Genomic DNA, 56,583 nt, shown 5'->3' on the forward strand with positions numbered 1-56,583 from the left:
TTGCGCTCGATATAGTCAATCGTTCGAGCCATTTGATCTTCGCTACGCATGTAACGGTCGAAATAATCGGCCTGCCAGAAAACGGCCTGCCGCCCCAGAATTCGATTGGCATGTGCGGCGGTGTAAGATTTCAACGACTTGACCACATCCGCCAGGCGCCAGCCATCCTTCAAGTCGAAAAGGCAGTGCACGTGGTTGGGCATGATGCACCAAGACCACAGCCGGTAGCGCTGCATGTGGAAAGCAAGCAACGCACTCTCGACCAGCAAAGCAATGTCTACATTCGCCAACCAACAAGCCCCCATCCCCTCGTCGAGCTTCCTTTCCACACGCCGTCGCATCTCCACTGATGTTTCGCGGCGATCTTCAACCCAGGCGGGGAGGCTATCCGCTAGACGAAACGTGACGAATTGAACGATTTCAGGCGTATCGAAATGTGGCAAACCGTGCGGCTGGTGCCAGCCGCGGTGGTTCTTAGCGTCGGAAGACGAGTTGTCAGCGCCGGTTCCTTGTTCCAATCTCTGCCCTCCCGGCGCTGGCCGGGTCTGAAGCCCCGCCCCCCAGCAGCCTGTCCGCCGCCGCTCTCGCCTCATCGGTCACATGGGCACCGGCGAGCATGCGGGCGATTTCCTCACGCCGTTTGTCGGTGTCCAGGGGGGAGACCCGGGTGGCGACCCTGTCCTTGCCTTCCGCCTGCTTGGCGATGAGGAAATGAGTGGAAGCGCGCGCCGCGACCTGCGGCGCATGGGTGACGTTGATCACCTGGACCCTGCCCGCCAGCCGCGCCAGGCGCTGGCCGATGGCATCGGCGACGGCGCCGCCCACGCCGGAATCGATCTCGTCGAAGACCAGGGTCGGCGCCGAACCGCGATCGGCCAACGCCACTTTCAGCGCCAGCATGAAACGCGAGAGTTCGCCGCCCGACGCCACTTTCATCATCGGCCCCGGGCGGGTGCCGGGATTGGTCTGGACCCAGAACTCCACCCTGTCGAAACCATCGGGAGAGGCCAGGGTCTTGTCGCTCTCCACCGAGGTGGTGAACTTCGCCCTGTCGAGCTTCAAGGGCGGCAATTCGCCGTTCACCGCGGCATCGAGCTGGCCGGCGGTGGCCCGGCGTTTGTCGGACAGCACCGCAGCCCGCGCCTCATAGGCGAGACGGGAGGCGCGATCGGCCTGTTCCAGGGCCTGGAGCTGCCCCTCCCCTTCGTCCAGGGCCGCCAGATCCGCCGTGTAGCGCTCGGCCAGTGCCGGCAGGTCCTCCACGGAGACATCGTATTTGCGGCTTGCCGCACGCAAGGCGAACAGGCGCTCTTCCAGGCGCTCCAGTTCGGCCGGATCGAAATCGGCCTCGTCCAAGGCCGTCTGCAGCGCGATACGGGCTTCTTCCAGGGCGTTGAGTGCCTGGTCCAGCGCGGCGATGGCCGGCTCGACCAGCCGAGGCGCCTGGGCTCCCCGCCGCTCGAGACGCCGAATGATGGCCGCCAGAGATGGCGTGGGAGAGCCGTTGCCGCCGACCCCCTCATAAGCCTCCTTGAGATCGACGGCGATCTTCTCGGCCTGCATCATATGGGTGCGCCGCTCGGCCAGGGCTTCTTCCTCGCCGGGCTGGACATCGAGCTTGCCGAGTTCGTCGACGGAATGGCGCAGCCAGTCGCCCTCGGCCCGCGCCTTTTCCAGCCGCGCTCGGTGCTGTGCAAGAGACTGCGTCGCCTTGCGCCAGGCCGCGTGCTTGCCGGCCACATCGGCTGCCAGATCCTCAAGCCCTCCGAAGGCATCGAGAAGCGCGCGGTGGGAAGCCGGATCGGTCAGGGCACGATCGTCATGCTGGCCATGGATCTCGACCAGGGCAGATCCCGTGGCGCGCAGCACCTGCACGCTCACCGGCTGGTCGTTGATGAAGGCTCGGGTTCGGCCGTCCGCCATCTGCACACGCCGCAGGATCAGGTCGCCATCATCGGATATGTCGTTCGCCTTCAGCACGGCACGGGCGGCATGATCGGCCGGGACGTCGAAGACGGCACTGACCTGTCCCTGGCTCGCGCCATGACGTACCAGGGAACCATCGCCGCGTCCGCCCAACGCCAAGGCGAAGGCGTCGAGCAGGATCGACTTACCGGCGCCGGTCTCGCCGGTCAGAACGGACAGGCCGGCGACGAATTCGAGGTCGAGCCGGTCGATCAGGACGATATCGCGGATGGCCAGTTGAACGAGCATGACAGTTCTATACCGGGCTTGCGCCTGCGCTGCATGACAAAACATCGGGCTACGCACAAACAAAGGGCCGATCTTGCGACCGGCCCCCTGGAAATTCGATGGTCTGCGCCGCGCCTCAGAGCGTAATCGCGTTGCGGAACGTCCGGCTCAGCCAGGAATCGGTATCCTCGCGCGGCTCCAGGCCATGCGACTTCACCAACGTATAGGCATCCTTGTACCATTGGCTGTTGGGGTAGTTGTGGCCGAGAATGGCGGCAGCCGTCTGCGCCTCGCTGGAAAGGCCGAGCGCCATGTAGCATTCCGTCAAACGGCTCAGCGCCTCTTCGATCTGGCGGGTCTGGGCATAGTCCTTCACCACGGCCTTATAGCGATTGACCGCCGCGGCATAATTCTGCTGCTTCTGATAGAAGCGGCCGATTTCCATTTCCTTGCCGGCGAGCTGGTCGCGCACAACCTGGATCTTGAACTTGGAATCGCTGACATATTCCGACTTGGGATAGTCGGTGACGACTTTCTCGAAGCCGGCAAGCGCCTGGCTGGCGCGATCCTGGTCGCGGGTGATGTCAGGAATCTGCTTATACTGGGAGTTGGCCCAGATATAAGTCATATAGGCTGCGTCCTTGTCGGTCGGCCACAAGGTCACGTAGCGGCGCGACGAGGTGATGGCATCGTCGTAATTGCCGGAGGTGTAATTGGAATAGGCCATCATCAGGATGGCTTTCTTCTGCCACTCCGTCTGCGGATATTGCTTGTCGAGCGCTTCGAAACGCTTGGACGCCTTGGAATAGTCGCCGCCCTTCATGGCGACGAGACCCTGATTGTAGAGAAGATCCGGCGGATCGGTCGCTTGGGTCTGATAGCCCGGATCGTCATCCCAGAAACCGCAGGCGGCCAGCGGCGAGGCCATCAGCGCAATGGCGACGGCACGGACCGCGAGCCGCGTCGCGACGGCGCGGGAAGACGAGAGGGAACGCAGCGGCATCACTCAGACCTCTACTTCGACTAGTACCGGCATTGTCGCGCGCTTCCGGCGGATGAAACCATCCATCAGCTTCGCACCACAACGTTAAGACTTCGTGGTTCGACATTCACGACCGACACCCGCCCGTCCGGATGGATAGGTGTTACGCCGGCAGCAATGCAGGGGCCCTTGTAGCCGATTGTCCGGCCAAGCGCCACCGCCTCTACAAAATTGTACAATGCTTTGCGGCGGCGCTGTCAAGCGAGGCAAAAGCCTTCGCACTCAATTGGTATCAGGCGCGAAGGCCGCTGCGGCCAAGCCGCTGGAGAGCTCGGCATGGCCGCTCTCGCGACGTACCGGTGCATCGACCATGGTCCAGGCGCTGTCATCGGCGAACAGGGCCTGAAGCGTCATGTAATTGACGCGATGTCCGCCGCAATAAGAGCGGAACTGACCGATCAGCGGCGCACCGGCGAGAGCCAGGTCACCCACCGCATCGAGCATCTTGTGACGCACGAATTCGTCGGCGTAGCGGAGGCCTTCCGGATTGAGGATGCGGTCCTCGCTCAGGGCAACCGAGTTCTCCAGGGACGAGCCGAGTGCCAGTCCCCGTTCCCACAGCTGTTCGACATCCTTGACGAAACCGAAGGTACGGGCGCGCGACAATTCACGACGGAAGTTGTCGGGCGTCAGGTCGAGCACGCGGCGCTGCCGGCCGATCAGGGGCGAGTCGAAATCGATCTCGACATCCATGCGGAAACCGGTGTTGCCGGCCTTGTCCCAGGGCGTCAGCTCGGCCCACGCCCGGCCCATCTCGACGCGGACCGGCTTGAGCACCTTGATCTGCCGGCGGCGTGCCCGCAGCGTGGCGATACCGACCTGGTCGATCGCCGCAATATAGGGAGCGGACGACCCATCCATGACCGGGATTTCCGGCCCGTCGACCTCGACCGTCACATTGTCGATGCCAAGACCGCGCAAGGCAGCCATCAGATGCTCGATGGTAGCAACCGAGGCGCGCGTGGCATCGCCGACGACCGTGCACAGGCGCGTATCGATGACATTGTGATAATGAGCAAGGATCTCCCGCTCGCGCCCGTTCTCGAGATGCGTGCGCAGGAAGATGATGCCGCTGTCGGCCTCGCTCGGATGCAAGGTGATGGAGACAGGCTTGCCAGAATGGACACCGATCCCTTCGAGGGATACCCGGTCATTCAAAGTCGTCTGGAAACCAGATTTCATGTGCGTATTCCACAAGCCGTCCGCCAGGGTGGCGGTACCCAACCGAAACTAGACCGGCCTGCTTTCTGTTTGACCCTTTGGTCCTATCATTCTCTGTCACGAGGACAGGGACTCGGACCTTTCTTCGAAAATACGTAAAGCAAAAACCAAAGGTTTAGCCAAATCACGCTTTCTTACGGTCTGTAACACAAGCTCGCCAAGTTCCGGCCAGTGAGCCTAGTTTTAAAATCCTTAATCATTTCAAAAAATTACGGCCCGGGTGCACTACCCGGGCCGTCATTGATCCGTGCTATGGTTACGATTTCGTCACAAGGCCGAAATCGGCCTCAATTCGAGTGACGGCGCAGGAAGGCCGGAATTTCGAGCTGGTCGTCCTCGATCGAACGGGACGGCTGCGGGGCCGGACGCGGGGCCGGCGGACGACGCTGGGCTTCCGGCGGACGCTGCGGAGCCGGACGCGGCTCCGGCTGGCGGGCGACCGGCGCCGGCTCGTGCTCGGCCTCTTCGGCCTCGGGCCGGCCAAGGCCGACCGCAGCCAGGCGCTGGAGCAGCGTCATACGCTTCTTATCGCCGGCCTGGGGCGCATCCGGGCCACGCTGAGCGGCGATCTGGGCCTGAGCCGGCATCGGCAGGTCCTCGATGCGCGGCATGCGCGGCGGGCGAACGACGGCCCTTTCCGGTGCCGGCGGCACGAAATGCTCGGGCTCGGGATGATGCTCGGGCGCGCGCGGCGCTTCTTCGACCACCGGCTCGCGGAACAGGGTCGGCTTGGGGGCCAGCGGGCGCAGCGTCACGTCGTTGGCGGCAGCCACCGGCTCCACGGGAGCTGCAGGCACGGGCTGGGCGATTTCCTGCTGGATCGGGGCGGGCTCGACCGCCACCGGGGCGGCCGGCGCGACATTGCGCGGTGCGGCGACACGGGCGGCCTGAGCCGCCTGTGCCGCAGCCTGGTCACGCACGCGCTGGGTCATTTCCGCCAGGCGAATGTCATCCTTGGAGGGCGAAGCCTGAGGCAGGATGGCCGAGTCAATGCCGGTGGCGACCACCGACACGCGCATCGTGCCTTCCAGCGACGGATCCTGGGTCGCGCCCAGAATGATGTTGGCTTCCGGATCAACCTCTTCACGAATACGGGTCGCCGCCTCGTCGAGCTCGTAGAGCATCATGTCGGGGCCGCCGGTGATCGAGATCAGGAGGCCGCGGGCGCCCTTCATCGAGACGTCGTCGAGCAGCGGGTTGGCGATCGCCGCTTCGGCGGCCAGGATGGCGCGACGTTCACCCGACGCCTCGCCTGTGCCCATCATCGCCTTGCCCATCTCGCGCATCACGGCGCGCACGTCGGCGAAGTCGAGATTGATCAGGCCGGGCTTGACCATGAGGTCGGTGATCGAGGCGACACCGGAATAGAGCACCTGGTCGGCCATGGCGAAGGCGTCGGCGAAGGTGGTCTTGTCGTTGGCGACCCGGAACAGATTCTGGTTCGGGATGACGATCAGCGTGTCGACGCTCTTCTGCAGCTCGGCAATGCCGGACTCGGCCAGGCGCATGCGGCGCAGGCCTTCGAAATGGAAAGGCTTGGTGACGACGCCGACGGTGAGGATGCCGACCTCGCGGGCGACGCGGGCGATCACCGGGGCAGCGCCGGTACCCGTACCGCCACCCATGCCGGCCGTGACGAACACCATGTGGACGCCGTTGAGGTGATCCCGGATCTCGTCGATCACTTCCTCGGCGGCGGCACGGCCGACCTCAGGCTGCGAACCGGCGCCAAGTCCCTCGGTAACCTGGATGCCCATCTGCACGATGCGATCGGCCTTCGAAAGGGTCAGGGCCTGCGCGTCCGTATTGGCGACGACGAAGTCGACGCCCTCCAATCCGGCTTCGATCATGTTGTTGACGGCGTTACCGCCAGCCCCACCAACGCCGAACACGGTGATACGCGGCTTCAACTCCCGGATATCCGGCATTTTGAGGTTGATCGTCATGGTTCGCCTCTTTTGCAAGACGCGTCGCCGCGCCCCTTAAATTGACCTTCATCAAGGCCTTACGACCCCTTCCTGCCCTTTGAATCAGAAAGTTACTGATTTGCGAAGCAGGCATTTGTGTAATCCGGCTAAATTTGACCGGAAAAATTAGTCAAAATGGCCTTGAAAAACCGGCCATTCTTCGCGTCTCAACGTTACCTTTGCGATTCGAAACTCGATTTCCCTTTTGCAAATCGAAGTTTAGAAACTGTGTTTCAACCAACGTCCGACCCGACCGAAATAACCGTCTGTTCCGGTGGCTTGCGCCCGCGTCCGGACCTGCGGCTCGAAGTGCTCCACGCCCGCAATCTGCGGATAGACCAGGAGGCCGGCTGCCGTGGCGAAAGGCGGTCCCTTGGCCGCTTCGGGCATGCCGGCAATACCGAGCGGACGCCCGATGCGGACCTGCCGATCCAAGATCTTGCGGGCCAGCTCCACCGTGCCCGTCAGTTGGCAGGCGCCGCCGGTCAGCACGACGCGGCGGCCCGCCTCGGCCCAGGCGCCCGAACCCCGCAGGCGGTCGCGCACCATTTCGAGGATCTCCTCGATGCGCGGCCGGATGATGCGGACCAGGCGCGAACGCGGCACGTGATGAATGCCGTCGCCCTGGTCATCCCCGACGGGGGGGACGGCGATGGTCTCGCGGTCGTCCGAGGGGCTGGCGATGGTAGCGCCGTAGAGAACCTTGAGGCGCTCGGCCTCCGACAGCTTGGTCGACAGGCCCCGCGCCACGTCGGTCGTGACATGCGCCCCGCCCACCGGCAGGCTGTCGGCGTGCACGAAGGCGCGGTTGGCGAAGACGGCGACCGAGGTAGTGCCGGCGCCCATGTCGATCAGGGTTACCCCCATCTCCGTCTCGTCGTCGACGAGAGCCGACAGGCCAGCGGCGTAGGGCGTCGCGACCATCGCCTCGACGTGAAGATGGCAGCGCTCGATGGCGAGCATCAAATTCTTGGCCGGCGTGGATTCGGCCGTCACCACATGCATGTCGACGCCGAGTTGACGTCCCAGCATGCCCCTGGGATCGGAGATCCCGCCGACGCCGTCGAGCATATGGCCGATCGGCAGCGAGTGCAGCACGGCGCGCCCGTCCCGTACGGAATGGCTGGCGCCGGCATCCAGAACGCGGTGAATGTCGAGATCGCAGACCTGATGGCCGCCGACCTCTACCGTGGCCGAATAGTGCTCGCTCGCCAACCGCCCGCAGGAAATGTTGACGATCACAGAATCCACCCGCACCCCGGCCATGCGCTCAGCGGCATCGACCGCATGGCGGATCGCCTGCTCGGCGGCCTCCATATCGACGACGGCGCCGGACTTCAGCCCGCGCGAGCGTTGATGGCCGATGCCCAGGATCTGGGCCTGGTGGCTGCGGCCCGGCAGGAGGTCGGCTCCTTCGAGCGGACGCAGCCGCGCGATGAGGCAGACGATCTTGTTGGTGCCGACGTCGAGCACCGACATCACCGTGGTGCGGCGCGGCGCCAGCGGCTTGAGCTTAGGGGTCAGGCCATTCTCGAAGGGGCTCATGCTTTGCCCCCCTTTGCCTTCTTCTTGGACAGCGCGTCGGCCCGGGCAGCCGCGGCCTGCTCACTCAAACGAAAGGTAGCGCGATCGGGCATACGCATGTCGACTGCCAGAATATCCTTTTCCAAAACCTTGGCCTTCCGCTCGAGGCCAGCCAGACTCTTCAGGGCCTGATCCGGGTTATCCTCGGGAAGGCGAACGACCACGCCATTATCGAGCGTGAGATTCCAGCGGCGCTGGGAGACGAGCGTGGCCCCCTTGACCCGGCCGCTCAGTTCGGGCGTGGCGGCGACCGCCGCGACGATTTCGCTGGCCCGCTTGTCGGCTCCCTCGCCCACCACCAGCGGCAGATCGGCAAAGCGAGCCTCGACATGGTCCTCCAGGACCACGCCGTCTTCGGCAATCACCTTGACCGAGCCGTCGCGCTGCCACAGGGCATAGGGGGCACGCTCCTCGATGGTGACCGAGAGCGTCGAAGGAAACAGCTTGCGAACCTGGGCCGATTTCACCAGCGGCAGCTTCTCGAGCCCCTCCCGGGCCGCCTCGGCATCGAGAAACAACAGGGAGGAGGTATTGGTGACCCCGGCTGCGGCGAAGATCTTCTGATCGGTCAGTTCGCGCTGGCCGGTGACGGCGACGGTCTCGACCCGGAAACCGAACAGGTTGGCCGCCATGTCGAGCGGCGCGCCATATTGAACCTTCATCTGCGGCCAGACCGGTCCGGTCTGGGCGCCATAGACGATGGTTCCCACCAGAAATCCGGCCGACAGCATGAGCCCCAGTCCGCGCGGGGGCTTTGCCAGCAGACGCTGCAGCCGCGACGAGCGCTGATCCACGAACGTCCTGGTCGTGAATCCGGCTTGGCGCAGGGAGGACAGATTGAACAAACGCAGCATATGCTCGAAGCCAACGCTCTTGAGGAACCACCCGTTAGGACGGTCTTTTGAAGGGCGATCTCAGGAGCTGACCACCCCCCTCAAGCGGGAAATGCTTCATGCCCCATTAAGGTTAGCTTTCGGACAAATCAGTAAACAATCGGTTAGCGGCGCTTCAGCTTTGCCGCTTTAGGCCCTGGCATGGCTGATAAATCGACACCCCATCCGGCCTGGCATGCCGCAAGGTCAAGCCGCCAGCCCCACGCGCTTGATTTCCCATTCGAGTTCGATGCCCGAATGTTTCAGCACGCGCTCGCGAACGGTCTCGCCCAGCGCCTCGATGTCGGCGGAAGAGGCCGTGCCGAGATTGACCAGGAAATTGGTATGCATCGGCGAGACCTGGGCGCCGCCGACGGTCAAGCCGCGGCAACCGGCTTCGTCGACCAGCTTCCAGGCGGAATGGCCGGGCGGGTTCTTGAAGGTCGAGCCGCCGGTGCGGGTATTGACCGGCTGGGACGAGGAGCGGGCCTCGGTGATCTTCTGCATCTCCGCCATGATCGCCTCGCGATCGCCCGGCTCACCGCGGAACGTCGCCTGGGTGAATACGACATCGGCCGGTACGCTGCAGCGCCGATAGCTGAAGCCCATGGCGGCAGCATCGTAGACGGCGATGGAGCCATCCCGGCGGATGGCGCGCGCCGAGACGAAGACATCCTTGGTCTCGCCGCCATAGGCGCCGCCATTCATGCGCAGTGCCCCGCCGATCGCGCCGGGAATGCCGCGCAGGAAGGACAGGCCCCGGATGCCTGCTTCCGCCGCCGCGCGAGCCACCTTGACATCCGGCGCTCCTGCGCCGGCCGTAATGGTCAGGCCATCGAGGGCAATGCCGCCAAAGCCCCGGCCGAGACGGATGACCACGCCCTCGACGCCGCCGTCACGCACCAGAAGATTGGAGCCGAGCCCCACCACCATCCAGGATATCCGCGCCGGCAGTCCGGCCATGAACAGCGCCAGATCCTCCTCGTCCACCGGCGTGAACAGCAGCTGCGCCGGGCCGCCGGTACGAAACCACGAGAGCGGCGCCATCGGTGCATTGGCTTCCAGCGTACCGCGCAATCCCGGCATCGACGGGCGCAGCGAGGGAATGAGGTCGGGAAAGGTCATGGTGTCCGATAAAGATCCAATGCGGAATATCTCGATGTTGCACACGAATGGGCAGCATTGAGATATTCCGCAAGTGTTTAAAATCCTGCAGGGTCCTCTTGATCGACCCATAGGTCGATCAAGAGGACCCTGCATTGCGGCGATCCGGGATTTGGAATGCCGGCCTTATTGCCTACATTCGCGAAGAAGCCCAGCGATTCCGCCAGGGCGTTCTACGATTTGCGGAGTTGTCGGGAAGTGCAAAGACGCGTTGAACCAAAGAGTTAGAGCGAGCATTGCCGGATCGATCCATCTCCCCGGAAGAGCGCCTGCGCATCATCGTCCGTGCGGACGAGAACCTCATGGCCTTCCTCGCCGTCGCCCGCTCCTTGCGCCTGCCGCAATGGCGGCTGGCTGCCGGCTGCGTCTATCAGACCGTGTGGAACAGTCTGAGCGGGCTCCCCGCCGGCACCGGCGTCAAGGATTACGATCTCATCTATTTCGACGCCGCCGACGTGAGCTGGGAGGCGGAGGATGCCGTGATCAGGCACGCCGCCCCCCACTTCGACGGCCGATGGCCGGTCGAGATCCGCAATCAGGCCCGGGTCCATCTGTGGTTCGAGCAGCGCTTCGGCCAGCCCTATCCGCAGCTCCGTTCGGCTGACGAGGCTTTCGGGCACTATGCCGCCATCGTGCATGCGGTCGGCATCCGGCTGGAGGACGACGACACCATCGACATCGCCGCACCCTTCGGCCTCGACGACCTCTTCGGCATGATCATCCGCCCCAATCCGGGACGCCGCGGCGACAAGGGCCTGGCCGCCAAGGCGGCACGCGCGAAGGCGATCTGGCCCGAATTGCGCCTGGTGGACCTGCAGCCATGACGGCAAGACCGGGCTACACGCAGGCTCTGCAGGCGACCGGATTGCTCGACCTTTTGCGCGCCTATGATCCGCATGTCGCCGGCACGCCCCCTCTCGGCGTCGATCTGCCCGCCAGCGATATCGACATCCTCTGTCACGCCCCCGACGCCCTCGCCTTCACCCGAACGATCTGGCAAGCCCTTGTGGGAGCTCCGGCCTTCTCCATCCATCAATGGACCGGCGGCGGGCGGCCGGTGATCGCCACTTTCACGGCGCAGGGCTGGTGCTTCGAGATCTTCGCCTCCATCCAGCCCGTGGCCGAACAGGCGGGCTGGCGCCATTTCCTGGTGGAGCGTCGCTTGCTCGCCCTGGGAGGAGAGGCTTTGCGCAGCAGCGTCGTGCAGCATCGCCAGGCAGGCCTGAAGACCGAACCCGCCTTCGCCGCGGCACTCGGCCTGAAAGGCGATCCCTATCGGGACTTGCTCGAACTTCACCGGCAAACCGATGGCGACTTGGTAGCGATCCTCGCCGCCGCTGGTTATCTGGCACACTCGGAGCAGAACTGAGAGCCGGCCTCGGAAAGACGGCCACGCGGATAGGCTATCTGGTGAAGATTGGCAGGAAACTCGGTGTGCCGATCTCCAGATCGGCATTTTTTTGGGCAAACGCAGCATTTCGGACCATGCCGATCTGGAGATCGGCACACCGAAACTTCGCCTTCTGTCACTTTCCGATGTGCTTCAAGGCCTCTCGGCGGCTCAGATTGCTGAGTTCGGGGTGTTCGACGACGTAACGAGCGACCTCCTCGGGATCGATGCGTGCATGGTGCCTGAGAGCCCAGCCGATCGCCTTGCGCAGGAAGAACTCCCTGGAGCCAATCGACGGCGCGATACAGGCGTAGAGGAGCTCGAGATCGGTCTCAGCCTTGGCGCCGAGCTGGCAGAGGATCGCGCTCCGGCGCTTCCACATATTGGCGTCGACGGACCAGGCGAGCATGGCCTGCCGCATCGCCGCGCCGTCATTGCGCAGGATCGTCAGCAGGCGATGGGCGGCGATGGCATCGACATAGTCCCACCAGGCGCCGCTGACGATCATCTCCTCATACAGCGGCAGGGCATCGATGCGCTGGAAAGTTCCGGCGGCGTGCAGGCCGGTCAGTTCGATGGCGGCATAGCGCTCCTCGCGGAAACGGGCACCACGCCAGATGGCGAGGACCTCCGCCTGCCAATGCCCGGCGCTTTCGAAGCGCAGATCGGCGAAGATCGCCTTGCAGATCTGCCTGAGCGGCACGGCGGAGACGCCCAGATAGGGCATCGCCGATTTCATATAGGCCTGCATGGCCGGAGCCCGCTTGGGATCGGCGGCGGCCGCCAGACGCGAATGGATCGTCTCGGCCAGGCTCAATATGCCCCTCCGACCGTCATCTCGTCCGGGGCTCTTCGACATTCAGACCGATTTGCCGTCCAGCGCCGCCAGTTCACCCGGCAAGGCATAGGCCCATTGCGTGATATTGCCGGCGCCGAGGCAGATCACATAGTCACCGGGCTTGGCTGCCGAGGCGACCAGGCCTGCGAGTGAACCGGGGCCATCGAGGGCGACGACATGACGGTGGCCGCGCGCCCGGATGCCGGCGACGAGGCCTTCCTTGTCGGCTCCCGGGATCGGCGCCTCGCCGGCCGCATAAACATCGGCGACCACGACCATGTCGGCATCGTTGAAGCAGGCCGAGAACTCGTTGAACAGGCTCGCCAGGCGGCTATAGCGATGCGGCTGCACCACCGCGATCACCTGGCCGGTGGTCGAGGCCCGGGCCGCCTTGAGCACGGCGGAGATCTCCACGGGATGGTGGCCGTAATCGTCGAACACGGTAACGCCGTTCCATTCCCCGGTACGCGTGAAACGCCGCTTCACGCCGCCGAAGCCTTCCAGGCCCTTGCGGATCGCCGCCGCGTCCATGCCGAGATTATGGGCAACCGCGATGGCGGCGGTCGCGTTGAGGGCGTTGTGGCCACCCGGCATGGGCAGGCCGAGATCGGGAAGCTCGACCACCGCGCCGGTCTTGCGGTCGCGAATGACGACGCGAAAACGCGAACGCCCACCCGATAGGTCGAGGTCCATCAGGCGCACGTCGGACTGCGGGTTCTCGCCATAGGTGACGACTCGGCGATCCTCGATGGTGCCGACGAGTTCCTGCACCACGGGATGATCCAGGCACATCACGGCGAAGCCGTAGAAGGGGATGTTCTCGACGAAAGCCCGGAAGGCATCCTTGATGGCGTCGAAGGTCTTGAAGTGATCGAGATGCTCGGGATCGATATTGGTGACGATGGCGACATCGGTCGGCAGCTTGAGGAAGGTGCCGTCGCTTTCGTCGGCCTCCACCACCATCCAGTCGCTCGAACCCAGGCGCGCATTGGTGCCATAGGCATTGATGATGCCGCCATTGATCACAGTGGGATCGAAACCGCCGGCGTCGAGCAGCGTGGCCACCAGTGACGTCGTGGTGGTCTTGCCATGCGTGCCGGCAATGGAGACGCAGGTCTTCAACCGCATCAGCTCGGCCAGCATTTCCGCGCGCCGCACCACCGGCAGGCGCTTCTCGCGCGCGGCGGCGAGTTCCGGATTGTCGCGCTTGATCGCAGTGGAGACGACCACCACCTCGGCATCGCCGATATTCTCGGCGGCATGGCCGATGAAGGTCTTCACGCCCTTATCCTTCAAGCGCTTGACGTTGTAATTGTCGGCAGCGTCCGAACCCTGCACCGTGTAGCCCAGATTGACCAGCACTTCGGCAATGCCGGACATGCCGATGCCGCCGATGCCGACAAAGTGGATGGGGCCAATTTCACGGGGCAGCTTCATGAGGTCTCTCGAAAAGGTGGAATTTCGGTTCGTATAGGGGCGACAGGGCCGGGAGGCAAATTTGGAGCGCGGACTTCCAGTCCTCCTGTTGGAGACGGCGCGCCTGCGAGACTGCGAAGAGCGGACAGGATGTCCGCGCTCCAAGGCCTGCCGTCACATCGCCGCCAATTTCACCACCCAGTCGGCGAGGCGATCGGCGGCGTCGGGAATACCGGCATTCCGGGCATTGGCGGCCATGGCCTGCAATCCCACCGGATCGGCGAGCAGTGCCGTGAGATCGGCCGCGAGGGTCTCTGCGGTGAAGTCCGGCTGCATCACCAGCCGTGCTCCGTCGACATTGGCGAGCGTACGGGCATTGGCGGCCTGGTCCTGGTCGAGGGCCCCAGGCAGAGGCACGAGGATCGACGGGCGGCCGATGACCGAAAGCTCGGCCACGGTGGAGGCACCGGAGCGGCTGATCACAAGATGCGCCCCTGCGATGCGGGCGGGCAGGTCGCGAAAGAAGTCCTGCACGTCCGCAGCGACGCCGAGGCCGGCATAGGTCTCCCGCACGGCAGCAAGATCCTCCTGGCGCGCCTGCTGGACGATACTGAGCCGGCGGCGCAATTGCTCGTCAAGCCGTGCGATCGCCGAAGGCACGATGGCCGACATCACCGCCGCGCCCTGGCTGCCGCCGAAGACCAGCAGATTGATGGGCCCGTCCAGGTCAGGATAAGGGATCCTGGCCGCCTCCATCACCGCCGGCCTGACAGGGTTGCCGGTGTGGACGAGCTTCGATTTCGGCACATTGTCCATCATCGCCACATCGGCAAAGCCGGTGGCAATGCGGGTGACCTTGGGCGCCAGCATGCGGTTGGCCCGGCCCATCACCGCATTGGCCTCATGGATCATGGTTGGGATCTTGCGCCAGGCCGCGGCTGTCAGCGGCGGCAGGGTCGGATAGCCGCCGAAGCCGCAGACGACGGCAGGCCTGATACGGCCGAGCATGCGCCAGGCCGCCAGCGTGCCGGAGCCGAGGCGCCAGAGGGTATTGGCCATGGCGAGCGGCGAGCGCGAACGTACGGTCTCGGACGGGATGACATGGATGTCCTCCCAGGCAAAGGTGCCGGTGTAGCGCTCCACCCGTTCGTCGGTGGCAAGATGCGGGCGGAAACCGAGCGGCACGAGGGCGCCCGCCAGCGCTTCGGCCGGAAACAGGTGACCGCCGGTACCGCCGGCGCAGAGCAGGACGACCTTGCCGCTCACGACGACAACCCGATGCCGGCGGCCGCCTGGGCCCTGCGGTCACGGAAGCTGAAGGCGCTTTCGAGCATGTCGGTGCGCGGGCGGCGGCGGGTGAGCGCCAGCACCATGCCCATGCCATAGGCGACCGAAATCAGCGAGGAGCCGCCATAGGAGATGAAGGGCAGCGTCATGCCCTTGGCGGGCATCATGTGGAGATTGACCATCAAATTGATCGAGGACTGCATTCCGAACAGAAGGGTGAGACCGGCGGTGGCGAAGCGGCAGAAGGGATCTTCGACCTTGTAAGCGTGCCAGAAGCCGCGCAGCACGATGAGGGCGAACATCGCCACGATCACCATGACGAAAAGAAGGCCGAACTCCTCGCCGGTTACCGCCATGATGAAGTCGGTATGGGAGTCCGGCAGGATCAGCTTGTAGGTGCCCTCGCCCGGCCCCTTGCCGAGCCAGCCGCCCGACAGGAAGGCATCGCGCGCCACATCGACCTGAAAGGTATCGGTACCCTCGGGCTTGAGGAAGCGGTCGATGCGCGAGGTGACGTGCGGGATGAACTGATAGGCCGCCACGATGCCCACGATGCCGACGCCGCCGAGCCCCAGCATCCAGAACCAGTGCAGCCCGGCCATGAAGAACAGCGCGCCCCAGACGATGGAGATCAGCATGGTCTGTCCGAAATCGGGCTGCAGGATGAGCAGCCCCGCCGAGCAGGCCAGCAGCAGCATGGCGAGAATGTTGGCCGGTACGTCCGGCCGCTTGACGTTTTCGGAGAACAGCCAGGCCGCCAACACCACGAAGGCAGGCTTGAGGAATTCGGAAGGCTGAATACCCGCAATCCAGCGCCTGGAGCCCTTCACCTCGGCGCCGAACAGCAGCGTCGCCACCACCAGGGCGGTGGCGAACAGGAACATCACCAGGGCCAGCCGGCGGATCGACTGCGGCGACAGGAAGGACACGCCGATCATCACCATCAGCGCCACCGGGATCATCATCGCCTGGCGGTTGACGAAGTGGAACATGTCGGAAATGCCGATGCGCTCGGCGACGGCGGGGCTCGCCGCCAGCAGGAGCACGATACCGGTCAGCATCAGGGCCAGGATCGTCATCAGCATCAGCCGATCGACGGTCCACCACCAGGCATTGAAGGCTGAACGTTCGGTACGCGAGGCCATGAACAGGGAGTCCGTCAGCTGAGGGAGGATCGCCCTAGCAGTGCTCCCGACAGGGTTTAGGAAGGGTTAAATGCAGAGGCCTTGCCGCGTTTTTGCCGGCAATCGGGCCTGAAATGCCGTCGAACGGCTCGCCCGGCACCGCCATCGACCTATGCCGTCCCCGCTTCAGGCTATTGCGGCGCCTGGGTTCCAGCCGGCCTGCGGCCGAGCCCCGCCATGACATCTTCGACGATCTCCTGCAACTCGGCCCGGCTGCAGCCGTCCCGCGCCTGGATCGAGATCCCCTGCATCACGGCCGCCAGGTGGCGGGCCAACCCCGGGAGCGCCTCGGCGTCGGCAAAGGGGCGGAGAGCCTGCACGATGTCCCTGCGAATGCCCTCGCGCCGCGCCGCCAGGCCGCGGGCGAGCGCTGCATGGTCAGGATGGCAGGCAACCATCCCGCTCGAGATCATGCAGCCACGCTCGCGATCAGGATGTGTGACGGCCCCGACCGCTGCTTCCAGCAGCAGGCGCACCGCCTGTGGCAGATCGCGCGCCTGCGCGACAGCGGCGAAATCGAGCAGGCCGACGCTCCCCTCGTAGCGGGCAAGCGCTTCCTCATAGAGCCCGGCCTTGCTGCCGAAGGCGGCGTAAAGGCTGGGGGGCGCGATCCCGATCGCCTTGGTGAGATCCCCGACCGAGACACCCTCATAACCGTGGCGCCAGAACAGCCGCATGGCCGTCTCGACCGCCTGCTCGCGATCGAAGCTCCAGGGCCGCCCGCCACGCGATTTCGAACCATGTTCCATATCGAACACTAAACAACATCTTGACAGGTGTCGTCAAGCAAGTTGAATAGTGAACGATAAACAACATCGGAGAACACAATGGATCCTTCAAGACGCCTTTTCCTGGGTGCCGCCGCCGCCCTCACCGCCTTCGCCGTCGAGTCCGGACTTGCAGGTTCAGCAGCCGGTGCGACCGGCAAGAAGCGCTCGGATGTTGGGAAGGGAGGCAAACCAGGCTCTGGACGTGAAAGCTTCTTCACCCGTTCGGCCGACGGCACGCAGCTGGCCGGCGAGGTACAGGGCGATCCGGCGGCACCCGAAATCCTGTTCATCCACGGCCTGCGCCAGAGCCGCCTGAGCTGGGACAAGCAGTTTGCCGACCCGGCCCTCGCCGGCTTCCGGCTGGTGCGGTTCGACCTGCGCGGCCACGGCGATTCCGACAAGCCCGCCTCGCCCGACGCCTATTCCGACCCCGATCGCTGGGCGGACGACGTTGCTGCGGTGATCACGGCTGCGAAGCTGCGCCATCCTATTCTGGTGGGCTGGTCGCTTGGAGGCCATGTCGCCGGCACCTATCTGCGCAAATATGGAGGCTCACGGATCGCGGGGATCAACCTCGTCGATGCGGTCACCAAGCTGTCGCCCGATCTTCTGACCCCGCTGGCGGGGACCTTCGCCAAGACGGCTATTTCACACGATCTCGGCGAACGAACCGCTGCGACAGCCGATTTTCTGGCGGCCTGTTTTCACAAACCACTCACCGATGTCGAACTGCAGCGCATGCTGGTGGTCAACGGCATGACCGAACGCGCTGTGAACGAGGGCTTCGTCAAGACATCCACGCCCGATCTCGAGCCCGTGTTCCAGGCCTATTCCGGCCCGATCCTGCTGACGCATGGCATTCACGATCGGCTGGTGCGCCTCACCATGTCCGAACGCATCAAGGCCCTGCATGCCGATAGCCGCCTGTCGGTCTATACCGATAGCGGCCACAGCCCCTTCTACGAGGAGCCGGAACGGTTCGGGCGAGAACTCGCCGCCTTCGCGACAGCGTCGACAAGGGGCTGATGCGGCGCGGAGCCGGTGCAGTCTGGCATGCAGATCCTGCCCGGTTCCCGCATAGAGCCATGCTACGCAGCGCCATCGACTCCCTGCTGGCCCGCTTCGGCCAACCGAAAGGCAGTCAGGCCTTGCCGATACCCGGCAGGGCCAGTACCGCCCTGGAGAAGGCCTTGCCCCGTTCCTCGAAATTGCGGAACTGGTCGAAGGAGGCGCAGGCCGGCGAGAGCAGCACCACGGCCTCCTCGAGGCCGGACGCCGCCGCGTCGGCAGCGGCCAGCGGCACCGCCTTTTCGATCGTCTCCGCCCGCACATAGGGTACGCGCCCCTCCAGCGTCGCGGCGAATTCCTCGCTCGCCTCGCCGATCAGATAGGCCTTGCGGATCTTGGGGAAATATTCGGCCAGGGACTCGATGCCGCCGGTCTTGGGCTTGCCGCCGGCGATCCAGTACAGGGTCGGGAAGGACGACAGGGCCTTGGCCGCGGCATCGGCATTGGTGGCCTTGGAATCGTTGACGAACAGCACGGGGCCGAGCCGCCCGACCTGCTCCATGCGATGGGCAAGGCCGGGGAAGCTGCGCATGCCGGCCTGGATCTGATAGAGTGTCAGCCCGCCCGCGCGGGCCGCCGCCAGCGCGGCGCAGGCATTCTGGGCATTGTGTGCGCCCCGCAGGGAGCCGATGCCGGCCAGGCTGGCGACCTCGACCGCCCTGCCCGCTTCAGCCGAAAACAACCGGTCGCCAACGGCGTAGACGCCCTCGCTCAACTGGCTCTCCACCGAGATGCGGACCGGCCTGCCGCCCTTGGCTTCGATCGCATCGGCGATGGCGGCACACCAGGCATCGTCGACGCCGACGACCGGCGTATCTGCGCCCTCCACCAGGCGCGCCTTCACGGCGGCATAGTGTTCCAGCGTGCCGTGGCGGTCGAGATGATCCTCGGTGACGTTGAGCAGGATGGCGACCGAGGGATCGATGCTCGGGGCCAGATCGATCTGGTAGGAGGAGCATTCGACCACATGCACCCTGTCGGGCGATGGCGGGTCCAGCGACAGGATCGCCGTGCCGATATTGCCGCCGAGCTGCACGTCGCGCCCGGCCGCCGCGAAGAGATGGGCAATCAGCGCCGTGGTCGTCGATTTGCCGTTCGTGCCGGTGATGGCGATGAAAGGCGAGCCCGGCGCCCTCAGGCGGCGCTCGCGCACGAAGAGTTCGATATCGCCGATCACCTCCACGCCATGCGCAGAGGCGAGCTTGACCGACCAATGCGGCTTAGGGTGGGTCAGCGGCACGCCGGGCGACAGGACCAGCGCCGCGACATCGGACCAGTCGATCTCATTGAGGTCGCGGACGTCCAGTCCCTTGTCGGCAGCCGCCTTGCGGCCGGCCTCGCCATCGTCCCAGACGATGGGCTTGGCGCCGCCGGCCGCAAGCGCCTCAGCCGTCACCAGGCCCGAACCGCCCAGGCCGAACACGGCGACAGCGCGGCCGCCGAAGGAAGTGATCGGGATCATGACGATCTTGCGTCCTTATCTGAGCTTGAGCGTGGCAAGGCCGAGCAGGGCCAGCACCACCGCGATGATCCAGAAGCGGATCACCACCTGCGGCTCCTTCCAGCCCAGTTGCTCGAAATGGTGATGGATCGGCGCCATCTTGAACACCCGCTTGCCGGTATAGCGGAACGACAGCACCTGGATGATCACCGACAGGGTCTCGGCCACGAACAGGCCGCCGACGACGAGCAGCACGATCTCATGCTTGGTGGCCACCGCGATCGAGCCGAGCATGCCGCCGAGGGCGAGCGAACCGGTGTCGCCCATGAAGATCTGGGCCGGCGGCGCGTTGAACCAGAGGAAACCGAGCCCCGCCCCGATCATCGCGCCGCAGATCACCGCGAGTTCACCAGTGCCGGGCACGAAATGGAGCTGCAGGTAATTGGCGAAATTGGCGTTGCCGACGAGATAGGCGATGACGCCGAAGGTACCGGCGGCCACCATCACCGGCACGATGGCAAGCCCGTCCAACCCGTCCGTCAGGTTCACGGCATTGCCGAAGCCCACGATGATGAAGGCACCGAAGATCACGAAGAAATAGGAGAGGTTGATCAGGAGTTCCTTGAAAAAGGGAAAGGCGAGTGACGTCGCCTGTGCGATCGGCGGTCCGCTGCCCCACAGGAAGCCGAGAAAGCGCGCCCCGCCGGCCTGGGCCATCAGGATCACCGCGACGCCGGCGATCAGGAATTCCAGCGACAGGCGCGCCCGGCCCGAAAAGCCCTTGTGGCTCTGCTTGGTGACCTTGAGATAATCGTCATAGAAGCCGATGGCGCCGAAGCCGAGCGTCACCAGCAGCACGGCCCAGACATAGACGTTGGCCAGATTCCCCCACAGCAGCGTCGATACGCCCAAACCCGACAGGATCATCAGCCCGCCCATGGTCGGCGTGCCGCGCTTGGACAGATGCGATTGCGGGCCGTCGTCACGGATCGGCTGGCCCTTGCCCTGCTTCACCCTGAGCCAGGAGATCGTCCACGGCCCGAAGAAGAACACGAACAACAGCGCCGTGAAGATCGCCCCGCCGGTCCGGAAAGTAATGTAGCGGAACAGGTTGAGGAGCTCGAAATGTTCGCTGAAGCGGCTCAGCAAATAGAACATGGAAATCCTTTCAACCTCAGAGCATTTTTCTTGAAAAAATGCGTCGAAATAAAGTGTGATGCCAGCCTGCGAGAAGTCCGGCCGATCGAAGACGCATCTTGCTGAGACCGGTGATGAGCCCCCATCACCCGGCCCTCGCTGCGATCGCCTCGCGGGCGACATCGTGATCGGAGAAAGGCAGTACCGTCTTGCCGACGATCTGGCCCGGCTCATGTCCCTTGCCGGCGATCAGCAGCACGTCCCCTTGCTCCAGCTCCGCGACGGCCGTCTCGATCGCGAGGCGCCGGTCGCCGATCTCGATCGCGCCGGGCGCCGCCGCCATGATGGCGGCGCGAATCGCGGCGGGATCCTCGCTGCGGGGATTGTCGTCGGTGACGATGACCTTGTCGGCCAGCCTGGTGGCGATCTCGCCCATGATCGGACGCTTGCCGGCATCACGATCGCCGCCGCAGCCGAAAATCACCACCAGCTTGCCTTGCGCAAAGGGACGCAGAGCCTCCAGCGCCTTTTCGAGCGCATCGGGCTTATGGGCATAGTCGACGAGCACCGGGGCTCCCTCGACGGTGCCGACGAGGTCGAGACGCCCCTTGGCGCCCTGGAGGCTCTCGAGGGCAGCGAAGACGGCGTCCGGCTCGCCGCCGGTGCTCAGGCATAGGCCTGCGGCGACCATGGCGTTCTCCACCTGGAAGCGCCCGGCGAGCGGCAGCCTGACCCGGTAGGTCCGGCTCTGATAGTCGAGTTCCAGGTGCTGGATGAAGCCGTCGATATGGACCGATTTCAGGCGCATACCCTCGCCCGCCTCGCCGACGCTGAGGATGCGCAGGCCCTTCTGGCGGGCCGCAGCCAGCACCGCGCCGGCCTCGGCGTGGTCGGCCGCCACGACGGCCCCGGCGCCACCGGGCAGGAGATCGCGGAACAGGCGCAGCTTGGCCTCGAGATAGGCCTCGAAGCTCGCATGATAATCGAGATGATCGCGCGACAGATTGGTGAAGCCGCCGGCGGCCAGGCGCACCCCGTCGAGCCGGAACTGGTCGAGGCCGTGCGAGGAGGCCTCCATGGCGAGATGGGTGATGCCCCTGCCCGCAAGTTCGTCGATCAGGCGGTGCAGCTCGACCGGGTCCGGCGTGGTGAGGGACCCGTAGGTCTCGCCCCAGGGGGCCACGACGCCGACGGTGCCGATGGAGGCCGATTGATGGCCGAGTCTTGCCCAGATCTGTCGCACGAAGGCGGCGACCGACGTCTTGCCGCTGGTGCCGGTGACGGCGATGATGGTCGCGGGCTGGCGGTCATAGAACGCCGCCGCGATCTCGCTCAGCGCCTTGCGCGCATTGGCGACCCGGATCAGCACGACAGGCGCGGGCACGTCGAGCGGGGCCTCGGAGACGATCGCCGCTGCGCCTGCGGCGATGGCCTGCGGTACATAGGCGGCACCGTCGCTCTTGGTACCTGGAATGGCGACGAAGACGAAGCCGGGCTTCACCACGCGGGAATCGGCGGTGACGCCGCTTATTTCCCGCGCGAGTACGTCAGGTGAGAGAGACCCTTCGGAAACGAGGTCGGCAAGGCGCTTTGTCATGACGTCCAAATTCCTGGCGATCGTTTCTCAAGGTGGGTGGGGACGGCGGCTTGTATAGGAAGGCCGCAAGGAGCGGCAATGGAATTTCGATGGCCGATCCATGCACCATGCGGGCGGCGCCTATGACCTCAGCGCGCAGCCAGCCAGGCCATGCTCTGGTTCAACTGGTCCTTGGGCGCGTAGAGCGGCGGTACCGGATTGGGAACCTCCATGAAGCGGGGTTTGACGCCGAGCAGCGGGCCGACACGCTCCAGGATCTTGCCGGTGGTGACGCCGGCATTCCAGGCGGCCGTCGAGTAGCCATAGGTCTCGGGCAGGCCCTTGGGCTCGTCGTAGAGAACGGTGATCAGATATTTCGGCTTGTCGAAGGGGAATACCGCCATGAAGGTGGTGAAATTCAGGTTCTTGTTGTAGCGCCCGCCGATCAGCTTCTCGGCCGTGCCGGTCTTGCCGCCGACCTGATAGCCGAAAATGTCGACCTTCTTGGCCGAACCATTGGTAGCGTTGAGGCGCATGATGTAGCGCATCACGTCGGAGGTATGAGGCTTGAGCACCGGCTTGGACAAGGCCAGAGCCTCGTCCTCGTTGCGCTTGATGAAGGTCGGCTTCATCAGGTGGCCGCCATTCATCATCGCGCCGACCGCCATGATCGCCTGCAAGGGCGCAACGGTGATGCCCTGGCCGAAAGCGATGGTGGCGGAGTTGAGCATACCCCAACGCCGCGGCAGAATCGGCGCGGCGTTTTCGGGCAGTTCCGTCACCAGGCGGTCGAGCTGTCCCATCTGGCGCAGGAAGGCTTGATGGGCGGGCACGCCCAGGCCCAGAGCCATGCGGATGACGCCGATATTGGACGAATAGGTGAACACTTCCGGCAGGCTCAGCATGCGGCGCTGAGGGTGATAGTCACGGATGGTCCAGCGTCCGATGGTGACGCTGCCGGCCCGGGCATCCAGCATGGAATTGGTGGTGAAGCGGCCCGATTCAATCGCCATGGCCAGGGTCAGCGCCTTGAACGTCGAGCCCATTTCATAGGTGCCGACATTGATGCGGTTGATCCGGTTGGGATCGAGGGCATCGGCCGGGTTGTTGGGATCGAAATCGGGCAACGACACCAGCGAGATCATCTCGCCTGTGGTCACGTCCATGATGACGCCGCCCGCGGCCTTGGCCTTGAAATGCTCCATGCCGGCGATGAGCTCGTCGCGCACCACGGCCTGGGCCCTGAGATCGATCGAGGTCTGCACCGGCTTCATCGCGTCGGAGGTCGAGGCATAGCCGAGCGCCTGCAGTTCGGAGAGGCCGCGCTTGTTGTCGATATATTTCTCGAGGCCTGCAATGCCCTGATTGTCGATGTTCACCGCGCCCAGAACATGGCTCACCGTCGGCCCGTTGGGATAGATGCGCTTGTTCTCGTTGATGAAGCCGATGCCGGGCAGGCCGAGCGCATAGATGCGGTTGCGCTGCTCGGGTGTGATCTCGCGCTTGAGCCAGATGAAGCCCTTGCCGGAGGCGAGCTTGGCCCTGAGATCGCGCGCATCGAGTTCGGGCATCTGGGCGGTGAGCAGCTCGGTCGCCTCGTCGACATCGATGATCTTCTTCGGCTCGGCATAGAGCGAGGGCACCTGCACGTCGGTTGCCAGGATACGCCCGTTGCGGTCGAGGATATCGGGGCGAGCCGCGGCCAATTGATCGGCCGCCGAGCGGCGCGCATCATATTGCTGGTCGGGAGCGGTACCGAACTGGGTGAGCCGCGCCATGATCGCCATGTAGATGCAGACGAACCCCACCACGATCAGCACGATGCGCCCGGCGCTTTTCTCGAGCTTGGACAAGCGCCGACGCGGCGCCTTGGCGGGGCCGGCGGTATCCGGGTTCGCAGGCGCCGGCGTGCTGACCTTGTTGTCCACGGTGGTCCCGTCGCTCATGGTCCCCTCACTCATGGGGTCGATCCTGTCACTTGCGGCGCTCCGGCCAAGCCGAGTCCTTCGAGTTTTTCAGCAATCAGATCGCCTTCGCGTGCCTTCTCGGGCAGATCGGCGGCATCGACGGATTGCACGACCTTCATCGGCACGAGGTCGAGATGGCGCTTGGCCAAGGCGCCGATACGGTCGGGCTGGCTCATATAAGCCCATTCGGCCTTGAGCGATTCGATGGCCCGGCGCTCGGTCTCGATGGCGCGGCGGAGCTTGGCCACCTTCTCGGCCTGCAAGGTCGATTCATATTTGATCGAATAGACCCCGATCGCGGACGCCACCAGCAGGCCGACCAATATGAGATTGAGAATGCGGGTCAACGGCCTCTCCCGGATTGAAGATTCACCTCAGGCAATCCGAGGAAACTGGTGCCGGTGTCACGAGCAGGAGCCTCGCTGCGAATGGCGAAGCGCAGCTTGGCGGAACGGGCGCGGGGATTGAGCTCGGCTTCCGCCTCGCTCGCCGCCAGCGCTCCACGATGGGTTTGCACGAAGGTCGGGGGCGGAACCGCTGCCGCCGGCAGATGGCGCGAACCGCCGGCCTGGCTGCGGGTGCGGTCGGCGAAGAAGGTCTTGACGATGCGATCCTCGAGCGAATGGAAGGTCACCACCACCAGGCGCCCGCCGGGCTTGAGCGCCCGCTCGGCAGCCAGCAGGGCCTGGCCGAGTTCGTCGAGCTCGCCATTGACCGCGATACGCAGGGCCTGGAAAGCGCGCGTCGCCGGATGGATGTCACCGGGCCTGGAACGGATCACCCGGCCGCACAGATCGGCCAGCTGCATGGTGGTGAGGAAAGGCTCCTTCTGCCGGTCGGTGACGATGGCGCGGGCCAGCGCGTGGGCGCGGCGCTCCTCGCCAAGCACCTGGAAGATGCGGGCCAGCGCCTCTTCCGGCAGTTCCGCCACGAGATCGGCCGCACTCGGCCCGGCATGCGCCCCCTCCCGCGACATGCGCATGTCGAGCGGCCCGTCCCTGCGAAAGGAAAAGCCGCGCTCGGCCTCGTCGAGCTGCATCGAGGACACCCCGATATCCAGCACCACGCCGTCGACACCGCCTTCGCCCAGCATGGGGGCGAGCTTGTCGAGATGGGAGAAGCGGTCCTCGACCAGGGTGAGACGTCCCTGCATCTGCGATACCAGGGCCATGCCGTCGGTGATGGCGTTGCGGTCGCGGTCGACGGCGAGCACCTGCACACCGGGTGCGGCCGCCAGAATAGCGCGGGTATAGCCCCCCGCCCCGAACGTACCGTCGATGAAGCGCTCGTCTGCCTTGGGCTCGAGCGCCTTCAGCACCTCGGCGAGCATCACCGGCACATGCCGGGCGGCATCGTTGGCGGTTGCGGAGGAAGCGGACATCGAACTCTCAAAGGCAGGAATTGCAGGCGGAACCGGCCCGCAAATCGGGCAGATTTCTCCAATCCCATTAACGCCCATGAAAGGTTAATGAAGGGTTCGTAGGCCTTGGTCCATCCCTCGAAAATTCCGTAACGTCACCACCACCGCCGGGATGTCGAGATCCTGCCATCGCTCCCTGCCTCTTTCGCACTGCCACAAAGCTAGGCACTATCGCCGCCGTACCGTTTCGACGGTGTGGAGATTCGTAGCCGATGCCCCGACCCGCCAGAGCGCTCTGTTGCGCTGCAGCCTTGACCCTCGCCATGGCCCTGACAGATGCCTCGGCCGAGGAAAGTCTCGCCAATCTCGATGCCGGCGGGCTGATCATCGAGCCGACCGACCAGCTTGAATTGAAGGCGGAAGACATCTTCCTTTCGGCCAGACAGGTCCGGGCCGCCTATCGCGTCCTCAACAAGGCCAGCCAGGACCTGACGCTCACCATCGCCTTCCCCCTGCCCGAGGTGACCGGCGAAGCGGATCTCGATGTGGCCATTCCCAATCCGGCCTCGCCGAACTTCCTCGATGTCCAGGCCAGGGCCGCCGGCAAACCGGTCGAGGCGAGCGTGGAACAGCATGCCTTCTTCGCGCCGGACGGCGCCCAGGAGAGCGAAATCACCGATCTGCTCAAGGGCCTGAACATACCGTTGATGCCGGCCAGCGCCGCGACCGCCGAAGCTCTCAAACGCCTGAGCGACCAGGACCGCGCCAAGCTGAGCGCGCCGGGCTACATCCAACAGGCCGGCGAAAACTGGGTCCCGCTCTGGACCCTGCGGTCCAGGATCGTCCGCCAGCAGGTTTTGGCGGCCGGCAAGGAGATCCTGCTGCAATACAGCTACACGCCGAGCGTCGGCTCGGCCGCCGGCCTCTATTTCGACCGTACCAATCTGACGGGCGAGTCCCTGGCGCAATATCAGAAGAAATATTGCGTCAATGAGGGCTTCCTGCGCGCGGCCGATGCCCTGACCAAGCGCCTCACGGCGGCCAAGCCGCAGCCGGGTGAAACCGCCAAGACGCCCAAGCCCCGGCAGACCTATTTCGGCTACGCTTTCGTCGGCGGGGGCCGTTGGTCCGCCCCTGCCGGCCGGTTCGGCCTGGTGATCGACAAGGCCTTTCCCGACAATCTGGTCTCCTTCTGTGCGGAAGGCGCCAAGAAGGTCAGCAGCACCCGCTACGAGCTCAAGCGCAACAATTATGCGCCGGACCGCAACATAGACATCCTGATTCTCGACAAGAACGCCGCGCCATAATCCTCTGGCCGCACACGTTTTTTGGCCCAGCCCCCGGTGCGGCCGTTACGCGCTCGTGGCCTCCGGTTCTTCCGCAACCAGTTCCGTCACAACCTCGAACTTGCTCAGGGTGTGGCTGCCGAAGGAACTGATCATCGGGACGTCGGCAGCATCGCGGCCGCAACCGATGAGGATTCGGCCGATCCGCCGCTGGTTGTGGCGCGGATCGAAGGTGTACCACGCCCCGCCGAGATAAGCCTGGAACCAGGCATTGAAATCCATGGCGGCTGGATCGGGGGGCACGCCGATATCGCCGAGATAGCCATTGCAGTAGCGCGCCGGAATGTTGAGGCAGCGGCACAGTGCAACCGCCAGATGTGCAAAGTCGCGGCATACGCCGACCCTCTGCTCGAAGGCCTGCAGGGCCGAACGCGTCGGACTGGCATGCTCGTACCCGAAACTCAAATGCGAATGAACGAAGTCGGTGACGGCCTGGACACGTTGCCAGCCATCCGTAACTTGTCCGAATTGCTTCCAGGCGAAATCGGACAGAAGATCGGTTTCGCAATAGCGGCTGCCATGTAGATAGGTCAGCGCTTCCTTCGGCAGGGCCATGATGGGCACAATCCTCGCCTTCTGGAGCGCCTTGTCGGGCTCCCCGCTGTCGCGGATCACGCCATCGCAGCGCAGATGCAGGAAACCGTCCTCGACATGAATGCGCCGGCACAGATTGCCGAAGCTGTCGATATAGGCCTGGGTCGGATGGTTCGACAAGGCGGAGAGGTCCTGCTCGCGCACGATGTCACCGCGACGCGATGGATGAACATCGAGAACGGTGATCAGGGTGGTCGGCTGCGAGAACTGCATCTCGATATCGAAACCGTAACGGATATGCATCTTGGCTTTCCCATGAGCGGCACTGGCCGGCATGCTCCTCCCGCTTGAGAGGTAACTGCATGCCGTGGGTCGCAGGCTAGCGCTGGAGAACCGGCAGCAACAGAAGCCGATACATCAGGACTACTAGTATGAATGCATCAGGTGGGTTAGCTTGAACGGCGCGGCGATGCCTTTTGTGACGCACCGGTGAAGCCGCGCTCGCGCGCCCATACCACCGCGGCGGCCCGGCTGTGCACGCCGGCCTTGCCATAGATGCGCGCCACGTGATTGCGCACCGTATTGCGAGTCAGATTCAGGGTCTTGACGATCTGGGTGTCGGTCAGCCCCTGGCAGAGCAAGCCGAGCACCTCCAGTTCCCGCGGGGTCAGATCGGCCAGTTCCGTGGAGGCCCCGTTCGAGGTCCCTCCCCCCCGCAAATTCGCCAGCTTCTCGATCACCGTACGGCTGAACCAGGACGTATCCTGCATCACGGCTTCGATGGCGGACATCAACTCGACTTCCGATCGCTTGCGTTCGGTAATGTCCTGCAGGACGATCAGCACGCAATTTTGGCCCTGGATGCCGACGGTTTCGGCCGAGACTAGGCAGTCGAGGGTTTCCCCATGCCGGCTGCGCAATTCGAATTCCAGGTTGCGCAAGGTGCCGTCGCTCTCGATGTCCCGTTCGAGCTGGCGCCGCGCTGCAGCCGAAGACCAGATCGGCACCTGGGCCATGGACTTGTCGATCACGTCTTCCGGCGCATAGCCCAATACCATGGCGAAGGCGTCGTTGACGTCGAGTATGCGGAAATCCTTGCGGGCCATCACGATGGTCGGCACAGGTGTCATGCGAAAGGCTCGGGCGAAGCGCTCCTCGCTCTGCCGCAGGGCCAGCTCGGCCCGCCTGCGCGGCTCCATGTCCATGAAAGTGAACAGCATGCAGGGCTCCTCGCCGATTTCGATCGGCTGCCCTGCGACGATAACCAGCTTCGCATCGCCGTTGGCCATGCGTAAATTGGCCTCGGTCTGCGGAATCGTGCGCCCCTCGCGCAGGGCGGCGATCGCACTGTCCCGGACGGCGGCATTCTCCAGCACGTCGATTTCGTAGGTCGAACGGCCGAGAACCTCCTCACGCCTGTAGCCGGTCATCTCCAGGAAGCCGTGATTGACCTTCACATAGCGCAGGTCCGCCAGCCGGCAGATGATCGCCGGCGCCGGATTGGCAGCAAATGTGCGCTCGAAGCGCTCCTCCGCCGTGAAGCGTTCGGTCAGATCCTGGATGACCAGCACATAGGATTCGGGATCGCCGGCCGCATCGGCTAGAACCAGCCCGCGGAGCTGGTGGATGCTGCGCCATCCCTCTTTTCCTTTGCCCGGCGACGCCTTGACGACCTCGACGACCACATCCTCGAACACCTCCCCGGCAAGCAGGCGGTCCAGCGGATATTGTTCAGGAGCCAGCGTGTGTTTGTTGCGGTATTTCAGCAGATAGTTTCGCCGATACTCGTCCGGCGTCCTGCCCAACTCCGCCAGCCCTCCCGCATCGTGCAGGTCGAGCGCCTTTTCATTGGCCCAGACGATCCCCTCGGCTGGGTCGATCAACAGAATGCCTTCGGCCAAGCCCGCAATGATCTGCTGGAGCTGACGCCGATCCACTTGTCGCCGCAGGATGCTCAAATCCGGAAGCTCGTTCGCCATGACCTATTCCCACTCGCCGGCGAGAGCCGCGGCACGCCTTCTCCTGCAGGCGGAACCATAGTCCGGAACTGTATGGAGCGAAAGGAGCGGCGCCCCCCTCCAGACGCCGCAAAGGACCGTTTTATTGGAGAGGACCGCGCCCGGGCGATCCCCCGTTTCCGTCATTTCTTCAGAGCGTCGCGGGCAGCATCCTTGGCGCCGCCGAACGCACTCTGGACCTTGCCCGCCAGCTTCTCCGCCTTGCCCTCGGCCTGGGTCTTGGCATCGCCCGTGACCTTGCCGACGGCCTCCTTGATGGTGCCCTTGACCTGCTTTGCAGCCCCATCGATGCGATCCTTGTCCATGTCCATCCTCCTGAATTGCCACGGCCGGCGCATTCGGGCCCGGCGAGGCGCCTCGATTGCCGCATGTCGCGCACAATATCGAAAGACATCATGGCATCAGATCGTCTGATCCATCTGCATCAGGTAACCCGGCGCCCTCGCACCGGCACGAGGCCGGGCAGCAGCCGGCCGAGAGGGGGTGGCGGTGCCTGCCATTCTGCCTTCAGGCACTGCGGGCAAAGGCTCGCCAGACCAGCAGCACGATGACAGCGCCGACGACGGCGCCGATGAAGCCCGCCTTTTCGCCGATCGTGTACCAGCCGATCTGCTGGCCGAGCCAGGTTGCCAGCGCCGCGCCGACCACGCCCAGCACCGTGGTGAGGATGAAGCCGCTGGGATTGTGCTGCCCCGGCGAGAGGAAACGCGCGATCAGGCCGACGATGAAGCCGATGAGGATGGTCCAGACAATACCCATTGTGTCACCCGGTTCGAAGTCCACGGGAAATTCGCCGGACCGCCGCAGGCGACTCGTTGCCGAATTCCGCGCGATTTCAACTGACTGCAGCACGTCCCTGAATCGGAATCATACCCGCAGTGGAAGTCACTCGGCTGCAATGTGGCGGCGTTCGGTGACAAAGACAAGAACGGCTGCCCTGCAACAGCGGTTCTCAAAATCGCACGAATTGAAGAGCGGACATCTCGGCGACCGGCTTGCATGTTGCGATGTCCGCTCTTGAAAACGTCGCGTTTGAGATCGAAAGCGGCCTGGAAGCCCACGCTCCGATCATCTTCAGGGAAGGCAAGGCTAGCTGGCCTGTAAGCCGGGTTCTGTATGGCCCGCTTGCGCGGACGTGGCGACCATTCATCTGGGGCCACCGTCACCGGTGACCTCAACGCAACCAACCCGGACGGCGGCGCGGAAATGCGCCCCGGCGCGTCCGAAGACCGCCGCGGCCGTCCCTATTCGGTCTTGCTCCGGGTGGGGCTTGCCATGCCGCTGCCGTTACCGGCCGCGCGGTGCGCTCTTACCGCACCCTTTCACCCTTACCCCGGCAAGCTCGAAGAGCCTGTCGAGGCGGTTTGCTTTCTGTGGCGCTATCCCTAAGGTCACCCCCGCCGGCCATTAACCGGCACCCTATTTCCGTGGAGCCCGGACTTTCCTCCATTCCCAGGTCGAGCCTGGCAACAGCGGCCGCCCGGCCAGCTAGCCGCGCCTGTGTGACGCCAAGCGTCGGCGGCGTCAACAAAGAAAAACCGGCGCCAACCGATGGTTGAGCGCCGGAAGTGGTGTCTTTGGGAGGAAATGGGAGAACCATTCGCCAAGGACATTAGCGCCAGTCTGATAGGAGCGCTGTGCGAAAAGTCACACCAGTGCCTGTTTGGCCAGGATGAGGCTGCGCAGGGTTTCGATGGTGGAAGCGTCGCAGACGCCGTCCACCCTGGTCTGGCGGAAATGACGCTGGAAGGCAGTCACCACCGCCTCGGTGAGCGTGTCGTAGATCCCGGTCACCTCGATGCCGTAGCCATAGAGCGAGAACATCGCCTGCAGCGCCTCGATGGGCTGGCCGGCTTCGCCGGGGGAGAAGAAACGCCCGCCCCGGATGGCGGCAGGCGGCACATGCAGGCCGACCCCTTCCTCGGCGAGGCCGGCCCAGTCGAACCGCTCGCCAGGATCGGTCTTGCGCAGAGGGGCGATGTCCGAATGCCCGAGCACGTGATCTGGCCGAATGCCGTGGCGCCGCACGATGTCGCGGCACAACGCCCTGACCGCCGTCATCTGTATGGCGGGAAAGTCCCGATAGCCCCATTCATGTCCGGGATTGACGATCTCGATGCCGATCGAACGGGAATTGATGTCGGTCATCCCTTCCCAGCTCGACTGGCCGGCATGCCAGGCCCGGCGGGACTCCGGCACCATCTGGATGATCCGCCCATCCTCGTCGACGAGATAATGGCAGGAAACCTGCGAAGCCGGATCGGAAAGCCGGGCCAGCGCCAATTCGCCATCGGGCATGCCGGTATAATGCAGGATCAGCAGGGGCGGCGACGCCGGGTCGAGGCGCTCGCCGTGATTGGGCGAGGCGACGGCATGGCTGGCGAGGGAAGTATCAAGCTGCAAGGGCGCTCTTTTCGATGCGGCGGATGGAACGGCCCAACCGTTTCGTCGGCCGCGCTCCCAAGGACAGGCTGTCGCCCGCAACCCCAGGAAGAGTGGTCTCGATGCGGGCTGGTTTACAGCCAGTTGATCCGCTTGAGAACCCATAGCGTGGCGATCGAGGTGATCGTGACGAAGGCCACGATGATCAGGAAGGCCCAGGTATCGTTGACGCCGGGAATGCCGCCGACATTCATGCCGAACAGGCCAGCCACCACGCTCGGCGGCAACAACAGCGCGGCCAATGCCGCAAGCCGGTTGGAATTGCGGGCGATACGCTCGCTGATCACCGTGGAAAGGTCGTCATGCAGGATGCTCGTCCGATCCCGGATCGCATCCAGATATTCGATGAAGCGCATCAGCTTGTCGATCACCTCGCGCATGCGCAGCTTGTCGCGCTCGTCCAGCCACGGCGCGTCGTCATGCTCCAGGCGGTTGAGCGCGTCGCGCTGCGGCGCAAGATAGCGGCGCAGCTGCACGGCACGCCGCCTGAGCATCTTCAGACGCTCACGCACTTCGCCGGCATCGCCGTGGAAGATCATGTCGTCGAGTTCGTCGACCTCCTCGTCCATGGCATCGAGCACAGGCTCGAGGTCCCGCACCAGCTTGTCGCCGATCATGGCCAACAGGTCGCCGGCATGGCTCGGCCCCTTGCCCTTGTGCAGGGCCTTGCGGATGTCACGCAGCGCAGTGACATAGTGGCCCTTGTCGCGCAGCGAGATCACGCGGTCGGCATCGACCCACAAATGCAACGGAACCAGGTCGATATCGTCGGGCTTCTCCTCGATCTCCTCCGGCGACGTCGCGCAAACGCCGCGCAGAATGATCAGCAGGCCGTCATCGACCGGTTCCACGCGGGGCCGCGTCTCTTCCTCCAGCAGTGCGTCCGCGACCAGAGGATCGAAATCCCCCCTGCCATGCACCCAGTCGGCGGCGGCGGGATGGTCACGTTCCAGATGGAGCCAGAGCACCCCGTCGCCCGGCTTCCAGGCCCGCGTCTGCGCCATGTCGAGCTGGCAGCAGCCGCCACGCCCATCGAGCAGCAGGGCAAACCGCAATCCGGGTTCAACCCCATAGCTCTCGCGGGCTGCGTTGGCTGTTTCCATGCGGCGTCACCCTTGGCCCAAGTGCGATTTCTCCGATGCGCACTTTCTTCCGAACTCTTCATTTTGGCACGTCATCCCGATCGAAAAGCCTATCGACCTTTCTGGAAAACGCCCCTGGCGGAGTTTCCCGGCAGAACCGAAAAGCACAGCCGACACAAAAGCTTGCCTGATCATGCGGACTCACATTATCCCTTCACCGCTCTGTGGCAAGATCAATCAAAAGCATGATTGCTCTCGCGGCGGCGCTGCTCTGCGGCATCCGCGCCACGCCATTCCGACGAACGAGCGACCGCCCATGCAACTGACCATCACTGAACTGACCGAGCGCTTTCCCGATTTCCGCGTTGCCGTCCTTATGGCCGAAGGACTGGTCATCACCGCAGAGCGTCCCGGCCATCTCGATACGGCCATCCTCACCTCTGAAGCCGCCTGCCGCAGCCGCCATGTGGGGATGGAGCTTTCCGCCATTCCGGGCGTCGCCGCCTGGCGTAGCGCCTATAAGGGCTTCGGCATCAAGAAGACCAGCTATCGTTCCTCGGTCGAGCGGCTGATCAAGCGCGTGCTGGCCGGCGATCGCCTGCCCGCCATCAACAATTTCGTCGACATCTACAACACCATCTCGCTGCAGCACGGCTTTTGCATCGGTGCCGACGACCTCGACAAGATCGCCCCGCCCGTCGCCTTCCGCTTCTCGCGCCCCGGCGATAGCTTTCTCGACATGGGTGCCGAGGCCGGCGAGGATCCCAATGATCCGCCCAAGGATGGCGAAGTGGTGCTCGCCGATACCAGGCATGTGCTGTGCCGCCGCTGGAACTGGCGCCAGGACATGCGCTCGGCCATCACGCCGCAGACCAAGCGGGCGCTGGTGACGGTGCAGGCCAATGGCTGGGGTGACCTGGAAGAGGCCGCCAACCATCTCGCCGGCTGGCTCACGGCCGATTGCGGCGGCCGCATCTCGATCGCCTATGCCGACAGGACCAATCCCACGGTCACGCTGGGGTGAGCGGAGCGTGCTTTGCGGGGTGCCTGCTCGTCATCTTGCCGAGGCCGCACCAATGACCTAATGTCGGAGCATGAACGCAAAGCGCACCACCTGCATGCATCCTGCCACGCACCTGCCTAGGGGCGCGGGAAGGGTATTGCCGTAAGCGCGATACGATCGACCCATGAACCCTGCGAGGCGAGCAGGGTCCATGGAAACCCGGCTCTCCCCGCAAAAAGGAGAGCGACCATGCCCCCGACCCTATCCGATCCTTCGGGCTCGCGATCCGCGTTGCCGGGACTGTCGATACGTGCCACTCGTCTCGAGGATGTCGACGCGATAACAGCGCTCGCCAATCTTCCAGGCTACAGGGCTGGCACACTTCGCCTTCCTTATCAAAAACCCGAACTGGCTCGGCGATGGCTGGAAGGCCTCGGCCCTGAGGCGTTCAATCTCGTCGCCGTGCTCGATGGCGTCATCGTGGGAAATGCCGGCCTCGAGCGCTACAACGGCCGGCGCGCCCATGCTGCAGGTCTTGGCGTGGGCGTCCACGACGACTATCGCGGCAGGGGTATCGGCACAGCCCTGCTGCGGGAAATCACCGACGCAGCCGACAATTGGCTGAGAGTCGAGCGCCTCGAACTGACGGTCTTTGCCGACAATCTACAGGCCATACGCCTTTACGAACGGTTCGGTTTCGAGAAGGAAGGAATCCTGCGCAATTACGCATTCCGGGCCGGTACGTTCGCGGATGCCCATCTGATGGCGCGGCTGCGCGGATGAGCAAGGTGCGGCGCGGCAGTTGCGTGGGGAGTGAAAAATGACCGAGGCCAATATCGTTCATACCACCGCAGCCCCGCGAACAAGGGAGAGCCTTGCCGCCGACCTGCGAATGCTGGGCATCGTGCCCGGCGAGACCTTACTCGTGCACAGTTCCCTGAAGGCGCTCGGCTGGGTCAATGGCGCCGAGACGGCGGTGATCCAGGCCCTTTACGACGTCATCACGCCAGAAGGAACGCTCGTCATGCCGGCCATGTCGCCGGACCTGACCGATCCCGCCCACTGGCGCGCGCCGCCCATTCCGCAAGCATGGCATGAGGCCGTGCGCCAATCGATGCCGACTTTCGACCTCAGGCGGACACCCTCGCGAGGCATGGGCAGGATCGCCGAATTGTTCCGAACCTGGCCCGGGGTGCTGCGCAGCGACCACCCCACCAGTTCCTTGGTGGCCTGGGGCGCGCAAGCCGGGAGGATCCTGCGCGACCACCCGCTCGAAGATCCCTTCGGCGAGGCCTCGCCGCTGGCAAGGCTCTACGATCTCGAAGCCAGGGTGCTCTTGCTCGGCGTCACCTTCGAGAGCTGTACCATCCTGCATCTGGCCGAGCGGCGGGCCTGGCCGCGCCAGGCCCTGATTCAGGAAGGCGCGCCCCTGATCGTCGCCGGCGAGCGCCGCTGGGTGCGCTACGGGACGCCGATCCTGCGTGTAGACCTGCTGGCGGATGCGGGACGGCATCTCGTCGAGACCGGCATCGCCCGTGGCGGTACCGTAGGATCGGCGGCCGTGCACCTCCTGCCTGTCCGCGAAACAGTCGATTCGACCGTCGCGCGCTGGCAGCAGATGGGACTGACCGGCGAATAAAGAACGAAGCGTTCTCTGCATGCGGTTGTCGAGGGCCTTCGAGTTTGAGCGACCTTCGTCATTGCCGGGCTTGGCCCGGCGGTCCGGCCCGGCTCCCGTTGAGCGGGTGGCTTCCGGATAGCCGGATCAAGCCCGGCTATGACAAATTCGGGGCACTTTCTTCCTCATGTCAGTCGCCTTCCCCTATGCCGCCGCCTTCTCCACTTTGGGCCTGAGGCCGAGCAGATGGCAGATGGCATAGACCAGATCGGCTTTGTTCATGGTGTAGAAGTGGAAATCGCTGACGCCGCGGTCGACGAGATCGAAGACCTGTTCGGCGGCGACGGCCGCCGCCACGAGTTTACGGGTGGCAACATCGTTGTCCAGCCCCTCGAAGCGGTCGGCGAGGCGTTGCGGCACATCGGTCCCGCAGCGCTCGGCGAAATTGCGCACCTGGTTGAAATTCTGCACCGGCACGATGCCCGGCACGATGGGAATGTCGATGCCCGCCTCCCTGACGCGGTCGACGAAGCGCAAATAATGCTCGTTGTCGAAGAAGAACTGGGTGATGGCGCGTGTCGCCCCCGCATCGACCTTGGCCTTCAAAATATCGATATCGAAGGCCAATGACGGGCTTTCGGGGTGTTTCTCGGGATAGGCCGAGACGGAGACTTCGAAATCGCCCAGCGCTTTGATGCCCGCCACCAGATCGGCCGAACTGGCGTAGCCGCCCGGATGAGGTTCGTAGCGAGCGCCCACGCCGGCCGGCGGATCGCCGCGCAGCGCCACGATGTGGCGCACCCCCGCTTCGGCATAGCCGCGGATCACTTCGTCGATGGCCTCGCGCGTGGCGCCAACGCAGGTCAGATGCGCAGCCGGGCGGATATCGGTCTCCTGCACCATGCGCGCCACCGTGCCATGCGTCCGCTCGCGGGTAGTGCCCCCGGCACCGTAGGTGACCGATGCGAACAGCGGATCGAGCGGCGCCAGGCGCTCGATCGCCTCCCACAGGGACGCCTCCATCTCAGCGTTCTTCGGCGGGAAGAACTCGAAGGAAACCCGAATGCCGCCGTGCGAGGGCAAAGCGTGACCAGCCATCACGCGACCTCCTGACCAAGAGTGATAGTGTCGGAGACCCGGCGCGGATCACGCCCGGTCCAAATCGATACGGTGAGACTCGAAGGCCCCTCCCCGGCATCCACCAGGCGCCAGCCATCCGGCCGCAGATGGGCCGCCTCCAGCCAGTGCTCGATCGTCTCGCGGGCAAAGCCCAGGCGGCGATGCGCAAAATCCTCGCGCAGGAATTCGAGTTCGTGCGGGGCGAAATCGACGATGACCAGGCGGCCGCCGGGGCGCAGGGCGCGCCCGATCTCGCGCAGGGCCCTAGCGCCATCGTCGAGATAATGTAGGACCTGATGCACGATGATGAGGTCATAGGCGCCCGGCTCGACCGAAAGCGCGAAGAGATCGCCCTGCCGCACCACGGCATTTCGGATGCCGTTGCGTTCGAGATTGGCCCTGGCGATCACCAGCATTTCGGCGCTGGCGTCGATGCCGACAGCCCGGTTCGCCAAGGGAGCGAACAGTTCGAGCATGCGCCCGGTGCCGGTGCCGATGTCGAGGAAGGCCTGGATGGGCTGGCTGCCGACCACTTCGCGCAGTGCCGCCTCGACCGCTTCGTCAGGCGCATGCAGGGCGCGAATACGGTCCCAATCACCGGCATGGGCTCGGAAATAATCGGCAGCCACCGCCGCCCGGGTACGCCTCACCTCGACGAGGCGAGAACGGTCGCGGGCCAGAATGCGGTCGCTGCGGTCGAGCCCGGCGAGGATCTGCGCGAAGATCTCTGATTTCATCGTCCCTTCCGCCAAGCGGAAGAAGGCCCAGGCGCCCTCGCGGATGCGCTCCACCAGCCCGGCCTCGACGAGGAGCTTGAGGTGGCGCGAAATGCGCGGCTGCGACTGCCCGAGGATTTCGGTGAGGTCGGTGACGTTGAGTTCGCCTTCCGCCAGAATGGCCAGCAGACGCAGGCGCGTCGGCTCACCCGCCGCTTTCAGCGTGCCCAATACCGTTTCGAAAGGAGCCAGATTTGCCATGCCCGCGCCATCGCCTCTCACATAAAGATATGTTTATGTCATTTCTCGAAATGCGCAAGGAATTTGTTTTGCAAGCGACGCCATAATGTGAACAGGCGACTTTTATGCGGAAAAGCGGACGAAATCCCCCGTTCGCCCGCCATACCGATTGCAATATGCAATTAGTTTAGGCACAGTAAGGGGAAACAAGGGAGGCGCCGATGGCCAGCATCGTCTATGCCATGCTGATGTCCCTGGACGGCTATATTGCCGGGCCGCAGCAGGAATTTGGCTTGCCGATTCCCGAGGCCGAATTGCACCGGCATTTCAACCAGCTCATGCGGCGGACTTCGGTCGCGCTCTATGGGCGGCGCATGTACGAGGTCATGCGCTATTGGGACAGCCCCGAGCGCGAGCAGGACTCCGGCGAGGTCGAGATGGATTTTGCCCATGCCTGGCGTGAGACGCCCAAGGTCGTTTTCTCGACGACATTGCGCGAGGTCGGGCCGAATGCGAGGTTGGTGAACTCGGGCGGCATCGAAGTCGTGCGTTCGCTCAAGGCGGACGGCGACGGCGAGATCGGCGTCGCCGGTCCCACTCTCGCCGCCGAACTGGCGCGCTCGGGCCTCATCGACGAATACCGGCTCTATCTGCACCCCATCGTACTGGGCGGCGGCAAGCCTTATTTTCAGCAAGGCCTGTCGCTCCGGCTGAAACCGCTCGGCCGTGAAAGCCTGCCCCAGGGCGTGACACTGCTGCGCTATGCGCCTGCCGGCTGAACCTCGAAACGGGCAACCGCACGGGTTCGTTTCAGCCCTGCCAGATCCATTGCTCGGGAATGCGCAGCTTGAACCCCTCGCCGCCGCGAATCGAACCGGGGCGGTCGACAATGGCGACCACGCCGCGCAGGCGCTTGGCCGCCGCAGCAAAGCGCAGCGCAAGCCCTCCCTGTCCGCCCAGATGCCGTTCGACTTCGGCCCCGGCGATGCGGCAGGGATCGTTCTGTCCCATCACCGCCAATACGGCGCCAGAGGGGAAGAACAGCCTTGTGCCACGCGGGAGGAAGGAGAAATCAGGCACGCCCTCCACAGCGATATTGGCGCCGAGCCATTCCGGCTCCACGCGCTCGATGCCGAGATTGCCGGCGATGACCGCAAGGTCTTCCATCGAGACGATGGAGAGCTGGCGCTCGTTCTGGATCGGGGCGTGGCGCTCGAACCAGGGCACCCTGACATCAGCGGGCCTGAGGAACCCGGCATGCCGGTCACCCGGGATGCCCTCATGGGTGAGCACGAGTTCGGCAAGCCTTCCCGTCCCGACGGCGTTTTCCACGGCTGCAGCAACCATGACCACGTGACCGCTGCGCTTCATCACCGGCGTAACGGCAATATCGGGAGCAGGATTGCTCGAGGGGTCCGGCATGGTCTCACCTTGGCTGGCAGCGCTGGAAACTTGATTGCCACCAAATCAGCGTCGAAGAAAGACGCCGCTCAACGGCCGCCCTAACCCGCCGAGCCGGTTTCGGAATCACTGCATCACTCTTGCGGAAACCATAGTCCATTCTTCGAGCTGATGCTCTAGCTGCCGCTTCCCTCTTCGCCGCCTCTTATCAGGCCATTGTCACGCAGGATGCGGGGCAAGTGGCGCCGGATCTGCCAGCGTGTCAGCACGATCAGGACGACCAGCATGGGAAGATTGTCGAGAATGGCGCGGAAGAATCCGATCACCACATTGCCGATGAGGCCGCCGTCACCAAGAAAGGCCGAGACGTCGCCGCCCAGCAGCCCGGCGATCAGCATCGCGCCGTAATGGGAAATCGAGCCGGTGACCTGCAGCATCGGCGCGACGTAGAACAGAAAGTTCAGCGCCCAGCCGATCGCGAAGACGAACAGGGCCACGGGAATGCCGATCCGCCACCACACGGCAAAGACGACTTTCTTGATGATCTGTGTTTCGCTCACGTCCTCATCTCCGTTCCGGCGCGACCATGCCGGTTCGGGGCGGGCCGCGTCAAATCGGCCACCATGGGGGTGGGTCTTTCAGACCCACCTACCCTTTCCGGCTGATGCCGCGTTTTCAGGCGGGTTCGAAGACCCGCCCCCCATCAGGCTCCCACCTTCACCGCTTCGCGGTTGGCGATGCGACGCTGCTCCACCGCCAGCGCCAGTCGCTCGAGGGCGACCACGGTGGTGTCCCAGTCGATGCAGCCATCGGTGATGCTCTGGCCATAGGTCAGCGGCTTGCCGGGCACCTGGTCCTGGCGACCGGCGACGAGATTGCTCTCGATCATCACGCCGATGATGCGGTTGTCGCCTGCCGCCAGCTGCGTGCCGATATCGGCCAGCACCAGCGGCTGGTTCTCCGGCTTCTTGGAGCTGTTGGCATGGCTGGCGTCGATCATCACCACCGGCGGCAGGCCGGACTTGGCGACTTCGGTGCAGGCCGCCTCGACGCTCGCCGCATCGTAATTGGTGCTCTTGCCGCCGCGCAGAATGATATGGCAATCCTCGTTGCCGGCGGTCGAGGCAATGGCGGAGCGGCCATCCTTGGTCACCGCCATGAAGTGATGGGGTTGCGACGCCGATTTCACTGCATCGACCGCGATGCGCACATTGCCGTCCGTGCCGTTCTTGAAACCGACGGGGCAGCTCAGGCCCGATGCCAGCTCGCGATGGATCTGGCTTTCGGTGGTCCGCGCGCCGATCGCGCCCCAGGCGACGAGGTCGGCGATATATTGCGGCGTGGTCATGTCGAGGAATTCGCAGGCCGCCGGCAAACCGAGATTGTTGACGTCGAGCAGGAGCTTGCGGGCGATACGCAGCCCCTTGTCGATCTGGAACGAACCGTCGAGATCGGGGTCGTTGATCAGGCCTTTCCATCCCACCGTGGTGCGCGGCTTCTCGAAATAGACCCGCATGATGATCTCCAGCGAGGAACCCAGGCGCTGGCGCAGCTTCATCAGGCGGTCGGCATAGTCGAGGGCGGCAACCGGGTCGTGGATCGAACAGGGACCGACCACCACGGCGAGACGATCATCGCTCCCGCGCAGGATATCGTGCACGGCCTGCCGCGATTGCGTGACGGTGCGGGTTGCTTCCAATGTGCGAGGATGCTCACCCATTACATCAGCCGGCGTGGTCAATGCCTTGATTTCACGGATACGAAGATCGTCGGTGGTGCTCAACATGGCCGGGGTTCTCGGTTTGCTTGGATGGTTGGTCCGGCCGGCGGCATAAAAAAACCGCCAGTCGGGCTGGCGGTTGTCGGGTCTGATCTGCTGCTGTCTTCAGATCGAGCGCACCCCTACCTCCGCCAGAGGCCTGCGAAAGCCAAAATACCAGTAAAAGGTGGGGGCGGATGCAAAGGTCATGGCAGGCATATAGCGACGGTGAACGGTTTTGTCACGTGCGAATTTGCCGACGGGCCCTCAGCCTCCCAAGGCCTGGACCCGTTCGGCGAATACCTGCCCCAGAATGAGATGCGCCTCGGCCTCGTAATGGATGCCGTCGACCGGGCTCACCTCGATCAGCTTGCCGGTATCGAGAAACTCGGCACCGTGCTTTCGCGCGACCGCTTCGTAGAGGGGCGGCAGGGCCTGCGATTTTTCCACCCCGCCGGCGAACAACGGTCCCAGGCAGCCGACCACACGGATGGGCGGCGGACAGGCGATCAGGAGCTTGGCCGGCGGCCGGTCGAGATTGGGCGTCGCGGCGATGATGCCGGCGAGAATGTCGACCCCGGCGGCAATATCCTCCGGCGGCGCACTGAAACGGGCTTTGAGGTCGTTGGTGCCCAGCATCAGTACGATGACATCGAGCGGGCGGTGGCTTTCCAGGCAGGCGGCGAGATAGCGCCGACCATTCTTGTGAGTGCCCTCGATGAGATCGTCGCGGATGGTGGTGCGCCCCGGCAGGCCTTCCTCGATCACATGCCAGGCATGGCCGAGGATCTTGCGCATCACTCCGGGCCAGCGCGTCTTGCCGTCATAGCGCCGGGCTTCTTCCAGGCTGGCCAGAGGTGGCGTGCCGAACGTGTTGGAATCGCCGAAACACAGGACGTTCTTCATCTTGGTCATTTCCTTGCTGGGGCCGTGGGCCGGAACATTGTCGGGATAGAAGCGCGACCGGTGTGCCGATCTCCAGATCGGCATCTTGGCCTTAGAAACGCGCCGCTTCAAAAAGTGCCGATCCGGAGATCGGCACACCCGCTGCTAGCGCTGCACCACGACGAAGAGGCGCGGGAAGGCCAGCACCACCTTGCCGTCGGCCCGCGGTGGATAGGCCTTCGCGATGCGCGCCGTATAATCGTCCAGAAAAGCGGGCTGCTGCTCGGGATCGAGCGGATCGAGAAAGGCGCGCAGGCCTGTCGCCCGCAGCCAGGACACGACGGCCGGCGCGTCGTCCAGCACGTGGTAGTAGGTGGTGCGCCAGATATCGATCGAGGACGCCCGCCCGGCAAACAGGTTGTAATAGTCTTCAGCCGGCAGGATGCGCTCGCGGATGCGCGAGGCATCGCCGAGCCTGGCCGCCCAGGTGCCGTCCGCGGCCGTCTCGCGCATCAGGCGATGGGACGGCTCTGCCAGATTGTCGGGCATCTGCACGGCCAGCACGCCGCCCGGCGCGGTTTGGGCCAGCAGGCGCGGCAGCAGTGCCGCATGTCCGGGAACCCATTGCATCACGGCATTGGCGAAAATCAGTTCTGGTGGCTTTTCCGCCTGCCAGTTCGTCACGTCGCCCCGCTCGAAGCGGGCGGAAGGCAGGCGCTTGCGCGCTTCCGACAGCATGGCCTCTGACGTATCGATCCCGGTCACCTCGGCCGTGGGCCAGCGTTTGGCCAGGAGTTCGGTGGAGTTGCCCGGGCCGCAGCCAAGGTCGACGGCAAGGGCGGGCGAGGCCAGCGGGACCCGATCGAGCAGATCGCGCGCCGGTCGCGTGCGCTCATCCTCGAAGCGCAGATAGAGCGAGGGATTCCAATCGGCCATGAAAATATCCTTCGATAGTCGCTCCGCGAAAGCGCCTGCGGCATCGCATCAGGTGATCAGGAAGCCACCATCCACCGGCATGGCGACCCCGTTCACCATCGAGGCCTTGTCGCTGAGGAGAAAGGCGATGGTCTCGGCCACTTCCTCCGGCTCGAAGAAGCGCCCCAGCGGAATGCGCTGCAGCATCGGAGCAGCCTTGGCGGGATCGCTCCAGGCCTTCACCGCCATGGGCGTGAGGATCACCGTCGGGCAGATCGCGTTGACGCGGATGCCCTGACGCCCGAGTTCGTTTGCCATCACGGTTGTCAGCGAGTCGAGCGCGCCCTTGCTGGCGCAATAGGCCGCGTGGTCGGTAAAGCCGATCGAGGAGGAAATGCTGGATACGTTGACGATCGCTCCCTTCTTGCCCCGGGCGATCATGCTGCGCGCACATTCCTGGCCGAAGATCATGGCTGCGACCACATTCACCGACATCAGTTCCTGGAAGGCTTCGACGCTGGTTTCCAGGAATGGCTCGAGCGAGGTGGTGCCGGCATTGTTCACCAGCCGGTCGACGGGCTGGATCGAACGGGCGGCGGCGCGTACGGCCTCGGGATCGGCAAGGTCGACGGCATGGATTTCCGCCCCCGTCTCGGCGGACAGGCTTTCGAGTTCGGCCTGATTGCGCCCGATGGCAATGATTTCAGCACCCCGGGCCGCCAGCAGCTTGGCGGTGGCCCGCCCGATGCCCTTGGTTGCTCCCGTGACCACGATACGTTCGCCGGCAAATTCCATCGCGTCCTCCCGCATGTTTGGCGGCATGGTAGCGGGCGGGAGCGTGCTGACAAGTCTGACAAATCAAAGTCGGGAAATTTTGGATCAGCACTAGCTTTGATGAGCCTCTTGGGCTATTTCCCCCGGCCCTCGCTCTCCTGCTCTGTCCTCAGCTTCGACGCGTCCTTGCGCTTCTCGTCGGCGTCGACGGATCGCAAACGCCTTCGAGCAAAGTGCGATTTCCCTGAAATCGCACTTTGCTCTCCAACTTTTTGTTTTTACGCGTTTTCCTGATCGAAAAGTCTCTCAACTTTTCTGGAAAACGCTCTAGGAGGCACCATGCCGCCCCAATCTACAGCAGCGGAACAGAGCGCCCCTGTTTCTGTCGGCATCGACTTCGGCACCAGCAACACGGTGGTCGCCTTCGCCCATGCCGACGGCCGCACCGAAGCACTGAACTTCGAGCATGGCGGCCAGGGGCTGAACCATTTCGTCACCGCCCTGTGCTTCTGGGACGAACGCCGCCCAGGCAAGTCCACGATTCGCGTCGAAGGCGGGCCCTGGGCCATCGAGCAATTCGTGGAGGCAACCACGGCCTTCCGCTTCATCCAGTCCTTCAAGAGCTTTGCCGCCAGCGCCACCTTCCAGGAAACCCGCATCTTCCGCGAGCGCTTCCGTTTCGAAGACCTGCTGGCGACCTTCCTCAACACGCTGGTCAAGCATGCCGACGGGCGGCTCGACCTGTCGGCCGCCAATCTCGTCATCGGCCGCCCCGTGACCTTTGCCGGCCGCCAGCCCGATGACGATCTGGCCATGCGGCGCTACCAGACCGCGTTTGAGCGCCTGGGCGTCGTCAATCCCACCTATGTCTACGAACCGGTGGGCGCGGCCTTCTTCTACGCGCGCCAGCTCGAGCGCGACGCGACCGTGCTGGTCGCCGATTTCGGCGGCGGCACCAGCGACTTTTCGATCATGCGCTTCGAGCAGGTCGCCGGCCAGCTGAAGGCCGAACCCCTCGCCCATTCCGGCATCGGCATTGCGGGCGATGCCTTCGACTATTCGATCGTCGACCGCATCGTCTCGCCGCGCCTGGGCAAGGGCGGGCGTTTCCGCTCCTTCGACAAGGAATTGTCGATCCCCAATCACTATTACGCCAACCTCGCGCGCTGGCACCAGCTCGCCCTGATGAAGACCAATGGCGACCTCAAGGGCTTGCAGGACCTGGCCAAGGTTGCCGTGGAACCGGAGAAGCTCGAAAAATTCATCGAGATCATCGAGTTCGACATGGGATTTGCGCTCTACAGCGCCGTGTCCAGGGCCAAGATCGCCCTCTCCAGCCAGGACGAAACCGAGTTCCGCTTCGCCGGCGGCGATATCGAGATTACGGCCGGGCTGAAGCGCCGCGATTTCGAGCGCTGGATCGCGGGAGACGTCGCCCGCATCGAGGCGAGCCTCGACGAAGGATTGAAGCGCGCCAACACAAGGGCCGAGGAGATCGAACGTGTCTTCCTCACCGGCGGTACCTCCTTCGTCCCCGCCATCCGCAGGCTCTTCGCCGAGCGCTTCGGCGAGGAGCGCCTTGTTACCACGGACCAGTTCGAGTCGATCGCCTATGGCCTCGCCCTGATCGGCCAGGACAAGCAGAAGGAACGCTGGGAGGTCAGGAAGGCGGCGTGATGGTCAAGACGTCAATCGAATGCGCGCGCAATCCCGGCAGCTTCGGCTTTCATGCGTCGGCGCGACCAGATCGCAAAGATGGGCAGGACAACGATAAAGAATGCGAAATAGCAGGTCGTCAGCGCCTGGCTCAACCAGATCACCACTCCCTCCGGCGGCTGACGGCCGAGCCAACCGAGGCCGATCCACCCTAGCGCGAACAGCAGGCAAGCCGTTTGGAACCAACTCCTCAGCGGAGGCAGTCTGTAGTGGGGCGATGTCAACCAGGGCAGCAGTATCGGCACAAGCATGACGGCGAGCATCGCAATCAGACCACCGAGTTTGTCGGGAATACAACGCAGGACTGCATAAGCGGGACTTACATACCATTGAGGCAAGATCGAAGGCAGACTTGGCTTGCCGCCACTAAATGCTCCCGCATCCCGCCACATCAGGCCGACACCCCACCCCAAAAAGAGGGTGACCGCTATGAAGATGATCCCTGGCCAGCGCAGACCCACCCTTTTTTCCCCGCGCCAATCAAGCCAATCAAAGAGCCAGTCGAGCGCCAGGAACAACCAGGCCAGAGGCAATACGACTACAGTCAGGAGATCACGGCCCGTTGGGGTTGTGACAAACTGTAGGGGACCGATCAACCATTGCGGCAGTTGTGTGCCATCACCTACCAGTATTGTCTCCAGCCAGCCCCAAGATAGGAAATATCCAGAAAAGACAATTATCTGCGTGAGAAAGAGGGCCGGGACTAGAACGATCCAGCTCCAAGTTCGTCGGCGGGAGAATCTGCCCTCATAGGTAGCGAACCCAATATGAACGAAATAGACGAAGAAGAGGACAGTCGCGAAGCCCTCCGGTGAAAACATCGCAAAAGGCGTGTAGGCAGCCACCGCCATGGCGAGGATGCACCGCACCCAGGCAATCAAATAAGCGGTCGGTGCTCTCGGATCAGGCATGGCGTGCGAGGCTCGTACGAAGCATAAGATGAGAGCAAGGCACGAATTTCGCGAGTCGCACCTTGCTTCTTACCCATTCCTTCTTAGGAAATTTCTCAATCGAAACCCTGCTCGTTTTCGCACAGCCCTTTAGCGCGAGAACTTCTTGTACTGGATGCGCCTGGGAATGGTCGAATCGATGCCCAGGCGCCGCTTCTTGTCTTCCTCGTAAGCTTCGAAATTGCCTTCGAACCATTCGACATGGCTGTCGCCCTCGAAGGCGAGGATGTGGGTGGCGAGGCGGTCGAGGAAGAAGCGATCATGCGAGATGATCACGGCGCAGCCCGCATAGTTCTCCAGCGCCTCTTCCAGAGCCCGCAAGGTTTCAACGTCGAGATCGTTGGTCGGCTCGTCGAGGAAGAGGACGTTGGAGCCTTCCTTCAGCATCTTGGCGAGCTGCACGCGGTTGCGCTCGCCGCCCGAGAGCACGCCGACCTTTTTCTGCTGGTCGCCGCCCTTGAAGTTGAAGGCAGAGGTGTAGCCGCGCGAATTCACTTCGCGCTTGCCGAGATAGAGGATCTCGTTGCCGCCGGAGATCTCTTCCCACACGGTCTTGTTGGGATCGAGCGCATCGCGCGACTGGTCGACATAGCCCGGCTGCACCGTGTCGCCGAAGGTGATGGTGCCGGCGTCCGGCTTCTCGAGGCCGAGCAGCATGCGGAACAGAGTGGTCTTGCCGGCGCCGTTCGGGCCGATCACGCCGACAATGCCGCCCGGCGGCAGCGAAAAGGAGAGATTGTCGATCAGAAGGCGATCGCCGAAGGCCTTGGAAATGCCTTCGACCTCGATGACCTTGCCGCCGAGGCGGGGTCCGGTCTGGATCATGATCTGGGCTGTGGTGGGCCCCTTCTCATTGGCCTTGGCGAGCAGGTCCTCATAGGCGTTGATGCGGGCCTTGGACTTGGCCTGGCGCGCCTTCGGGCTGGCGGCGATCCACTCCTGCTCGGCAGCGAGCTGCTTCTGGCGGCTCACTTCCTCGCTCTTTTCCTGGGCGAGGCGCTTCTGCTTCTGCACCAGCCAGGTGGAATAGTTGCCCTCATAGGGAATGCCGCGGCCACGATCGAGCTCGAGAATCCAGCCCGTGACGTTGTCGAGGAAATAGCGGTCATGGGTGACGATCAGGATCGCGCCGGGATAGGTGCGCAGATGGCCCTCCAGCCAGGCCACCGTCTCGGCGTCGAGATGGTTGGTCGGCTCGTCCAGCAGGAGGAGCTCAGGCTGCTCGAGCAGGAGGCGGCACAGCGCCACGCGGCGGCGCTCGCCGCCCGAGAGCGTGGTGACGTCGGCATCGTCGGGCGGGCAGCGCAGTGCGTCCATGGCCTGGTCGATCTGGCTGTCGAGGTCCCATAGATTCTTGGCGTCGATCTCGTCCTGCAGGCGGGTCATCTCGTCTGCCGTCTCGTCCGAATAGTTCATGGCGAGTTCGTTGTAGCGGTCGAGGATCGCCTTCTTGGCGGCGACGCCGTCCATCACGTTCTCGCGCACGGTCTTGTTCGGATCGAGCTGCGGCTCCTGCGGCAGATAGCCGACACGGGCGCCCTCGGCCACCCAGCCGTCGCCGGTGAAATCCTTGTCGATGCCGGCCATGATGCGCAACAGGGTCGACTTACCCGAGCCGTTCACGCCGAGCACGCCGATCTTGGCATCCGGGTAGAAGGACAGGTGAATGTTGTCGAGGACCTTCTTGCCGCCCGGATAGGTCTTGTTCAGACCCTGCATGTGGTAGACGAATTGATACGCGGCCATCGCTGCCTGCTTGGGTTTTCGTGGAAAGGGGATTGGGGCGGTGTGTAGCCGAGCTGATACGGCGGAGCAAGGGCGGAGCCCTGTTTTGCCTGCCGGCCTCGCCCGGAAATGACGCTATCGCCAGAAACGGAACAGATAATAGCCCAGCGCGACAAAGTCGGGATAGACGCCGAACAGGCCGGCGAGCCGGTACACCGCGTTCCAGATGGCACTGCTCACCGGGGTGGTGAACAGGAGGAACAGGAAGCCCATCATCGCCAGGGGCGCGATGGCGTTGGCCTGGGCCTGCATCTCGTAGGGCAGATAGGGCCGGATGATCGCAAAGCCGTCGAAGCCGGGAACCGGCAGCAGGTTGAGCACCACGGCCGAAGCCTGCAGCGCGGCGAGAAAGGCCATCCCCGCCCAGAGCTGGGGCGAGCCCGTCGTCTCCGGCAGGCCGAGCAGGAAGGGCAGGCCCAGCACGACCAGGCAGACGAGGTTTGCCATCGGTCCGGCCAGGGCCACGAAGGCATCCCAGTGCCGGTTCTTGAGGACGGACCGGTTGATGTAGACGGCCCCGCCCGGCAGGCCGATGCCGCCCAGGATGAGGAAGAGCAAGGGAAAGCCGAAGCTGGTCAACGGATCGGCATAGGCGAGCGGATTGAGGCTCAGATAGCCCTTCTCCACCACGGAGCGATCCCCGCCCCAATAGGCGGCAAGCGCATGGGCTCCCTCGTGCAGGCATAGCGAGATCAGCCAGCCCGAGACCACGAAGGCAAAGACGGCGACGGAGGAATCGAACCAGCCGGTGGTGAGGCTGACGGCCGTCACCAGGAAAACGGCGAGGAGAGGGAGGAAGTTGGCGCTCAGGCGCCAGGGCATCGCCGCAACTCTGGACAAGGGGGACTCGTTCTCGAAAAAGGTTGCCCTATTGTGGGAATTTGCGCTCCGTTTCGCAAGAGCAGGGCATGGCGCTTCGGCCCTGTTGGAGAACAACAGCTTTGCTCGAACCGTTGCGCCGCCCCTCAGATGCGCAGCCCCGCCCCGACGCGCCGGAGGATCCAGTAGAACAACGCCGTCGCCGCCGCGCCGATGAGAATCGCGAACCAGAATCCCCCTTCGGTCTCCAGAAAAGGCAGATCCTTGGTGTTCATGCCGAAAATGCCGGCCACCAGGCTGCCGGGCAGCAGCAGGGCCGTCAGGATCGAGAGGGCGCGCAGCGAGCGGTTGGTCTCTTCGGCCAGCCGGGCACCGACCTCATCCTGCAAGAGCTTGGCCCGCTCCTGCAAAGTGAGGATGTCGTGGTCGAGCGATTCCAGCCGGTCGGCCAGGCGTTCGGCCGCGATAGGCAGGGCCGGCTTGTCGGCCTCCTCCGAACGTTCCTCCCAATCACGCAACACATGGCAGAGCGAGGAAAGCTGGCGGTGAACCCGGACCGTCATGCGGCGGACCTCGATCAGCCTGACCCGCTCGGTGGCGGCCATGTCCTCCACGACGCGGTCCTCGGCGGTATCGAGCTCGTCGGTCATGCCGGCCACGCGGCGGGCGACGGAATCGCAGAAACGGTCGATGATCGTCTCGATCAGGCGCCCGGCGGCTGGCAGGTTGAGGCCCTTCTGGACGGCACGATGGATTTCCTCCACCGAGCGCAGCGGGTGCCGGCGCCCCGAAATCACCAGCCTCTCGTTGAGCGCGAAGCGCAAGCGGCCGAGATGGTCGCTCTCTCCACCGAGTTCGCTGTGGAAGTCGGCAATGACGCCGAAGATGACATGGTCGATCGTGTGCAGGCCAAGCGGCTCGTCCTTGGCGAGGAACAGGGCGCGCACCTCCTGGGGTAGATCCTCGAAGGACGACAGCCAATCCCGGGCGAGCCGATCGGTCAGGCTGAAATGCAGCCAGAGCCAGCCATCCTCCGCCGCCAGCGCCGCCGGCACGTCACGAGGATCGACCGGTTCGGGCTCGTAGCCCTCACGAAAGCGATAGGCCCAGATCAGGCCGGCTATGGCCGCCGGCACGAAATTGACGCCCGGCAGATGTTGCTGCTGAATACCGTCCATGGCGCCTCCGCCAAGCGGTCCCCGCCTTCCCGCCCAAGGTCGAACACCGCATAGCCTCAAGTGCAAGGCAACGCCCCGCCCCTGGGGCCGCCGCCTGTAAATGAGGGGGCTAGATCATGCATGTGACAATGGGATGACAGCTGCGCAGGCGCTGTCACGCAGGGCTGGCGACCTGCTCCAGCAAAGCGGACAGACCCGGCTCCTCGACTAGGAGAGCGGCGTCTTCGGGCGTGAACCAACGCACTTCGCGTTCGTTCATTTCGCGCCAGACCGGCAGATGGCCGGTGACGTCGAGACGGTAGACGAAGACGCGGACGAGATCGAAATGCAGGTCGCGGCGCTTCCAATAGAGATATTCGCCGACCGGCTCCTTGCCGATCTTGCCAAGCAGCCCGGCTTCTTCCTCGGCTTCGATGGCCGCGGCCCGGCAATCCTTGCGGTCCTTCATCGGCCATCCCTTGGGGATGGTCCAGCGCCGCGTTTCCCGCGTGGTCACCAGGCAAACCTCGACCTTGCCGCGCTGGAACCGCAGGGGCAGCGCGCCGACCTGACGAAGCTCCTTGGCTGCGACGGGCGACGTGACGGGATATTTGTCGACTCTGGCCATATAACGTCAGGGAACCCTAACACTGAACTCGGCAACACTGCTCATACCGCAAATCTATCAAATATTCCTTAGCATTCACGTGCCTTTTCACACCAACTTTGTTTTACCACTTTCGAACAAGCACATCCGTTGAAATAGACGACAAGCTTGCAGGCAGCTTTACGACACCGTACCCCCGATCGGACATCCCGGCACGACATGACACCGCTTAGGCCTCTATGTTGTTATTTTTTTGTCGTATGCAACCCTTTCTCTTGCAGCTGGCTCCTCGTGTTGCAACGCAATAAAACTATTGGGACGCGGAGGAATATCCGACCCACTCTCCCTGGAGACATGTGCGTCATCTCGGAGCAACTTTGCTGTTTTCATTGTGAATAACGCTCACGTTACCAGGTAGTACAGGGCCGAATGCGGCGGCATTGTGTTGAAAGTGCTCATCGCTTCGCTTATGGCGATGGGACTGGGCGGCTTTCGATTCGGGCGATGTGTGCGCAAACGCACGTCGTGCATGGTGATGGCCGGCTAGGGGTTCGCCGCCGGCGCATTCTCACCTGTGCCGCTGCACCATGAAGTTTTGGGCCATCCAAAACCGACCTTCCACGGTGAGGAAAGGAAGCCCCCAATGAGAAAAATCTTGCTCGCCGCCGCTTTCGGCTCTCTCGCTCTCTCCCTCGCAGCCTGCGGCGGTAGCAGCTCGAACTGCACGGTCGAAGCCCTGCAGAAGAAGGGCAAGGATCTGCAGGAGGCCATGACGGCTGCCCTTAGCAAGGACCCGTCCAAGGCAGCCGCCAACGTCCAGACTTGGCAGCAGAAGGCGCAGGAACTGCTCACCAAGGCCCAGGCCGCCGGCTCCAAGCCGACCGATGAGGTCTGCAAGGCCTATGACGAGCTGATCGAGACGGTGAAGAAGTAATTTTCGCCGGTTCGATCCGGTCTTGAGTGGCTCCGAGGTCTGCCTCGGAGCCTTTTTATTGGTCAGACGAAAATCGCTGGCCGCCTCCCTGCCCGCGCTGTAGCTTGACCGCGGGAGGTCGCCATGCTCACGGATTTCTTCGACTTGACGGGACGCATTGCGCTCGTCACCGGTTCCAGCCAGGGAATCGGATTGGCCATCGCGCGCGGATTGGCAAGCGCCGGTGCGACCGTCGTGCTCAACGGCCGCGACCAGGCCAAGCTCGATGCCGCCGCCCGCCAGCTCACCGAAGAGGGCTTGACCGTGGAGGCGGCTGCCTTCGACGTCACAGATCATGCCGGCGTGGAGACGGCGATCTCGGCCATCGAGGCCCGCCATGGCCGCCTCGACATCCTGGTCAACAATGCCGGCATCCAACGCCGGGGCCCCTTCGTCGACTTCCCGCTCGACGCCTTCCGCGACGTGCAATCCACCAATGTCGAAGGCGTCTTCCTGGTCGCGCAAGCCGCGGCGCGCGGGATGATCGCGCGACGTTCGGGCAAGATCATCAACATCTGTTCGGTGATGAGCGAACTTGGCCGTGCCAATATCGTGCCTTACGTCACCGCCAAGGGTGCCGTGCGCATGATGACCAAGGCCTTGTGTGCCGAGTTGGCCCGGCACAACATCCAGGTCAACGGCATCGGTCCGGGCTATATCGAGACCGAGCTCAACACGGCGCTGATGCAGGATGCCGCCTTCTCCGCCTGGGTCGAGGCCCGTACGCCGGCCGGACGCTGGGGCAAGGTCGAGGAACTGGCCGGAGCCGCCGTCTTCCTCGCCAGCAATGCCTCCAATTTCGTCAACGGCCACATCCTCTATGTCGATGGAGGCCTCACGGCCTGCGTCTGAGCAGCCGTCCGGCCTCGTCGACCCGACGACGCTCCGGCACTGGCTATTTTCCGGGCTGGGAAGAGACCGGCGCGGACTGCGACGCCGCGGCCTGCCAGGCTGCCAGCAAGGCCTTGAAGTTGGCCGCCGCTGCCGCTGCCTCGCGGCCGATCTCCGGCGTCATCGTCCGAAACTCCAGCCGCGCCCGCAGGCCTTCCTGAAGGCCAAGCGTGCCGACGCAATAGTGCTGGCCCGTAACAGGCAGGCCATCCACGTCACAGGAAACCAGGAAAGGCGCAGCGGATTTGGCATCGCGTTCGAGCCAGATTCCGCCCGGATAGATGTCATAGTCGCCATCCGGCTGGGCGGGAGGCGGTGTGCCCGCCTTGGTCAGCCGGTCCTTCCAGGCCTTGAAATTGTCGAGGTCCGGCGCCTTCGCCTGAAACAGGCTGTCGCCCTGGAAGGAAACGGGTTCATAGAGCGCGACGGTGACGAGCGAACGCGGCGCCCCCGCTTGCCGTTCCTCGCCGCTGCACAGGAAGAGCATGGCGCGATCCCCACCCTCCTTGCAGAACTCGGCCCGCCAGCCCGCAGCCGCCCCGAAGGGCTTGTCCATCGCTTCGAGCGTGAGCACCAGTGCCTTGGCCGTCACCTCCGGCTGCGAACAGGCTTTCTCCAACCCAGCCTTGGTTGAAAAATTGATTTCCTCATCGGCTTTTTCGCCCGTCACCAGGGTCAAGGCCGGCGGGCCGGGAACGCGTAGGGCTGTCTTGCCGAGCGTCACCCCGATTCCCTTGCGCAGGCAGGCGGCGTAGGGGGTGGGTTGCGCCGGGGGGACGGCCGCGGGAGCCTGGCCCGCCGGGCTTGCCACAGCTATCGGCCGCGGATCGGCCGCCTCCCTACCTGCCATCGCAGCCTCTGCTGCGGCCGATTGCCGGGCTGGGCTATGCAGCACAAACCCGCCTATCGACAACACCAGCCCGATCGTTCCAAGAGCCGCCAGGCCGATACGTTCGCGCGCTTCCATCGTCTCTCCTGAACCGGACGTTGCCCTGTCGGGCTCGTTCCTTACACCCGCGCAATAAGGCAAAAGCAGGGGAAAGGCCACCAAGGCGGCGGGGGCAGCCCCCAATCGGCGGTCGGAAATGGAAACATAGCGCGGGAATATCGCCGATGGACGTTGCCAATGGCACGGCAGCTGCTCACATTCACCGGATGCGGCCTGGCCCGGGCCGCATCCATCGGAGCATCCTTCACCGCCCATGACGCTCAAGCGCCTCGTCCTCCTGCCGCTGCAGGTCCTCCTCGCGATCCTGGTGATCATCGACGAACTGGCCCGCCCCATCTACGGGCCGCTGATCCGCCGTTTCGCCGCGCTGCGCCTCGTCGAAATCGGCGAACGCGCCGTTGCCGCCCTGCCGCGCTTCGTCATCCTCATCCTGCTGGCCGTGCCCCTCGCCGTGGCCGAGCCCTTGAAGATCTACGGCCTGCTGCTGCTGGGCAAAGGCCTGCTGGTCCGGGGTCTCCTCATCCTGGCCGTCGCCTATCTCGCCAGTTTCCTGTTGATCGAGCGCATCTACGCCGCCGGCAAGCCCAAGCTGATGACCATAGGCTGGTTTGCCTGGCTCATGGGGCTGATCGACTGGGTTCGCCGGACGCTGCTCGACTGGCTGAAACGAACCCCCGTGTGGGTGGCGGTAACCGCCGCCCGCAATTTTGCGGCCCGGGTCGTCGCCGTGTTCCGGGCTGCCATCTCGCAAAGGCGCGGATCTTCTTCCGGGCAATCGGGTGAAAGGGATTCGCGCTAACTCGGCAGGTTCGATCTTCGCCAAGACTACCCCGACGGTGCCGCGGACCTTCCCTGCGATAAAGAGTAGCCGGCCGCCCCCCACATTCCCGGCAGCACAGCCTCTGACCGGCACCGCCGGGTGCACCACTCAGAGAAGACAGGATTATTTGCCCGCTTTGGAATAACTCTAAAAATAGATCGCAAATTGCACAGTTTAGAATTACTACGAACTAGAATTTAGAATTACTCTTATCTTTGATCCGTAACGGTTTTCTGCGTTACAGCCCCTTGTTCATCAGAATTGAACACGTGTAATAGCTTGCCGAATGTTAATCTTGCATCGGCTGTGGGGGCACGCAGGAACGACACAATGCTCGTACCATTTCTCATCATGCTCAGGGAGGGCATCGAGGCCGCGCTGATCGTCGGCATTGTTGCGAGCTATCTGCGTGTCACCGGCCGAAGCGCCTGGATGCCGGCTGTGTGGTGCGGCATCATCCTGGCCGTCGGCCTCTCACTTTCCGTCTTCATCGCGCTGCATGTCGCCAGCGCCGAATTTCCCCAGCGCACCCAGGAACTCTTCGAGGCCATTGTCGGCCTGATCGCGGTCTGCCTGCTGACCGCCATGGTGTTCTGGATGGTCCGGGCCTCACGCAGCATCAAAACCGAGCTGCAGCATTCCGTCGATGCCGCCCTGGCCTCGGCCGATCATCAGGGCCTCGCACTCGTCGGCATGGTTTTCCTCGCGGTCGCGCGCGAAGGATTGGAGTCCGCCTTCTTCCTGCTGGCGACCTTCGAACAGAATGTCGGCTATGGCGCGCCGGTCGGGGCCGCACTCGGCCTCGTCTGCGCAGCCATCTTCGGCGTCGCGCTCTATTATGGCGGCGCCCGCCTCAATCTGCGCCTGTTCTTCCGCTGGACCAGCATCCTGATCATCTTCGTGGCGGCCGGTCTGGTGGCGACGGCGGTCCGCTCACTGCACGAGGCCGGCCTGTGGAACCATCTGCAGGGCGTCGCTTTCGACATCTCAGGCATCCTGCCCGGCGACAGCGCGCTCGGCACCGTGCTCGGCGGCCTATTCGGCTATCACGATACGCCGACGCATGGCGAGGTGATCGCCTATCTCCTCTATCTCATCCCGGCGCTGTTGCTCTTCCTGATGGCGCCGACCGCCCCCTCCCCGTCCCAATCGAAGGCCGCACGATCGTGACTGCCCCGCGCATCAATTACCCGGCTGTCGGGGCCGGCATGCTCGCCCTTATCGTGGCGGCGGGCGTCGGCACCTATTTCCTGGTCGCCAAGCCACCCGGCACCGACGGGCCCAGGAGCGGCGATCCCGTCGCCATCGCCGTCACGGCGACGGCCTGCGAACCCAACGAGCTGACGGTACCCGAAGGGCGCACCACCTTCGCCATCACCAACAAGAGCAACCGGGCGATGGAATGGGAGATCCTGCAAGGCGTGATGGTGGTGGAGGAGCGCGAAAACATCGCGCCCGGCTTCACGCAGAAGCTGACCGCCAAGCTCGAGCCGGGTGACTACGAGATCGCCTGCGGCCTGCTGACCAATCCCAGGGGCAAGCTCAAGGTAACCGCGCTCGCCAATGCTCCCAAGGAGGTCAAGCCGAGCCTGACGCAGTTGATCGGGCCGCTCGCCGAGTACAAGGTCTATGTCACCCTGGAGGTCGACGATCTGGTCGAGGCGACCAAGGCATTCACCGACGCGATCAAGGCCGGCGACCTCGCCAAGGCCCGCGAGCTCTATGCGCCGACCCGCCAGTCCTATGAGCGCATCGAGCCGGTAGCCGAACTGTTTTCCGATCTCGACAAGTCGATCGACGCCCGCGCCGACCTGTTCGAGAAGCGGGAGGCCGATCCGGCTTTCACCGGCTTCCATCGCCTGGAATACGGCCTGTTCAAGCAGGGCAGCACCGAAGGGCTCGCGCCTTTCGCCGACAAGTTGCAGGCGGATGTCGCCGAGCTGCAGAACCGGGTTTCGACCCTGGCGATACCGCCTTCCAAGATGGTGGGCGGCGCAGCCGTGCTGATCGAGGAAGTGGCCTCCAACAAGATCTCCGGCGAGGAAGACCGCTACAGCCGCACGGATCTGTGGGATTTCCAGGCCAATATCGACGGAGCCCGCAAGATCGTCGAACTGCTGGCCCCCCTGACCACCAAGGCCGATGCGGCGCGCCAGAAAAGCATCGACGACAATTTCGCCGCCGTGAATGCCATCCTTGGCAAATATCGCACGCCCGATGGCGGCTTCAAATCCTATGACGCCTTGAGCCAGGACGATCGTGTGGCCCTGCAAAAGCCGGTGACGACGCTGGCGGAAAGCCTGTCGACGTTGCGCGGCACGCTAGGCCTCGACTGAAGGGGATAGACCAATGACCGACAAGCCCCCCTACCCGCCCCAGACCGACACGGACGCCCCGCGCTCTCCCGGCCGGCGCTCCATGCTGCTGGGCCTCGGCGCCGCCGGCGGCGGCGCGTTGCTGGCCACCCTGCCGGGCAAGCAGGCGGCCGCCGCGGAAGCCGGTTCCACCGGCCATCTGAGCGACCGCGTGGCTTATCTGGGAGCCCATCAGGCCGGCGTCACCACCGATCGCCCGCCAATGGGACTGG

General features: G+C 64.1%; 54 protein-coding genes and 1 other RNA gene (2 of these 55 only partly in view). 15 read left to right on the forward strand and 40 right to left on the reverse strand.

Annotated features, from left to right (window positions below):
* From C5L14_RS10880 to murB, 8 genes are all read right to left on the reverse strand, one after another.
* Window positions 1-518 carry the 5' portion of an REP-associated tyrosine transposase gene (locus tag C5L14_RS10880; protein WP_181161122.1) on the reverse strand. 115 nt of this gene lie to the left of the window's left edge, so 518 of the gene's 633 nt are visible here — the first part of the coding sequence; its start codon is at window positions 516-518; its stop codon lies beyond the left edge, outside the window.
* A complete protein-coding gene (gene recN / locus C5L14_RS10885) occupies window positions 496-2,214 on the reverse strand; it encodes a DNA repair protein RecN (protein ID WP_105862083.1) in 1,719 nt (572 codons plus the stop codon). Before recN ends, C5L14_RS10880 begins: the two co-directional genes overlap by 23 nt.
* Before the next feature lie 115 nt (window positions 2,215-2,329).
* Window positions 2,330-3,196, reverse strand: coding sequence for an outer membrane protein assembly factor BamD (locus tag C5L14_RS10890; RefSeq protein WP_105862084.1), 867 nt, complete (start codon window positions 3,194-3,196; stop codon window positions 2,330-2,332).
* A 261-nt stretch (window positions 3,197-3,457) separates the two neighbouring features.
* A complete protein-coding gene (gene lpxC / locus C5L14_RS10895) occupies window positions 3,458-4,417 on the reverse strand; it encodes a UDP-3-O-acyl-N-acetylglucosamine deacetylase (RefSeq protein WP_105862085.1) in 960 nt (319 codons plus the stop codon).
* A 326-nt stretch (window positions 4,418-4,743) separates the two neighbouring features.
* Window positions 4,744-6,402: a cell division protein FtsZ gene (gene ftsZ / locus C5L14_RS10900; RefSeq protein ID WP_105862086.1), complete on the reverse strand. Its 1,659-nt coding sequence runs from the start codon at window positions 6,400-6,402 to the stop codon at window positions 4,744-4,746.
* A 240-nt stretch (window positions 6,403-6,642) separates the two neighbouring features.
* Window positions 6,643-7,968 (reverse strand): cell division protein FtsA, encoded by a 1,326-nt coding sequence (ftsA, locus tag C5L14_RS10905; protein WP_105862087.1) that lies wholly within the window; start codon window positions 7,966-7,968, stop codon window positions 6,643-6,645.
* Window positions 7,965-8,801 carry a cell division protein FtsQ/DivIB gene (locus tag C5L14_RS10910; protein WP_181161123.1) on the reverse strand — a complete coding sequence of 279 codons (837 nt, stop codon included), beginning with the start codon at window positions 8,799-8,801 and terminating at the stop codon, window positions 7,965-7,967. The genes ftsA and C5L14_RS10910 overlap by 4 nt, the downstream gene beginning before the upstream one ends.
* A gap of 285 nt (window positions 8,802-9,086) precedes the next feature.
* Window positions 9,087-10,004: a UDP-N-acetylmuramate dehydrogenase gene (gene murB / locus C5L14_RS10915; protein WP_105862089.1), complete on the reverse strand. Its 918-nt coding sequence runs from the start codon at window positions 10,002-10,004 to the stop codon at window positions 9,087-9,089.
* Window positions 10,005-10,279: 275 nt separating this feature from the next.
* Here murB and C5L14_RS10920 point away from each other — a divergent pair, with 275 nt between their 5' ends.
* Window positions 10,280-10,867 carry a nucleotidyltransferase family protein gene (locus C5L14_RS10920; RefSeq protein ID WP_210203227.1) on the forward strand — a complete coding sequence of 196 codons (588 nt, stop codon included), beginning with the start codon at window positions 10,280-10,282 and terminating at the stop codon, window positions 10,865-10,867.
* Window positions 10,864-11,412, forward strand: a complete 549-nt coding sequence (locus tag C5L14_RS10925; RefSeq protein WP_105862090.1) for a DUF4269 domain-containing protein — start codon at window positions 10,864-10,866, stop codon at window positions 11,410-11,412. Before C5L14_RS10920 ends, C5L14_RS10925 begins: the two co-directional genes overlap by 4 nt.
* A 157-nt stretch (window positions 11,413-11,569) precedes the next feature.
* Here the strand turns inward: C5L14_RS10925 and C5L14_RS10930 are convergent, their stop codons facing one another.
* The 5 genes from C5L14_RS10930 to C5L14_RS10950 all read right to left on the reverse strand — a co-directional run bounded on the left by C5L14_RS10930 (window position 11,570) and on the right by C5L14_RS10950 (window position 16,907).
* A complete protein-coding gene (locus C5L14_RS10930; RefSeq protein WP_210203228.1) occupies window positions 11,570-12,250 on the reverse strand; it encodes a DNA alkylation repair protein in 681 nt (226 codons plus the stop codon).
* 42 nt (window positions 12,251-12,292) lie between these two features.
* A complete protein-coding gene (murC, locus tag C5L14_RS10935) occupies window positions 12,293-13,708 on the reverse strand; it encodes a UDP-N-acetylmuramate--L-alanine ligase (protein ID WP_105862092.1) in 1,416 nt (471 codons plus the stop codon).
* Window positions 13,709-13,861: 153 nt separating this feature from the next.
* On the reverse strand, window positions 13,862-14,953 hold the full coding sequence (murG, locus tag C5L14_RS10940; RefSeq protein WP_245443345.1) for an undecaprenyldiphospho-muramoylpentapeptide beta-N-acetylglucosaminyltransferase: 1,092 nt from the start codon (window positions 14,951-14,953) through the stop codon (window positions 13,862-13,864).
* Window positions 14,950-16,119: an FtsW/RodA/SpoVE family cell cycle protein gene (locus tag C5L14_RS10945; RefSeq protein ID WP_105862093.1), complete on the reverse strand. Its 1,170-nt coding sequence runs from the start codon at window positions 16,117-16,119 to the stop codon at window positions 14,950-14,952. Before C5L14_RS10945 ends, murG begins: the two co-directional genes overlap by 4 nt.
* 170 nt (window positions 16,120-16,289) lie before the next feature.
* The gene (locus tag C5L14_RS10950; protein ID WP_105862567.1) at window positions 16,290-16,907 is read right to left on the reverse strand and encodes a TetR/AcrR family transcriptional regulator; all 618 of its coding nucleotides are present in this window, start codon (window positions 16,905-16,907) and stop codon (window positions 16,290-16,292) included.
* A 78-nt stretch (window positions 16,908-16,985) separates the two neighbouring features.
* Between C5L14_RS10950 and C5L14_RS10955 the strand changes: the two genes are divergently transcribed.
* The gene (locus tag C5L14_RS10955; protein ID WP_105862094.1) at window positions 16,986-17,954 is read left to right on the forward strand and encodes an alpha/beta fold hydrolase; all 969 of its coding nucleotides are present in this window, start codon (window positions 16,986-16,988) and stop codon (window positions 17,952-17,954) included.
* A gap of 115 nt (window positions 17,955-18,069) precedes the next feature.
* On the opposite strand, the gene murD is transcribed toward C5L14_RS10955, so the two are convergent.
* From murD to rsmH, 6 genes are all read right to left on the reverse strand, one after another.
* The gene (gene murD / locus C5L14_RS10960) at window positions 18,070-19,458 is read right to left on the reverse strand and encodes a UDP-N-acetylmuramoyl-L-alanine--D-glutamate ligase (RefSeq protein ID WP_105862095.1); all 1,389 of its coding nucleotides are present in this window, start codon (window positions 19,456-19,458) and stop codon (window positions 18,070-18,072) included.
* A 15-nt stretch (window positions 19,459-19,473) separates the two neighbouring features.
* The gene (mraY, locus tag C5L14_RS10965; protein ID WP_105862096.1) at window positions 19,474-20,595 is read right to left on the reverse strand and encodes a phospho-N-acetylmuramoyl-pentapeptide-transferase; all 1,122 of its coding nucleotides are present in this window, start codon (window positions 20,593-20,595) and stop codon (window positions 19,474-19,476) included.
* A 124-nt stretch (window positions 20,596-20,719) separates the two neighbouring features.
* Window positions 20,720-22,171, reverse strand: coding sequence for a UDP-N-acetylmuramoyl-L-alanyl-D-glutamate--2,6-diaminopimelate ligase (locus C5L14_RS10970; RefSeq protein WP_105862097.1), 1,452 nt, complete (start codon window positions 22,169-22,171; stop codon window positions 20,720-20,722).
* 128 nt (window positions 22,172-22,299) lie between these two features.
* Window positions 22,300-24,111, reverse strand: a complete 1,812-nt coding sequence (locus C5L14_RS10975) for a peptidoglycan D,D-transpeptidase FtsI family protein (RefSeq protein WP_245443346.1) — start codon at window positions 24,109-24,111, stop codon at window positions 22,300-22,302.
* Window positions 24,108-24,464 (reverse strand): cell division protein FtsL, encoded by a 357-nt coding sequence (gene ftsL, locus C5L14_RS10980; RefSeq protein WP_105862099.1) that lies wholly within the window; start codon window positions 24,462-24,464, stop codon window positions 24,108-24,110. The genes C5L14_RS10975 and ftsL overlap by 4 nt, the downstream gene beginning before the upstream one ends.
* Window positions 24,461-25,498, reverse strand: coding sequence for a 16S rRNA (cytosine(1402)-N(4))-methyltransferase RsmH (gene rsmH, locus C5L14_RS10985; protein WP_105862100.1), 1,038 nt, complete (start codon window positions 25,496-25,498; stop codon window positions 24,461-24,463). Before rsmH ends, ftsL begins: the two co-directional genes overlap by 4 nt.
* 302 nt (window positions 25,499-25,800) lie before the next feature.
* On the opposite strand from rsmH, the gene C5L14_RS10990 reads away from it, so the two are divergent.
* Complete coding sequence (locus C5L14_RS10990) at window positions 25,801-26,784, forward strand: DUF4424 family protein (RefSeq protein ID WP_181161124.1); 984 nt, start codon at window positions 25,801-25,803, stop codon at window positions 26,782-26,784.
* 45 nt (window positions 26,785-26,829) lie between these two features.
* On the opposite strand, the gene C5L14_RS10995 is transcribed toward C5L14_RS10990, so the two are convergent.
* The 7 genes from C5L14_RS10995 to C5L14_RS11025 all read right to left on the reverse strand — a co-directional run bounded on the left by C5L14_RS10995 (window position 26,830) and on the right by C5L14_RS11025 (window position 32,920).
* Window positions 26,830-27,660 carry a transglutaminase-like domain-containing protein gene (locus C5L14_RS10995; RefSeq protein ID WP_105862102.1) on the reverse strand — a complete coding sequence of 277 codons (831 nt, stop codon included), beginning with the start codon at window positions 27,658-27,660 and terminating at the stop codon, window positions 26,830-26,832.
* Between the two features lie 146 nt (window positions 27,661-27,806).
* Entirely contained in the window at window positions 27,807-29,336 is a 1,530-nt protein-coding gene (locus tag C5L14_RS11000; RefSeq protein WP_105862103.1) for a helix-turn-helix transcriptional regulator, read from the reverse strand.
* A gap of 161 nt (window positions 29,337-29,497) precedes the next feature.
* The gene (locus tag C5L14_RS11005; protein ID WP_105862104.1) at window positions 29,498-29,680 is read right to left on the reverse strand and encodes a CsbD family protein; all 183 of its coding nucleotides are present in this window, start codon (window positions 29,678-29,680) and stop codon (window positions 29,498-29,500) included.
* A gap of 202 nt (window positions 29,681-29,882) precedes the next feature.
* Window positions 29,883-30,134, reverse strand: coding sequence for a GlsB/YeaQ/YmgE family stress response membrane protein (locus C5L14_RS11010; protein ID WP_068282064.1), 252 nt, complete (start codon window positions 30,132-30,134; stop codon window positions 29,883-29,885).
* A 326-nt stretch (window positions 30,135-30,460) separates the two neighbouring features.
* Window positions 30,461-30,867, reverse strand: an RNA gene (gene rnpB, locus C5L14_RS11015) — RNase P RNA component class A.
* A gap of 155 nt (window positions 30,868-31,022) precedes the next feature.
* Window positions 31,023-31,778, reverse strand: a complete 756-nt coding sequence (locus C5L14_RS11020) for an N-acetylmuramoyl-L-alanine amidase (RefSeq protein ID WP_245443347.1) — start codon at window positions 31,776-31,778, stop codon at window positions 31,023-31,025.
* A 113-nt stretch (window positions 31,779-31,891) separates the two neighbouring features.
* A complete protein-coding gene (locus tag C5L14_RS11025) occupies window positions 31,892-32,920 on the reverse strand; it encodes a zinc transporter ZntB (RefSeq protein WP_105862106.1) in 1,029 nt (342 codons plus the stop codon).
* 295 nt (window positions 32,921-33,215) lie between these two features.
* Between C5L14_RS11025 and C5L14_RS11030 the strand changes: the two genes are divergently transcribed.
* The 3 genes from C5L14_RS11030 (at window position 33,216) to C5L14_RS11040 (ending at window position 35,541) form a co-directional block, all read left to right on the forward strand.
* Window positions 33,216-33,923: a B3/B4 domain-containing protein gene (locus C5L14_RS11030; RefSeq protein WP_105862107.1), complete on the forward strand. Its 708-nt coding sequence runs from the start codon at window positions 33,216-33,218 to the stop codon at window positions 33,921-33,923.
* A 228-nt stretch (window positions 33,924-34,151) separates the two neighbouring features.
* Window positions 34,152-34,685, forward strand: coding sequence for a GNAT family N-acetyltransferase (locus C5L14_RS11035; protein ID WP_105862108.1), 534 nt, complete (start codon window positions 34,152-34,154; stop codon window positions 34,683-34,685).
* Window positions 34,686-34,722: 37 nt separating this feature from the next.
* Entirely contained in the window at window positions 34,723-35,541 is an 819-nt protein-coding gene (locus C5L14_RS11040) for an aminoglycoside N(3)-acetyltransferase (protein ID WP_105862109.1), read from the forward strand.
* Window positions 35,542-35,724: 183 nt separating this feature from the next.
* Here the strand turns inward: C5L14_RS11040 and metF are convergent, their stop codons facing one another.
* Window positions 35,725-36,618: a methylenetetrahydrofolate reductase [NAD(P)H] gene (metF, locus tag C5L14_RS11045; protein WP_105862110.1), complete on the reverse strand. Its 894-nt coding sequence runs from the start codon at window positions 36,616-36,618 to the stop codon at window positions 35,725-35,727.
* The gene (locus C5L14_RS11050) at window positions 36,618-37,616 is read right to left on the reverse strand and encodes an ArsR/SmtB family transcription factor (protein WP_105862111.1); all 999 of its coding nucleotides are present in this window, start codon (window positions 37,614-37,616) and stop codon (window positions 36,618-36,620) included. Before C5L14_RS11050 ends, metF begins: the two co-directional genes overlap by 1 nt.
* Window positions 37,617-37,816: 200 nt before the next feature.
* On the opposite strand from C5L14_RS11050, the gene C5L14_RS11055 reads away from it, so the two are divergent.
* Window positions 37,817-38,374 carry a dihydrofolate reductase family protein gene (locus tag C5L14_RS11055; RefSeq protein ID WP_105862112.1) on the forward strand — a complete coding sequence of 186 codons (558 nt, stop codon included), beginning with the start codon at window positions 37,817-37,819 and terminating at the stop codon, window positions 38,372-38,374.
* Between the two features lie 31 nt (window positions 38,375-38,405).
* Here the strand turns inward: C5L14_RS11055 and C5L14_RS11060 are convergent, their stop codons facing one another.
* The 6 genes from C5L14_RS11060 to C5L14_RS11085 form a co-directional block, all read right to left on the reverse strand.
* The gene (locus C5L14_RS11060; protein ID WP_105862113.1) at window positions 38,406-39,017 is read right to left on the reverse strand and encodes an MOSC domain-containing protein; all 612 of its coding nucleotides are present in this window, start codon (window positions 39,015-39,017) and stop codon (window positions 38,406-38,408) included.
* 155 nt (window positions 39,018-39,172) lie between these two features.
* Window positions 39,173-39,556, reverse strand: coding sequence for a hypothetical protein (locus C5L14_RS11065; protein ID WP_105862114.1), 384 nt, complete (start codon window positions 39,554-39,556; stop codon window positions 39,173-39,175).
* Between the two features lie 143 nt (window positions 39,557-39,699).
* The gene (locus C5L14_RS11070; RefSeq protein WP_105862115.1) at window positions 39,700-40,782 is read right to left on the reverse strand and encodes a 3-deoxy-7-phosphoheptulonate synthase; all 1,083 of its coding nucleotides are present in this window, start codon (window positions 40,780-40,782) and stop codon (window positions 39,700-39,702) included.
* 240 nt (window positions 40,783-41,022) lie between these two features.
* Window positions 41,023-41,661, reverse strand: coding sequence for an SGNH/GDSL hydrolase family protein (locus C5L14_RS11075; protein WP_245443348.1), 639 nt, complete (start codon window positions 41,659-41,661; stop codon window positions 41,023-41,025).
* A 144-nt stretch (window positions 41,662-41,805) separates the two neighbouring features.
* Window positions 41,806-42,576, reverse strand: a complete 771-nt coding sequence (tam, locus tag C5L14_RS11080; RefSeq protein ID WP_105862116.1) for a trans-aconitate 2-methyltransferase — start codon at window positions 42,574-42,576, stop codon at window positions 41,806-41,808.
* Between the two features lie 48 nt (window positions 42,577-42,624).
* A complete protein-coding gene (locus tag C5L14_RS11085) occupies window positions 42,625-43,350 on the reverse strand; it encodes an SDR family oxidoreductase (RefSeq protein WP_105862117.1) in 726 nt (241 codons plus the stop codon).
* Between the two features lie 318 nt (window positions 43,351-43,668).
* Between C5L14_RS11085 and C5L14_RS11090 the strand changes: the two genes are divergently transcribed.
* Window positions 43,669-45,006, forward strand: a complete 1,338-nt coding sequence (locus C5L14_RS11090) for an Hsp70 family protein (RefSeq protein WP_105862118.1) — start codon at window positions 43,669-43,671, stop codon at window positions 45,004-45,006.
* Window positions 45,007-45,017: 11 nt separating this feature from the next.
* Here C5L14_RS11090 and C5L14_RS11095 read toward each other — a convergent pair whose 3' ends face one another.
* The 5 genes from C5L14_RS11095 to C5L14_RS11115 all read right to left on the reverse strand — a co-directional run bounded on the left by C5L14_RS11095 (window position 45,018) and on the right by C5L14_RS11115 (window position 50,384).
* A complete protein-coding gene (locus C5L14_RS11095) occupies window positions 45,018-45,956 on the reverse strand; it encodes a cytochrome b (RefSeq protein ID WP_105862119.1) in 939 nt (312 codons plus the stop codon).
* Window positions 45,957-46,085: 129 nt separating this feature from the next.
* Window positions 46,086-47,741 carry an energy-dependent translational throttle protein EttA gene (ettA, locus tag C5L14_RS11100; RefSeq protein WP_105862120.1) on the reverse strand — a complete coding sequence of 552 codons (1,656 nt, stop codon included), beginning with the start codon at window positions 47,739-47,741 and terminating at the stop codon, window positions 46,086-46,088.
* A 114-nt stretch (window positions 47,742-47,855) separates the two neighbouring features.
* Window positions 47,856-48,620: a site-2 protease family protein gene (locus C5L14_RS11105; RefSeq protein ID WP_146126884.1), complete on the reverse strand. Its 765-nt coding sequence runs from the start codon at window positions 48,618-48,620 to the stop codon at window positions 47,856-47,858.
* A gap of 125 nt (window positions 48,621-48,745) precedes the next feature.
* A complete protein-coding gene (locus C5L14_RS11110) occupies window positions 48,746-49,777 on the reverse strand; it encodes a transporter (protein ID WP_105862122.1) in 1,032 nt (343 codons plus the stop codon).
* A 154-nt stretch (window positions 49,778-49,931) separates the two neighbouring features.
* Window positions 49,932-50,384, reverse strand: a complete 453-nt coding sequence (locus tag C5L14_RS11115; RefSeq protein WP_105862123.1) for an NUDIX hydrolase — start codon at window positions 50,382-50,384, stop codon at window positions 49,932-49,934.
* Window positions 50,385-51,006: 622 nt separating this feature from the next.
* Here C5L14_RS11115 and C5L14_RS11120 point away from each other — a divergent pair.
* Together C5L14_RS11120 and C5L14_RS11125 are read left to right on the forward strand one after the other, a co-directional pair.
* On the forward strand, window positions 51,007-51,297 hold the full coding sequence (locus C5L14_RS11120; RefSeq protein WP_105862124.1) for a hypothetical protein: 291 nt from the start codon (window positions 51,007-51,009) through the stop codon (window positions 51,295-51,297).
* 123 nt (window positions 51,298-51,420) lie between these two features.
* Window positions 51,421-52,188 (forward strand): glucose 1-dehydrogenase, encoded by a 768-nt coding sequence (locus C5L14_RS11125; protein ID WP_105862125.1) that lies wholly within the window; start codon window positions 51,421-51,423, stop codon window positions 52,186-52,188.
* Window positions 52,189-52,231: 43 nt separating this feature from the next.
* Here C5L14_RS11125 and C5L14_RS11130 read toward each other — a convergent pair whose 3' ends face one another.
* Window positions 52,232-53,194, reverse strand: coding sequence for a hypothetical protein (locus C5L14_RS11130; protein WP_105862126.1), 963 nt, complete (start codon window positions 53,192-53,194; stop codon window positions 52,232-52,234).
* A gap of 235 nt (window positions 53,195-53,429) precedes the next feature.
* Here C5L14_RS11130 and C5L14_RS11135 point away from each other — a divergent pair, with 235 nt between their 5' ends.
* From C5L14_RS11135 to efeB, 4 genes are all read left to right on the forward strand, one after another.
* The gene (locus C5L14_RS11135) at window positions 53,430-53,975 is read left to right on the forward strand and encodes a hypothetical protein (protein ID WP_105862127.1); all 546 of its coding nucleotides are present in this window, start codon (window positions 53,430-53,432) and stop codon (window positions 53,973-53,975) included.
* Between the two features lie 351 nt (window positions 53,976-54,326).
* A complete protein-coding gene (efeU, locus tag C5L14_RS11140; RefSeq protein WP_105862128.1) occupies window positions 54,327-55,166 on the forward strand; it encodes an iron uptake transporter permease EfeU in 840 nt (279 codons plus the stop codon).
* On the forward strand, window positions 55,163-56,332 hold the full coding sequence (gene efeO, locus C5L14_RS11145) for an iron uptake system protein EfeO (protein WP_281062570.1): 1,170 nt from the start codon (window positions 55,163-55,165) through the stop codon (window positions 56,330-56,332). The genes efeU and efeO overlap by 4 nt, the downstream gene beginning before the upstream one ends.
* A 13-nt stretch (window positions 56,333-56,345) precedes the next feature.
* Window positions 56,346-56,583, forward strand: partial view of an iron uptake transporter deferrochelatase/peroxidase subunit gene (efeB, locus tag C5L14_RS11150; protein WP_105862129.1) — the start only. It continues 1,055 nt past the right edge of the window; only the first 238 of its 1,293 coding nucleotides appear in the window; its start codon is at window positions 56,346-56,348; its stop codon lies off the right edge, out of view.

Source organism: Labrys okinawensis (assembly GCF_002982075.1).
GTDB lineage: Bacteria > Pseudomonadota > Alphaproteobacteria > Rhizobiales > Labraceae > Labrys > Labrys okinawensis_A.

Coding starts and splice junctions, on each gene's coding strand:
- recN (WP_105862083.1), bottom strand. CDS start 2,214: ATGCTCGTTCAACTGGCCATCCGCGATATCGTCCTGATCGACCGGCTC.
- C5L14_RS10890 (WP_105862084.1), bottom strand. CDS start 3,196: ATGCCGCTGCGTTCCCTCTCGTCTTCCCGCGCCGTCGCGACGCGGCTC.
- lpxC (WP_105862085.1), bottom strand. CDS start 4,417: ATGAAATCTGGTTTCCAGACGACTTTGAATGACCGGGTATCCCTCGAA.
- ftsZ (WP_105862086.1), bottom strand. CDS start 6,402: ATGACGATCAACCTCAAAATGCCGGATATCCGGGAGTTGAAGCCGCGT.
- ftsA (WP_105862087.1), bottom strand. CDS start 7,968: ATGAGCCCCTTCGAGAATGGCCTGACCCCTAAGCTCAAGCCGCTGGCG.
- murB (WP_105862089.1), bottom strand. CDS start 10,004: ATGACCTTTCCCGACCTCATTCCCTCGCTGCGCCCGTCGATGCCGGGA.
- C5L14_RS10925 (WP_105862090.1), top strand. CDS start 10,864: ATGACGGCAAGACCGGGCTACACGCAGGCTCTGCAGGCGACCGGATTG.
- murC (WP_105862092.1), bottom strand. CDS start 13,708: ATGAAGCTGCCCCGTGAAATTGGCCCCATCCACTTTGTCGGCATCGGC.
- C5L14_RS10945 (WP_105862093.1), bottom strand. CDS start 16,119: ATGGCCTCGCGTACCGAACGTTCAGCCTTCAATGCCTGGTGGTGGACC.
- C5L14_RS10950 (WP_105862567.1), bottom strand. CDS start 16,907: ATGGAACATGGTTCGAAATCGCGTGGCGGGCGGCCCTGGAGCTTCGAT.
- C5L14_RS10955 (WP_105862094.1), top strand. CDS start 16,986: ATGGATCCTTCAAGACGCCTTTTCCTGGGTGCCGCCGCCGCCCTCACC.
- murD (WP_105862095.1), bottom strand. CDS start 19,458: ATGATCCCGATCACTTCCTTCGGCGGCCGCGCTGTCGCCGTGTTCGGC.
- mraY (WP_105862096.1), bottom strand. CDS start 20,595: ATGTTCTATTTGCTGAGCCGCTTCAGCGAACATTTCGAGCTCCTCAAC.
- C5L14_RS10970 (WP_105862097.1), bottom strand. CDS start 22,171: ATGACAAAGCGCCTTGCCGACCTCGTTTCCGAAGGGTCTCTCTCACCT.
- C5L14_RS10975 (WP_245443346.1), bottom strand. CDS start 24,111: ATGAGTGAGGGGACCATGAGCGACGGGACCACCGTGGACAACAAGGTC.
- rsmH (WP_105862100.1), bottom strand. CDS start 25,498: ATGTCCGCTTCCTCCGCAACCGCCAACGATGCCGCCCGGCATGTGCCG.
- C5L14_RS10990 (WP_181161124.1), top strand. CDS start 25,801: ATGGCCCTGACAGATGCCTCGGCCGAGGAAAGTCTCGCCAATCTCGAT.
- C5L14_RS10995 (WP_105862102.1), bottom strand. CDS start 27,660: ATGCATATCCGTTACGGTTTCGATATCGAGATGCAGTTCTCGCAGCCG.
- C5L14_RS11000 (WP_105862103.1), bottom strand. CDS start 29,336: ATGGCGAACGAGCTTCCGGATTTGAGCATCCTGCGGCGACAAGTGGAT.
- C5L14_RS11005 (WP_105862104.1), bottom strand. CDS start 29,680: ATGGACAAGGATCGCATCGATGGGGCTGCAAAGCAGGTCAAGGGCACC.
- C5L14_RS11010 (WP_068282064.1), bottom strand. CDS start 30,134: ATGGGTATTGTCTGGACCATCCTCATCGGCTTCATCGTCGGCCTGATC.
- C5L14_RS11025 (WP_105862106.1), bottom strand. CDS start 32,920: ATGGAAACAGCCAACGCAGCCCGCGAGAGCTATGGGGTTGAACCCGGA.
- C5L14_RS11030 (WP_105862107.1), top strand. CDS start 33,216: ATGCAACTGACCATCACTGAACTGACCGAGCGCTTTCCCGATTTCCGC.
- C5L14_RS11035 (WP_105862108.1), top strand. CDS start 34,152: ATGCCCCCGACCCTATCCGATCCTTCGGGCTCGCGATCCGCGTTGCCG.
- C5L14_RS11040 (WP_105862109.1), top strand. CDS start 34,723: ATGACCGAGGCCAATATCGTTCATACCACCGCAGCCCCGCGAACAAGG.
- metF (WP_105862110.1), bottom strand. CDS start 36,618: ATGGCTGGTCACGCTTTGCCCTCGCACGGCGGCATTCGGGTTTCCTTC.
- C5L14_RS11050 (WP_105862111.1), bottom strand. CDS start 37,616: ATGGCAAATCTGGCTCCTTTCGAAACGGTATTGGGCACGCTGAAAGCG.
- C5L14_RS11055 (WP_105862112.1), top strand. CDS start 37,817: ATGGCCAGCATCGTCTATGCCATGCTGATGTCCCTGGACGGCTATATT.
- C5L14_RS11060 (WP_105862113.1), bottom strand. CDS start 39,017: ATGCCGGACCCCTCGAGCAATCCTGCTCCCGATATTGCCGTTACGCCG.
- C5L14_RS11070 (WP_105862115.1), bottom strand. CDS start 40,782: ATGTTGAGCACCACCGACGATCTTCGTATCCGTGAAATCAAGGCATTG.
- C5L14_RS11075 (WP_245443348.1), bottom strand. CDS start 41,661: ATGAAGAACGTCCTGTGTTTCGGCGATTCCAACACGTTCGGCACGCCA.
- tam (WP_105862116.1), bottom strand. CDS start 42,576: ATGGCCGATTGGAATCCCTCGCTCTATCTGCGCTTCGAGGATGAGCGC.
- C5L14_RS11085 (WP_105862117.1), bottom strand. CDS start 43,350: ATGGAATTTGCCGGCGAACGTATCGTGGTCACGGGAGCAACCAAGGGC.
- C5L14_RS11090 (WP_105862118.1), top strand. CDS start 43,669: ATGCCGCCCCAATCTACAGCAGCGGAACAGAGCGCCCCTGTTTCTGTC.
- C5L14_RS11095 (WP_105862119.1), bottom strand. CDS start 45,956: ATGCCTGATCCGAGAGCACCGACCGCTTATTTGATTGCCTGGGTGCGG.
- ettA (WP_105862120.1), bottom strand. CDS start 47,741: ATGGCCGCGTATCAATTCGTCTACCACATGCAGGGTCTGAACAAGACC.
- C5L14_RS11110 (WP_105862122.1), bottom strand. CDS start 49,777: ATGGACGGTATTCAGCAGCAACATCTGCCGGGCGTCAATTTCGTGCCG.
- C5L14_RS11115 (WP_105862123.1), bottom strand. CDS start 50,384: ATGGCCAGAGTCGACAAATATCCCGTCACGTCGCCCGTCGCAGCCAAG.
- C5L14_RS11120 (WP_105862124.1), top strand. CDS start 51,007: ATGAGAAAAATCTTGCTCGCCGCCGCTTTCGGCTCTCTCGCTCTCTCC.
- C5L14_RS11125 (WP_105862125.1), top strand. CDS start 51,421: ATGCTCACGGATTTCTTCGACTTGACGGGACGCATTGCGCTCGTCACC.
- C5L14_RS11130 (WP_105862126.1), bottom strand. CDS start 53,194: ATGGAAGCGCGCGAACGTATCGGCCTGGCGGCTCTTGGAACGATCGGG.
- C5L14_RS11135 (WP_105862127.1), top strand. CDS start 53,430: ATGACGCTCAAGCGCCTCGTCCTCCTGCCGCTGCAGGTCCTCCTCGCG.
- efeU (WP_105862128.1), top strand. CDS start 54,327: ATGCTCGTACCATTTCTCATCATGCTCAGGGAGGGCATCGAGGCCGCG.